The sequence below is a fragment of the Lentzea alba genome, from assembly GCF_011067745.1.
In the GTDB taxonomy this organism is placed as follows: Bacteria; Actinomycetota; Actinomycetes; order Mycobacteriales; family Pseudonocardiaceae; genus Lentzea; species Lentzea alba.
Genome location: NZ_JAAMPJ010000001.1, coordinates 713,515 through 771,185 on the forward strand (window position 1 = coordinate 713,515; position 57,671 = coordinate 771,185).

Here is a 57,671-nt window from a genome sequence, read left to right on the forward strand (position 1 = left end):
TCACGCGCCGACACAACCGGCTTCCGCTGCGGAGCCGCACACCGCGACGAGGAGTTCGCGGACTCCGCCAACGCGCTGCGCTTCGTCAGGAGCGCGATGCCGCTCGCGGCGTGGCTGTTGCTCGGCAAACGCCCGCAGCAGGTCTCGTCGCACGTGCGAGCGCCGCTCGTGCCCGGCACGGTCGCGGGCAGGATCGCGCTGGTCTTCGCGCCGCACAAGCTCATCGACGAGCTCTGCACGAGCGACAGGTACAGCAGGTTCTACTACGAGAAGTACGGGCCGAGCAGCAGCGGCGGCGCGCCGCCGGCCGCGACCAGAGTCAGCACTGCCGAGGAAAACCGATGAGCAAACGGAACTTCGAGCTCCAGGGACCGGCGATCGGCACCAGCGGACGCGCCAGAGCCGGGAGCGTCCACATCGGACACATTCAGGACGTCGCCGCCGTGTTGCGGCTCCTCGACGAACTGCGCGAGGACCTCAACGAGGCCAAGGCGCCGACATCGACCATCGAGACCCTCGACGACCTGCGGGTGGAAGCGCGCAAACCCCGGCCCAGCAAGGACGTCACGACACACCTGATGGACAGGCTGGCCGATCGCGGTCTCGGCGAACAGATGAAGGACCTGACGAAGGCCTTCGACGCGCTCTTCTAACCGACCCTGCGGGCGGTGGCGAACCGCGGCCGTCCCGCCAGATCTGCGTGATCAGCGACGTCCGTGAGCACCCGGCGCGCCGACAGGAGCGCCGGCACGGACTCGCCCTGCGTGTCGTCGTGCTCGATCCCGACCGATCCGCCCGGCTTGAGCCACCGCGCGGCCGCCGACACGACGTGCCGGATCACGTCCAGGCCGTCCGCGCCGGAGAAGACCGCGTGGTGCGGATCGTGCACCCCGACCTCGGGCTGCACGGGAGTTCCCTCTGGCACGTAAGGCGGATTGCACACCACGAGGTCCACCTGACCGTCCAGATCGGACAGCAGCGAAGGATCCGTGGCGTCACCCGAGTGCAACCGGATCGGGGTGTCCCCCGCCGCGATGCGCGTCTCGGCGTTGCGCCGCGTCCACGCCAGCGCCTGAGGGTCGATCTCGACCGCGTGCACCACCGCGTCCGGCCGGGCCTGAGCGATCGACAACGCCAGCGCGCCCGTGCCCGTGCACAGATCCACGACAACGGGTGAGGAAACGCCGACGAGCGCCTTCAGGCCCCACTCCATCAGCAGCTCGGTCTCCGGCCGCGGCACGAACACACCGGGCCCGACCTCGACCGAGATCGCCCCCATCGGCGCCCAGCCGAGGATGTGCTGCAACGGGATGCGCGAGGCCCGCGTGCGCACGAGCTTGTGCAGCTGGTCGATCACCGGCGGATCGACCAGCGGGATGAGCGGCAGCCGCCCGCGTTCCACGCCGAGCACGTGCGCGGCCAGGTACTCCGCGTCGACGCGCGGACTGTCCACCCCCGCCTCGGCGAGGATCTTGGCCGCCTCGGAGATGGCGAGACGGAGCGGCTGCCGGTTCATCATCGAAGAGAAGCTATCTCAGAAGTTGATCATGTGCCCGGCCAGGCCGTGCACTGCTTCCTTGACGGCCTCGGACAGCGTCGGGTGCGCGTGCACGTTGCGCGCGACCTCGTGCACCGTGAGGTCCCACTGCTGCGCCAGCGTGAGCTCGGGCAGCAGCTCGGTGGCCTCGGGGCCGATGATGTGACCGCCGAGCAGCTCGCCGTGCGTGCCGTCGCTGATCAGCTTCACGAAGCCGCCGGGGTCGGCGAGGCCGTGCGCCTTGCCGTTCGCGGTGAACGGGAACTTCGCGACCTGGACGTCGAAGCCCTTCTCGCGGGCCTGCGCCTCGGTGTAGCCGAACGACGCGATCTGCGGCTGGCAGAACGTCGCCCGCGGGATCATCACGTAGTCGAGCTCCATCGTCTCGGCACCCGCGATGGTCTCCGCGGCGATGATGCCCATCGACTCGGCGGTGTGCGCGAGCATCAGCTTCGCGGTGACGTCACCGATGGCGAAGATGTGCGGCACGGACGTGCGGCCGCGGCCGTCGATGTCGATCGCGCCGCGGTCGGTCAGCTTCACGCCGGTGCTCTCGAGGCCGTAGCCCTCGACGCGCGGCACGAAACCGATGGCCTGCATGACCTTGTCGGCCTCCAGGACTTCCTCGGCACCGTTCTTCGACACGGTGACGCGGACCTTGGGGCCGGACTCGTCGATCGACTCGACGCGGGTGCCGACGCGCACGTCGACGCCCATCTTCTTGTAGCGCTTGAGCAGCTCGGCGGACACCTCGGCGTCCTCGAGCGGCACCATCCGGTCGAGGAACTCGACGATGGTGACCTTCACGCCGTAGTTGTGCATGACGTAGGCGAACTCGACGCCGATCGCGCCCGCACCGGCGATGATGATCGACTCGGGCAGGTCCTCGGTCATGATCTGCTCTTCGTAGGTCACGACGCGGTCGGACTTCTGCGTGCCCGGCAGCATCCGGGTCGTGGCGCCCACGGCGATGATCGCGTGGCCGAAGGTGATCGTCTCGTCCCCGACGGTCAGCGTGTGGTCGTCGGTGAAGTTGGCCCACCCGTTGTACTCGGTGATGCCGTTCTTCTTCATGAGGAAGTGCACGCCCTTGACGCGCCCGTCCGCGACCTTGCGGCTGCGCTGCCACGCCTGGCCGTAGTCGAAGCTCACGGTGCCGTCGACCTTGATGCCGAACGTCTTCTGCTCGTGCGTGAAGATGTGCGCCAGCTCAGCGTTGCGCAGCAACGCCTTCGACGGGATGCAGCCGACGTTCAGGCAAACGCCGCCCCAGTACTTCTCCTCGACGATGGCGGTCTTCAGCCCGAGCTGAGCCGCACGGATCGCGGCGACGTACCCGCCGGGACCCGCACCCACGACCACGACATCAAAGTGTGCGCTCATGAGCACACCCTAGGTCCCGAGCTGCTCCTGCAAGAACTCAACCGTCCGTTTCCAGGCGTTCGCCCGCGCATGCGCTGTGGCGTGCGGAACACCACCACCCGAGAAGGTGACGCCGGGCCCCGGATAGGTCACCTCGGTGGCCGGCCGGTGCGGCGGGCCCGCGATCAGGTGTCCTGCCTCGGGATACACGACGTGCTCGAACGGGAACGGGTGCTCGTGGTCCTTCAACCGCCGCAGCGCGACCTCGCTCAGCTCGGCGGACGGCCACCCGTCGTCGTGCCCGGACGAGATGAGCAACACACCCCCGACGATGTTCTCGACCCGGATCTCGGTGTCCTCGGGGATGCCGTCGCTCAGGTCGAACGCGAGTTTCAACGGCACCGGTTCGTCGTTGACGATCTTGGCGCGCAGCTCGTCGCTCACGTAGTAGGGCAGGTACGGCAGCGGCTCGCCCTTGAACGTCCACGACGCGGCTTCGTGCGAGAGCTTCTGCAGCAGGTTCGCGCCCGGCCCGATCGCCTGGGTGACCACGCCGCTGCCGACGACGCTCACGACCGCCCTGACCTCCGAGAACGTCGCGCCGACCAGGAGCGCCAGCTCACCGCCGCGCGAACCACCGATCACGCCGATCTCGCCCGCGCGTTCGGCCAGGAAGTCGATCGCGGTGCCGAAGTACTCCAGCGGGACGTCTTCGAGGTGCTTCGGGAGGCCCTTCATGCCGAAGTAGCCGAGCGCGAACGTCACGAACCCGTGCGCGGCCAGCAAAGCGGCGTCCGACTCGTGCAGGCCGCCCTCGGAGCCGCCGAGGACGATGACGCCCGGCAACTCGGCTCCGTCGTCCTCAGGGGCGAACAGGGTGCCCACCAGGCCGTTCTCGCGGACCTCGACCCGCACGACGCCCTCGGGCACCGTCAGCCGCTCGAGGACGCGGTCACCGACGCCCTCCACCGACAGGCACATCGGCGCCGGCTTCCCGCCGGTGCGTTCCAGCGACCAGAACAACCCCATCGGGTCGACACCGTGATAGCTGCCCTCAACCGGAGCATGCCTGGTCAGATCGACGACACCGCGGTCGTCAGCGGTGAAGACGCCACGGGACGCACGATCGCCCGTCGAGAGCTGAACCGTGATCGGCTGGCCGGGTTTCAGGCCGACGACGACGATGTCGACCGGTTGGTCGAGGGGCGCCACCTGTGGGTTCACCAGGATCTCGGCCACAACGCGCCCCTCTCACGTCGGATTACCCGCCTGCGAGCCGTTCTGCCCGGTCAGCGGCGGCCAGTGCGTCCACCACCGCGTCCAGGTCACCGTCGAGCACCTGGTCCAGGTTATGCGCTTTGTACCCAACCCGGTGATCGGAAATTCGCGATTCGGGGAAGTTGTAGGTCCGCACCCGTTCACTGCGGTCGACCGTCCGGATCTGGGTGCGCCGGGCGTCGCTCTGCTCCTGCGCCTTCTGCTCCTCGGCGAGCGCCACCAGGCGGCTCTGGAGGACCTGCATGGCGCGGGCCTTGTTCTGCAGCTGGCTGCGCTCGTTCTGGCACGACGTGACGATGCCGGTGGGCAGGTGCGTGATGCGGACCGCGGAGTCGGTGGTGTTGACCGACTGGCCGCCTTTGCCGCTGCTCCGGTAGACGTCGATGCGCAGGTCTTTTTCGTCGATCTCGATCTCGGTCGTTTCCTCGGTCTCGGGGAACACGAGGACGCCCGCCGCGGACGTGTGGATGCGGCCCTGGCTCTCCGTGACGGGCACGCGCTGGACGCGGTGCACGCCGCCCTCCCACTTGAGCCGGCTCCAGACGCCGTCCGGCGTGGCGCTCTTGGCCTTGATGGCGACCGTGACGTCCTTGAACCCGCCGAGGTCGGAGTCGGTGCCGTCGAGCATCTCGACCTTCCAGCCCTGCCGCTCGGCATACCGCGTGTACATGCGCAGCAGGTCGCCGGCGAACAGCGCGGACTCCTCGCCGCCCTCGCCCGACTTGATCTCCAGCAGCACGTCGTCGCCGTCGTGCGGGTCGCGCGGCAGCAGGAGTTCGGTGAGCTTCTCCTCCAGCTTGGGGAGCTGCTCCTCGAGCTGGTCGACCTCTTCCTGGAACGTCCTGTCCTCGGCCGCGAGCTCCTTGGCGGCCTCGAGGTCGTTCTTGACCTGCTCGATCTCCCGCGCAGTCTTCACGATCGGCCCGAGCGCGGCGTACCGCTTGCCGAGCTTGCGCGCCCCCGCCTGGTCGGCGTGCACGCCGGGGTCGGCGAGCTTCTTCTCGAGCTCGTCGTACTCGGCGAGCAGGCTGTCCAGCGACTGCGACACGGTGTTCGGCTCCCTGCTTGTGGGTCGTGTGAACGGCAACGGCGCCTGACCTCGGCAGATTTGCCGAGGTCAGGCGCCGTGAAAGCAGCTACTTGTTGCGCTTGCCGTAACGCGCCTCGAAGCGCGCGACGCGACCGCCGGTGTCCAGGATGCGCTGCTTGCCCGTGTAGAACGGGTGGCAGTTCGAGCACATCTCGACGCGAACCTCGGACGCCGCCGTGGTGCTGCGCGTGGTGAAGGCGTTGCCGCAGCTGCACGTCACCTCGGTGACGGTGTACTCCGGGTGGATTCCAGTCTTCAAGATCTTGTCCCTTTCAGAGGATGGCCGCCGGGTCCCACGCTGTGCTGGGTGAACCGGAGCCGGACTCGACCGTTTAGTTTGCCAGACCCTTCAACACGTGCAAAAACGCGGTTGTTCCCGCGGGTGCCGCACGGGCGTTCGCGTGGCTGAAGTCACAACCGCTTAACCTCCGCGATACGCCGTTCGGCGCAAGGTGAGGCCGTTCGGCCACATACGGCTCCGTGTTGTTGGTCGCTGTCCATCAGACTGTGTGCCGTGTTCTGCACCACCGAACGAGCGATGAGCCTTCGCGTGTGGCTCGCCGTGCCGTTCCTGTTCTCTTTCGCCGTGTTCGGCCTGATGGGGTCGGCAGGGCTGATCACCGCTTCCTGGACCACCGTGCCGTTGTCACCGGCGGTGTGCGGGGCCGGCGTGGCTGTTGCCGCCGCGGTGTCCAGCGGGGTGCGGTGGAGTCGGCCCTGGCAGCGGGTGTGGCTGCGGTGGTCGTACCTCGGCGGCCTGCTGGCGCTCGGCGTGCTGGTGGGCGCCGTGGAGGTGCCCGCGCTGGCCACCACCGTCGTGGGAATACCGGTGCTGCTGGGCCTGGTGTTCCAGTGCCTGGTGCAGACCGACGAGAGTCGGTCGGCGTCCGACTGCCGCTGACCGCACGCTGGCGTTCGAGTGAACAGACGCGAAAAGACCCCCGGTGACCTGCACCGGGGGTCTTTTCACGTGAAACTTGCGCGAGCGATCAGTCCTGCTCGGCGCCCGGCGTCGTCTTCGCCACCTGCATCAGGAACTCGATGTTGGTGCGCGACTTGCGGAGCCGGTCGAGCAGCAGGTCGATGGCCTGCTGGCCGTCCAGGGCGTGCAGCACGCGGCGGAGCTTGTGCGTGACCGCCATCTCGTCCGGGGAGAGCAGGAGCTCTTCCTTACGAGTACCCGACGAGTCGACGTCCACAGCCGGGAACGTGCGCTTGTCGGCGATCTTGCGGTCGAGCTTGAGCTCGGCGTTGCCGGTGCCCTTGAACTCCTCGAAGATGACCGAGTCACCGGCGGAACCGGTCTCGACCAGCGCCGTTGCGATCACCGTGAGGGAGCCGCCGCCCTCGATGTTGCGGGCGGCACCCAGGAAGCGCTTCGGCGGGTAGAGCGCCGTGGAGTCGACACCACCGGACAGGATTCGGCCGGAGGCCGGGGCTGCCAGGTTGTAGGCGCGGCCCAGGCGGGTGATCGAGTCCAGCAGCACGACCACGTCGTGGCCCATTTCCACCAGGCGCTTCGCCCGCTCGATCGCGAGCTCGGAGATGGTGGTGTGGTCCGACGGCGGGCGGTCGAAGGTCGAGGCGATGACCTCGCCCTTCACCGAGCGCTGCATGTCGGTGACCTCTTCCGGACGCTCGTCCACCAGGACGACCATCAGGTGGCACTCGGGGTTGTTCTTGGTGATCGCGTTCGCGATCGACTGCAGAACAGAGGTCTTGCCGGCCTTCGGCGGCGACACGATCAGGGCGCGCTGGCCCTTGCCGATCGGCATCACCAGGTCGATGACGCGGGTGGTGAGGATATGCGGCTCGGTCTCCAGGCGCAGACGCTCGTTCGGGTAGAGCGGCGTCAGCTTGGTGAAGTCCGGGCGGTTGCGCGCCTCTTCCGGGTCCAGGCCGTTGATCTTGTCGACGCGGACCAGCGGGTTGAACTTCTGGCGCTGCTGCTCACCGTCGCGCGGCTGGCGGACGGCGCCGGTGATGGCGTCACCGCGGCGCAGGCCGTACTTGCGGACCAGCGAGAGCGAGACGTAGACGTCGTTCGAGCCGGCCAGGTAGCCGGAGGTGCGGACGAACGCGTAGTTCTCCAGCACGTCCAGGATGCCCGCGACGGGGAGCAGGACGTCGTCCTCGCGCACCTCGGTCTCGCGGTCCTGACGCTCGCCGCCCTCGTTGCGGCCGCCACGACGGCGACGGTCGCGGAAGCGGCCACGACGGCCATCGCCGTCGTCGTCGCCCTGCGGGCCGCCACCCTGGCGGTCGTTGCGGTCACCGCGGTCGTTGCGGTCACCACGGTCGCGGTTGCGGTCACGGCCGCCCCGGTCACCGCGGTCGCCGCGCTCGTTGCGGTCGCCACGGTCCTGGCGCTCGGGACGCTCACCGCGCTCCTGACGCTCGCCGCGGTCGGGCCGCTCACCGCGGTCCGGACGCTCGGCGCGCTCAGGACGCTCGGAGCGCTCAGTGCGCTCCGCACGCGGCTGCTGCTCCTGCTGCGGCTGGCCCTCGCCCGCGTCGGCGTTGCCGCCGCCACGGCCGGAACGGCGGCGACGGTTTCCACGGCGCCCACCGTCCTCGGAGGAGCGGCCGCCGTCGTCGGCAGCGATGGGCTCGGCGGCGGCCGGCTTGTCGGCTACCTCGAGCTGCTGCTGAACAGGCTTTTCAACGGCCTTTTCGACCACTTTGGCAGCGGCCGGCTTCTCAGCGGGCGCCTTCGCGGTGGCCTTCTCGGCTTTCGCGGGCTTCTCCGCTTTGGCAGGGGCACCGGCGCCCTGCTTCTCCTTGATGGCCGCGATCAGGTCGCCCTTGCGCAGGCCTGCGGTTCCGGTGATGCCCAGCTGGCCGGCGAGCTCACGAAGCTCAGCGAGCACCATGCCGGACAGACCCGCGCGGCGGCGCGGCGTCGTGCCGTTCGAAGGGGTGGACAGAGCGTTCTCCTCGGCTCCAGAACCAGATGCAGCTGCGACGTCGCTGCTCAGCAAATCGGTGTTGCTCACACATGTCCTTCCTGACCAGGCCCCGCCTCCTACGCGGCCCAGCGGACCCGTCTTCCCGCTTCAACTGGGGAACGACGGTCAAGTCCGATGCAGACGGAAGCACACACCGCTTCCGGCAAGCACGGGACTTTTCTCAGGTCACACGGCGATCGGGTGCCTCTTTTGCGTCCGCCCCGCCCGCACGGCACAGAGCCGGAACACAAAAGGATTGCGACTCGGAACGAGTGTCCGAGCGCGACACCGGCGCCCGTGCGCGCGGTGACTGATCGCCCCCGAGGGTAGACGCCGGTCCCCCGGCATGCAACAACCGGGGTCGGGCGTGTCAGTCCAATGGCCGAACGCGCACCCCGGCGGTGTCGACGTCGAGTCTCCGCACGTCGAAGCCGTGCACGTCGACCTCGGCCGGGATCTCGCCGAACGCGATCACGGTGGGTCCCGCTCCGCTCACGCAGGCGGGAACACCGAGCTTGCGAAGATCGTTGATCACCCGAACGGTGTCGGGCCACGCGGGCTCGCGGTAGTTCTGGTGGAGGCGATCCTCAGTCGCAGCAAGGAGAACGGCCGGATCCGACGTCAGCGCGTGCACCGCCAGGGCGGCCCGTCCCGCGGCGTGCGCGGCGTCCGCGTGGGGCACTTCGGCCGGAAGCAGGCCGCGGGTGGTCTTGGTGGACGACTCCTGCGACGGGATCAGCACGACCGGGCGCACCCGTGCGTCGGGCTCCATCCGGACGGCGCGGTACCGCTCTCCTTCCGACCACGCAACGACAACGCCGCCGAACAGCGAGGCCGCCGCGTTGTCCGCGTGACCTTCGAACTCGGCAGCGATTTGCAACGCGTCCGTGTCCAACTCGCGACCCGTCAGGGTGAATCCGGCTACGACACCCGCCACGATCGCGGCGGCCGACGAGCCCAGCCCGCGTGCGTGCGGAATGGTGTTGCGGCAGCGCAGGGCGAGCCCACCGGTGTACCCGGTGGCGCGGACGGCCCGCACGACGAGATGGGTCTCGTCGAGCGGGACCTCACCCGATCCGGCACCTTCCACGACGATCGAGAGGCCGTCGGCACCGTCGCCGCCGGCCACCTCGACGTCGTCGTACATCCCGAGCGCCATGCCCAGCGCGTCGAACCCCGAACCGAGGTTCGCGGTCGACGCGGGGACGGAGACGAGGAACTTCACGCGAGCTCCAGGGCGTGCGCGACCGCGCCGGGGTCGACCGGCACCGGTTCGACCTCGGTGACGCCGAGCAACGCGGTGTCGGGGTCCTTCAGACCGTGACCGGTGACGGTGCACACGACCGTCGACCCCTTCGGCAGCCGCCCGTCCTCGGCGGTCATCAGCAGACCGGCGATGGACGCGGCCGACGCCGGCTCCACGAAGATGCCCTCGCTGCCCGCGAGCAGGCGGTACGCCGCGAGGATCTGGTCGTCGGTGACCGCGTCGATCAGGCCGCCGGACTCGTCGCGAGCCGTGATCGCACCGGTCCACGACGCCGGGCTGCCGACCCGGATCGCGGTCGCGATGGTCTCCGGGTTCGTCACCGGCACGCCGGACACGAGCGGCGCCGCGCCCGCTGCCTGGAAGCCGTACATCTTCGGCAGGCCCTGCTCGTACGCCTTGTAGCCCTGCCAGTACGCGGTGATGTTGCCGGCGTTGCCGACCGGCAGGCAGTGGAAGTCCGGCGCCTGGCCGAGCACGTCGCAGATCTCCCACGCCGCGGTCCGCTGGCCGATCAGCCGCACCGGGTTGACCGAGTTCACCAGCGTCACCGGGTACTCGGCGGCGGTCTTGGACGCGAGTTCCAGGCAGTCGTCGAAGTTGCCATCGATCTGCAGGATCTTCGCGCCGTGCATGACGGCCTGTGCGAGCTTGCCCATCGCGATCTTGCCGCTCGGCACCAGCACCGCGGCGGTCAGACCGGCCTTGGCCGCGTAGGCGGCGGCGGACGCCGAGGTGTTGCCGGTGGAGGCGCAGATGACCGCCTTGATGCCGGACGCGAGCGCGTACGTCATAGCGACCGTCATGCCGCGGTCCTTGAACGAGCCGGTCGGGTTCGCACCCTCGACCTTCACGTAGACCTCGGAACCGGTCAGCGCCGACAACCGCTTCGCGTGCACCAGCGGCGTGCCGCCCTCGTGCAGCGTCACGATCTCCGCGCCCTCGGGGATCTCGATCCGGTCGCGGTACGCGTGGATCAGACCGGGCCAGCCCGCCTTCGCAGCGCCGCTCATTCTTCGCCCTCCACCCTCATCACGCTGACGACGTCCCGCACCACGGGGAGGCCACCGATTTTGTCCACAGTGGACCGCAGCGCGGCGTCGGTCGCCGCGTGCGTGACGATCACCAGGCTGGCGTCCTCGACGCGGCCTTCCTGGCGGACCGCGGCGATGCTCACGTCGTGCTCGGCGAACACCGCGGCGACCTGTGAGAGGACACCGGGCTTGTCCGCCACGTCGAGGCTGATGTGGTAGCGCGTGGGCGTGTTCCCCATGGGCTGCGCGGGAAGCGCGGCGTAGGCCGACTCGCGCGGACCACGTCCGCTCGCGACCTGGTTGCGCGCCACGGCGACCAGGTCGCCGAGCACCGCGCTCGCCGTCGGGGCGCCACCGGCACCCTGCCCGTAGAACATCATCTCCCCCGCCGCGTCGGCCTCGACGAACACCGCGTTGAACGCACCGTTGACGCTGGCCAGCGGATGCGTCCTGGGGATCATGGCCGGGTGCACTCGAACGGCGACTGACTCCTGGCCGGACGGGCTCACCACGCGTTCGCAGATCGCGAGCAGCTTCACGGTGCGCCCGAGCCCCTTGGCCGCCGCGATGTCCGCGGCGGACACCGAACGGATGCCCTCGCGGTACACGTCCGATGCCGTCACGCGCGTGTGGAACGCAAGGGACGCAAGGATTGCGGCCTTCGACGCGGCGTCGAACCCGTCGACGTCCGCGGTCGGGTCCGCCTCGGCGTAACCGAGACGCGAGGCTTCTTCGAGCGTCTCGGCGTAGCCCGCGCCCGTGGCGTCCATCGCGGACAGGATGAAGTTCGTCGTGCCGTTCACGATGCCCATGACGCGCGTGATCCGGTCTCCCGCAAGGGATTCCCGCAACGGGCGGAGCAACGGGATCGCGCCGGCGACGGCGGCCTCGAAGTAGAGGTCCGCACCGGACGCGTCGGCGGCTTCGAACAGGTCCGAACCGTGCTCGGCGAGCAGAGCCTTGTTCGCCGTCACGACGGACTTCCCGTTGCGCAGCGCCTCCAGCAGCAAGCCGCGCGTCGGGTCGATGCCACCGATGACCTCGACGATCACGTCCACGTCGTCCGACTTCACGAGCGCCTCGGCGTCCGTGGTGAGCAGGTGCTCCGGCACCTCGCGGTGCTTGTTCGGCCTGCGCACGGCGATGCCCGCGAGCTCAACCGGCGCGCCGACGCGCTGGGTGAGGTCCTCGGCCTGGTCCGTCAGCAGCCGGACTACCTCCGTGCCCACCGTGCCACAGCCGAGCAAGGCGACCCGAATCGGTTTCACGGCTTTCATACCTCCAGACGGAACAGGTCGTCCTCGGTCTCACGACGCAGCAGCAGCCGCGCCTCTCCATCGGTCACCGCGGCAAGCGCGGGCCGTGGAAGTCGGTTGTACCCGCTCGCCATCGAGTAGCAGTAGGCCCCTGTGGCAGCGATCGCAACCAGGTCTCCCGGCGCGAGGTCGTCCGGCAGCCAGCAGTCGCGCACCACGATGTCACCGGACTCGCAGTGCTTGCCCACCACACGACACAGCACGGCCCTCGACTCGGGCTCGGACGCGCGCGAGACGAGCTTGCAGTCGTAGACCGCGTCGTAGAGCGCCGTGCGGATGTTGTCGCTCATCCCGCCGTCGACGCTGACGTACCGGCGCCGCGCGCCACCGTCCAGCTCGACGTCCTTGATGGTGCCGACCTCGTACACGGTGATGGTGCCGGGGCCGACGATCGCGCGGCCGGGCTCGACCGCGATGCGAGGCATCTCCAAGCCGTTGTGCTCGCACTCCTTCTGCACGATGTTGTGCAGTTGGCGCGCCAGCTCGGCGGGCGGGGGCGGGTCGTCGTCCGGCGTGTAGGCGATGCCGAGGCCGCCACCGAGGTCGACGACGGTCAGCGAGTCGATCTCGCCGTGCTCCTTGCGGACGTCCGCGAGCAGGCCGATGACGCGGCGGGCCGCGACCTCGAAGCCGGACGCGTCGAAGATCTGCGAGCCGATGTGGCTGTGCAGGCCGACGAGCTTGAGGCCGGTCGCCTTGAGCACGCGGCGCACGGCCTCGGCCGCGTCGCCGGAGGACAGCGAGAAGCCGAACTTCTGGTCCTCGTGCGCGGTCGCGATGAACTCGTGCGTGTGCGCCTCGACGCCGACCGTCACGCGGATCAGCACCGGCTGCACCACACCGCGTTCGCGCGCGATCTGGTCGAGGCGCGCGATCTCGTGGTACGAGTCGAGCACGATCCCGCCGACGCCGGCTTCGACGGCCGCGACGAGTTCGGGAACGCTCTTGTTGTTGCCGTGCAACGCGATGCGCTCGGCGGGGAAGTCCGCTTTGAGGGCGATCGCGAGTTCACCGCCGCTGCAGACGTCGATCGAGAGGCCTTCTTCGGCCACCCACTTCGCGACCTGGACGCTCAGGAACGCCTTGGAGGCGTAGTGCACGAGCGTCGGGTCGCCGAACGCCTCGGCGTGCTCGCGGCAGCGGGCGCGGAAGTCCTGCTCGTCCATGACGAACAACGGGGTGCCGTACTGCTCGGCGAGCCCGCGCACGTCCACGCCCGCGAGTTCGACGACGCCCGCGTCGTTGCGAGAGGCGTTGCGCGGCCAGACGGCCGGGTGCAGGAAGTCGAGCTGGTCCGCGGTGGAAGGGCGGTCGCCGGCGGTGTTGCCGGGGACCATCACGTCGGCGTGCCGGGGTCCGGCCGGGTGCGCGCGCATCACATGCGCTCCGGGGCGCTCACGCCGAGCAGGCCGAGGCCCGCGGCGAAGACACGCCTGGTCGCGTTGACGAGCTGAAGCCTGACCTGGTGCAACGGAGTCGTCTCCTCATCACCGCGTGGCAACACGCGGCAGTCCTGCTGGAAGCGGTGGTACGTGCCCGCGAGCTCTTCGAGGTAGCGAGCGACGCGGTGCGGTTCCCGGAGCTCGGCGGCGGTGGCCACCACCCTGGGGAACTCGCCGATGGTGCGGATGAGGTCGCCCTCGCGCTCGTGGGTGAGCAGCGCGAAGTCCTCACCTGGGGTGATGCCGAGGTCGGCGGCGTTGCGGAGGATCGACGACGTGCGCGCGTGGGCGTACTGCACGTAGTAGACCGGGTTGTCGTTGCTGTGTTTGCGCAGCAGGTCGAGGTCGATGTCGAGGCTGGAATCGACGCTCGACCGGATCATGGCGTAGCGGGCGGCGTCCACCCCGACGGCGTCGACCAGGTCTTCCATGGTGATGACGGTGCCCGCCCGCTTGCTCATCCGCACGGGCTGGCCGCCGCTGACGAGGTTCACGAGCTGGCCGATCAGCACTTCGACGCGGTCCGGGTCGTCTCCCAGCGCGGCCGCCGCGGCCTTGAGGCGCGCGATGTAGCCGTGGTGATCGGCACCGAGCATGTAGATGCACAGGTCGAAGCCGCGGCCGCGCTTGTCGACGAGGTACGCGATGTCCCCGGCGATGTAGGCCGGGTTGCCGTCGCTCTTGATGACGACGCGGTCCTTGTCGTCACCGAAGTCCGTGGACCGCAGCCACCAGGCGCCGTCCTTCTCGTACAGCGAGCCGTTCGCCTTGAGCTTGGCCACGGCCTCGTCCACCCGGCCGCTCTGGTGCAGCGAGTCCTCGTGGAAGTAGACGTCGAAGTCGGTGCCGAAGTCGTGCAGGCTGCGCTTGATCTCCTCGAACATCAGCCCGACGCCGACCTCGCGCACAGTTTCCGGGTCGGCGAGCGCGCCCGGTTCGCGGCGCAGCACCTCCGCCGCGATGTCGCTCACGTAGGTGCCCGCGTAGCCGTCCTCGGGGGCCGGCTCGCCCTTCGCGGCGGCGATCAGCGACCGGACGAACCGGTCGATCTGCGCGCCCGCGTCGTTGAAGTAGTACTCGCGGGTGACCTCGCCGCCGCGGGCCTGGAGGATCCGGCCGAGCGCGTCACCGACGGCCGCCCAGCGCGCGCCGCCCAGGTGGATGGGGCCGGTCGGGTTCGCGGAGACGAACTCCAGGTTGATCCTGGTGCCGGCGAGCTCGGTGCCGGTGCCGTAGCCGGCCTTCAGCGCGTCCTCGACGATCGCGCCCTGGGCCTCGGTCGCGATGGTCAGGTTGATGAAGCCCGGACCGGCGACGTCGGCCTTGGCGATGGCGGACTGGGCCCGCAGCGCCTCGACGAGCCACGTGGCGAGATCGCGCGGGGCGACGCCGACCTTCTTGGCGAGCTGGAGCGCGATGTTCGTGGCGTAGTCGCCGTGCTCGGGGTTCCTGGGTCGCTCGACCGTCACCTGCTGTGGGGCAGCGGTGGTGTCCAAGCCTCGGTCGGCCAGCAACTGGGCAACCGAAGTCCGGACCAGATCGGCGAGCGCTTCAGGGGTCACGACGTATGAGTTTAGAGAAGCGTTGTCGCAGGTCTCGACCGGGTTACCGGGTCTCGGAGGGTGAGACGGCAAGTGTTAACGCACACGTGGTATCGCCCTGCGCTGACAGTGACCAGACACGATGTCCCTACACTGGCGCCGGTTGACCAGGACGACATCTGAGGCGGACATGACCAGCGGCAAGAAGACGAAGGCCACACGCAACAGCGTGGCCGCAGCCCGTTCCTCGGTGGTGGCGAGCAAGCCCAAGCCGTGGGGCACGATCATCGCCGTGATCGCGGTGCTGGGGCTCGCGGGCGGCGTTTTCGGATATGCGTACACGCAGATCCACGCGAACAACGTCAAAGAGGCCGCCCTGGCCAAGTGGAAGCCCTCGGACACGAACAAGGACCCGTCGAAGCAGCTCGCGGGCATCGTGACCAAGGAGTACGCGGCTTCCAAGCACGTCCAGCCGACTCAGCGCGTCGCCTACGACCAGACCCCCGCCTTCGGTGGCCCGCACGACTCGACGTGGGCCGACTGCACCGGTGTCGTCTACGACAAGGCCGTGCGCACGGAGAACATGGTCCACGGCCTCGAGCACGGTGCCGTCTGGATCGCCTACAACCCCGACCAGGTCAAGGACGACGCGCTCGCGAAGCTCAAGGCCAAGGTCGAGGGCATCCCGTACATGATGATGTCGCCGTTCCCCGGCCTCGACAAGCCGATCTCGCTGCAGTCCTGGGGCCACCAGCTGAAGGTCGAGAAGGCCGACGACGAGCGCATCGACCAGTTCATCTCGTCGCTGCTGCGCAACGCGAACACCTACCCCGAGGTCGGCGCGTCCTGCGAGAACGCGCAGTTCCTGTCGAACCCGGCCCCGTTCGTGGCCGAGAAGCCGGGTGCCGACGCCGTGCCGATGGACGGTGGCACGGACGACTCGAAGACCGAGGGCCAGCAGGGCCAGGTTCCCCCCAGCACGCCTCCGTCGGGCTCCGCCTCGACGCCGCCGTCCAGCTGATGACTTCTGAGTCCGCCGAGGTCTCCGAGCGCCCCTCCGGGGTGGCTCGGACCCTCGTCATCGGTGCCGCCGTGCTCGCCGTGCTGCTGCTCGGCGCCGCGGTCGGCCTTCTGGTGAAGCTGCCCGGCTCCACGACGTCCGCGGTGCCGGCGTCCGGTTCCGCGGACATCGGCTTCTGCCAGGACATGGCCCAGCACCACCTGCAGGGCATCCAGATGGCCAACATCGCGAGGGACCGCTCGACCGATCCCGAGGTGCGCCAGCTCGCGTTCGACATCGCTTCGACCCAGCTCGAACAGGTCGGCCGCATGAAGGGCTGGCTGATGATGTGGAACGAGCACGAGCAGAACGTGTCCGGCGTCTACATGGCCTGGATGAACGACTCCGGCGTGCACGGTCACGGCGCCACCACACCGGAGGCCGGCAAGCCGCTGATGCCGGGCATGGCCGTGACCGACGAGCTGACCAAGCTGCGCACCATGCCGGGCGGGCGCGACTTCGACGTGTACTTCCTGCAGCTCATGCTCCGCCACCACACGGGCGGGGCGCCGATGGCGGAGTACGCGGCGACGCGGGCCAGCCAGCCATTCGTGCGGACGCTGGCCGACAACATGCTGAAGTCGCAGTCGGCCGAGACCGACCTGATGAAGGACTACCTGGCAGAGCGCGGAGCCGCCCCGCTGCCGTAACCACCGGTATTGCCTCCATGGGGGGCACATTCATGGACCTCAGGTCCATGAATGTGCCCCCCATGGTTTTGCAGGTGGACATCCGCCTACCGCTGAGTAACGTGGGTCACACCCCTACTCGGAGGTAACCATGACCGTCGACGAGCGCGCGGCCAGGCAGGTCGCCGAACAAGCACGGGAAACCCGCTGGCAGCGACCGAGCTTCGGCAAGGAGCTCTTCCTCGGTCACTTCCGCATCGACCTCATCCACCCGCATCCGAGTGGCACCGCCGAAGACCGCGAGCGCGGCGAGGCCTTCCTGGAGAAACTCCGCGAGTTCACCGAGTCCCAGATCGACAACACCGTGATCGAACGGGACGCCCAGATCCCCGACGACGTGCTCAAGGGCCTCAAGGACCTCGGCGCGTTCGGCATGAAGATCAAACCCGAGTACGGCGGCATCGGTCTGACCCAGGTCTACTACAACAAGGCTCTCATGCTGGTCGGCAGCGCCAGCCCCGCGATCGGCGCGATGCTGTCCGCGCACCAGTCCATCGGTGTCCCGCAGCCCATCGCGATGTTCGGCAGCCCGGAGCAGAAGCAGGAGTTCCTGCCGCGCTGCGCCAAGGGCGAGATCACCGCGTTCCTCCTCACCGAACCGGACGTGGGAAGTGACCCCGCGCGACTCGGGACCACGGCCGTGCTCGATGGTGACGACTACGTCCTCAACGGCGTGAAGCTCTGGACCACCAACGGTGTCGTGGCCGACCTTCTGGTCGTGATGGCCCAAGTGCCGGACCGGGGGATCACCGCGTTCGTCGTGGAAGCCGACGCCGAGGGCATCACCGTCGAGAACCGCAACGCGTTCATGGGCCTGCGTGGCCTGGAGAACGGCGTCACGAGGTTCCACAACGTCCGAGTGCCCAAGAAGAACGTGATCGGCAAGGAGGGCGCCGGCCTCAAGATCGCCCTGGCCACCCTGAACACCGGCCGCCTCAGCCTCCCCGCCCTCTGCGCCGGCAGCGCCAAGTGGTGCCTCAAGATCGCCCGCGAATGGTCCACCGAACGCATCCAGTGGGGCCTCCCGGTCGGCAAGCACGAGGCCATCGCCGGGAAGATCGCCTACATCGCCGCGACGGCCTACGCGCTGGAAGCCGTCCTGGACCTCAGTTCCGAGCTCGCGGACGCCGGCAGCCACGACATCCGCATCGAGGCCGCGCTGGCCAAGCTCTACGCGAGCGAGAAGGCCTGGCTGGTCGCCGACGAACTCGTCCAGGTGCGCGGCGGGCGCGGTTACGAAACAGCGGAAAGCCAGGCAGCGCGCGGAGAACGCGGCATCGCGGCCGAGCAGGTCCTGCGCGACCTCCGGATCAACCGGATCTTCGAAGGCTCGACGGAGATCATGCACCTGTTGATCGCCCGTGAAGCCGTCGACGCGCACCTGTCGGTGGCCGGCGACATCATCGACCCGGACGCCGACCGGCAGAAGAAGATGAAGGCCGCGGCGAAAGCAGGAGGGTTCTACGCCAAGTGGCTGCCGACGCTCGTGGTCGGCAAGGGGCAGAGTCCGGCCGGTTACACGGAGTTCGGGCCGCTCGCGAAGCACCTGCGGTTCGTCGAACGGTCGGCGCGCAAGCTGGCGCGGCAGACGTTCTACGCGATGTCGCGGTGGCAGGGGAAGATGGAGCGCAAGCAGCGGTTCCTCAGCCGGATCGTGGACATCGGCGCCGAGCTGTTCGCGATCAGTGCCGCCTGCGTGCGGGCCGCGCAGGACAAGAACCCGAACTCACAGGTGCTCGCGGACGCGTTCGCCAAGCAGGCGCGGATCCGGGTCGACGAGCTGTTCGAGAAGCTGTGGACGAACACCGACGACAGCGACGTGCTGCTGGCCAAGCAGGTCATGGACGGCGACTACACGTGGCTTGAGCAGGGCGTGGTCGACGCGTCCATCCCGGGGCGGTGGATCGCGGACTCGGCTCATCGCGAGTCGACGGCGACGAACGTGCACCGGCCCACGCCCCGTTAGTGGCGTGTCGCTGCTAGGCCGTTGACTGCACTGGGCAGGCTGATGGTGCGGGCGCGGCACTGCCCAGTGCACGGCCGGTAGGGGGCTACGTCCCCCGCATCCCCCTACCGACTCCCCTTGCAACGGAAGGACACAACACCCTCCAGGAGGAGGTGCCGGTAACGCTAAGCCACAAATCACCGTTCACAGATACGACATATGAGTGAATTACCAGGTGAGGTCTGCTCAACTACTCTCAGAGAGTAACTTCGAAGACCAATTCACGGGCCGCGTCCAGGCCCATCGCGAGGGCTCCGGAGAGCACCGCGCCGTCACCCAGCGCGCCGGCCACGATCGGTGGAGCCAGCGGGGTCATCGTCCGCAGCGCGGCCTCCAAAGGCGACAGCAGCAGGTCCACGTTCGACCCGACGCCGCCACCCAGCACGACCAGTTCAGGATCGACCACCGCGGACACCGCGGCCACCAGGAACGCGAGCCGTTCCGCCTCCACCCGCACGACTTCGAGTGCTTGTGCGCCACCGGATCGCGCTGCCGTGAACACCTCACGAGCCGAACGCGCCGGCAGTCCGCGCTCACGAGCCAGCGCCACCACGGACTCCGCCGCGGCAGCGTCCTCGAACTGTCCACGTTGGACGTCCGTTGTGGACCTGCCGAACGGCAGGAAGCCGACCTCGCCCGCCGCCCCGTGCGCGCCGCGGAACAACACGCCGTCCACGACGATCCCCATGCCCACACCGGTTCCGACCGTCGCGCACACGAACACGCGTGCGTCGCGAGCCGCCCCGTAGACGTGCTCCCCCAACGCCGCCAGGTTGGCGTCGTTCTCCACGACCACGACCGGCCCGAGCGACGTCTCCAGCCCGTCCAGCACGCCGGCGGACTCCCAGCCCGGCAGGTTCGGCGCGTGCCGCACGACCCGTGAGCGCTGGTCGATGACACCGGGACTGCCGATCACCTTCACCACGACGTCGGCCAGAGCGAGCCCCGCGTCCGCCGCGGTGCGCGACGCCAGCTCGGTGACCGTGCGCACCAGCGTGGGGGCCGACCGGGCGCGGTTGCGCTCGTCCACGCGGGCCACCACCGACCCGCCCAGATCGGCGACGGCCGCCCGGATCCGTTCGCGGCCGATGTCGACGCCCAGCACGTATCCCGCGGCCGGGTTCGGTTCGTAGACCACGGCGGAACGGCCCGGACCCGACGTCGTACGGCCGATCGGACGTACCAGCGCGTGGCGTTCGAGATCGAGGAGAGCCTGTCCGACCGTCGGCTTGGACAACCCGGTGTCCTTGGCGATCTGCGGCCGCGTGGCGGCACCCAGACGGCGCAACCGATCCAGTACAGCGCGTTGGTTGAGCACGCGCATGCCCGCTGGTGTACCCACCTCTGGCGGCTTGCGGTCGGTCACCGATCGAGTCTAGGTCTTGACCAATGGTCCACGCGCGCGACTGTTGATAGGACAGGTTCGAAGACAGTTTCCGTTCGATCCCTTGACAACGATGTCAGCTGCCGAAACGCTCCCACGCGAACGGGGCAGGTCAGGCGGCGGAAGGGTTGCAATGAGGCAACTGGGGCAAAGACGAACCAGGACTCTGTTGAGCGTTGCGATCACTGCGACACTGGTGTGCGGCGTCACCAACGGCCACGCGGCCGCCGCACCAGAGGAGTCAGGCGTGGGCTTTTCGTCGTCCTTTGAGGACGGTCAACCGCAACCGTCGTGGGCGAACACGGTCGAGACCGATGCAGCCGGCAAACCGAAGTCGGCGGGCGTGACGGGTTCGAACGGCACGGACATCCCCGGCAACGTGTCCGAGAAGGTGCTCGAGGTCCAGGCCAACGGCGAGTACGAGGAATCCAACGAGGTGAAGGAAAACCTCGTCGACGGCAGCATCAACACCAAGTGGCTGGTCTTCGCCACCACCGGCTGGGCGACGTTCCGGTTCCCCCAGCCGCAGATGATCAGGAAGTACTCGCTCACGTCGGCCAACGACGAGCCGGGACGCGACCCGAAGAACTGGACCCTGCAGGGCTCCGCCAACGGCACGGACTGGACCGTGCTCGACACCCGCACCGGTGAGACGTTCGCCGAGCGCCTGCACACCAAGATCTACGACATCGCGGCGCCGCAGGAGTACGCGCACTACAAGCTGGACATCACGCTCAACAACGGCTCCACCAACATCGTGCAGCTGGCCGAAGTGCAGCTCTCCGACGGATCCGACAACCCTCCGCCGCCGAACATGCGCAGCGCCCCCGGCAAGGGCCCGACGACCGGCTACACGTCGAAGTCCCGCGTCGGCTGGACGGGCGTGCGGGCGTTCCGGGCACAGGGCCGGCACCTCGCGGAGGGCCGGGGCTACAGCTACAACAAGGTGTTCGACGTCGACATCCCCGTCAAGCCGAACACCGAGCTGTCGTACCTGATCTTCCCGGACTTCGTGACCGACAACCTGAACTACCCGAGCACGTACTCGTCGGTGGACCTGGCGTTCTCCGACGGGACGTATCTGAGCGACCTCAAGGCGGTCGACCAGCACGGCGCGGTGCTGTCGCCACAGGGCCAGGGCGCGGGCAAGTTCCTGTACGCCAACCAGTGGAACAAGGTGGCGTCCACGATCGGCACGGTCGCGGCCGGCAAGACGATCAAGCGGATCCTCGTCGCCTACGACGGCCCCAAGGGCCCGACGGAGTTCGGTGCCTGGTACGACGACATCAAGATCGGCGATGTCGTGCACAAGCAGTACGCGAAGCCGTCGGACTACGTGCTGACCACGCGCGGCACGAACTCGAACGGCACGTTCTCCCGGGGCAACAACTTCCCGGCGACCGCGGTGCCGCACGGCTTCAACTTCTGGACGCCGATGACCAACGCGGGCTCGGCGAGCTGGCTGTACGAGTACCAGCAGCGCAACAACGCGCAGAACCTCCCGACGCTGCAGGCGTTCACCGCGTCGCACGAGCCGAGCCCGTGGATGGGTGACCGGCAGACGTTCCAGGTGATGCCGTCGGACAAGGCCCCGACGCAGGACCGCGCGCTGCGGGCGCTGCCGTTCAAGCACGACAACGAGATCGCGAAGGCGCACTACTACGGCGTGACCTTCGAGAACGGCTTGAAGACCGAGATCGCGCCGACCGACCACGCGGCGGCCTTCCGGTTCACGTTCACCGACGGCGCGCAGAAGAACCTGGTGTTCGACAACGTCAACAACTCCGGCGGCCTCACGCTGGACGCGGCGAACGGTGTCGTCACGGGCTTCTCGGACGTGCGGATCGGGTCCGCGGGCACGACCCGGTTGTTCGTCTACGGCAAGGTCGACAAGCCGGTGACGGCGAGCGGCAAGCTCTCCGGCTTCGGCCGCGACAACGTCGGCGGCTACTTCTCGTTCGGTGACAAGACCGTCGAGCTGCGGATCGCCACCTCGTTGATCTCGGTCGACCAGGCGAAGTCGAACCTGGACCAGGAGATCAAGCCCTCGGACTCCTTCGACGCCGTGCGCGACCGCGCGCAGGCCGCGTGGGACAAGATCCTCGGCATCATCTCCGTGGAGGGCGCCTCCGAGGACCAGCTGATCACGCTGTACTCCAACATGTACCGGCTCTACCTGTACCCGAACTCGGGTTACGAGAAGGTCGGCGACAAGCTGCGGTACGCGTCCCCGGTGTCGCCGGCGGTCGGTGAGAACACGCCGACGAAGACCGGCGCGAAGATCGTGGACGGCAAGATCTACGTCAACAACGGCTTCTGGGACACCTACCGCACCACCTGGCCCGCCTACAGCCTCTTCACCCCGTCCAAGGCGGGCGAGATGGCCGACGGCTTCGTCGAGCAGTACCGGGAGGGCGGCTGGGTGTCGCGCTGGTCCTCCCCCGGTTACGCGGACCTGATGACCGGCACGAGCTCCGACGTGGCGTTCGCGGACGCGTATTTGAAGGGCGTCAACAACTTCGACATCAAGGCCGCCTACGACGCGGCGGTGAAGAACGCGTCCGTGCTGCCGCCGAACAGCGCGGTCGGCCGCAAGGGCATGGACCGGTCGATCTTCCTCGGCTGGACCGGCCACGACCAGATGGAACACGAGGCGTGGTCGTGGGCGATCGAGGGTTACCTCAACGACTTCGGCATCGCGTCGATGGCGAAGTCGCTGCACGAGAAGACTGGTGAGAAGCGGTACCTGGAAGAGCACGAGTACTTCCTCAACCGCGCCCAGAACTACGTGCTGACGTTCGACCAGCGGATCGGCTTCTTCCAGGGCCGCAACACCGACGGCTCGTGGCGCGTCGAGGACCCGGCGAAGTACAACCCGCAGGACTGGCGCTACGACTACACCGAGACGAACGGCTGGAACATGGCGTTCACGGTGCCGCACGACGGACAGGGCCTCGCGAACCTGTACGGCGGGCGGGACAAGCTGGCCGCCAAGCTCGACTCGTTCTTCACGACGCCGGAGACCGCGAAGTTCCCCGGCGGCTACGGCGGCGTGATCCACGAGATGGTCGAGGCGCGGGACGTGCGGATGGGCCAGTACGGCCACTCCAACCAGCCGTCGCACCACATCGCCTACATGTACAACTACGCGGGCAAGCCCTCGGGCACCCAGGAGAAGGTGCGCGAGATCCTGTCGCGCCTGTACGTGGGCTCGGAGCAGGGCCAGGGCTACGCCGGTGACGAGGACAACGGCGAGATGTCCGCGTGGTTCCTGTTCTCGTCGCTGGGCTTCTACCCGCTGCAGATGGGCAAGCCGGCCTACGCGATCGGTTCGCCGCTGTTCAAGAAGGCGACGGTGTCGCTGGAGAACGGCAAGAAGCTCGTCATCAACGCACCGAAGAACAGCGCGAAGAACATCTACGTGCAGGGCGTGAAGGTCAACGGCAAGACGTGGAACAAGACGTCGCTGCCGCACGACGTGCTCGCGGCCGGTGCCACGATCGACTTCGACATGGGCCCCCAGCCGTCGGCGTGGGGCACGGGCGTGAACGACGTGCCGGACTCGATCACCAAGGGCGACGCGGTTCCGACGCCGCTGCGTGATGTCTCGGCCGGGGTAGGTGTCGGTGCGCTCGTGGACAACAACTCCACGACGTCCGCTGTGGTTCGTTCGTTCGACTTCAAGGCGGCGGACGCCAAGGAGAAGGCGGAGTTCTACACGCTGACCAACGCGAAGACGGGCAAGTCCCCGTCGTCGTGGGAGCTGAAGGCCTCCTACGACGGCAAGACGTGGGCGACCGTCGACAAGCGCTCCGGTGAGAACTTCCAGTGGCAGCAGTACACCCGGTCGTTCAAGATCGCCTCGCCGGGCCGCTACAACTTCTACCGGGTGGAGTTCTCGGAGGACGTCGCGCTGGCGGAGTTCGAGCTGCTGTCGAAGCCGCTGCCGGCGCCCACCACCACCGTGACGGGCACGGTCAACGGCCCGCTGCAGGTGAAGGGCGTGACCTATGTGGACGGTGCCACTATCAACGGTCCGGTGACCGTCGCCCGCGGCGCGACGCTGTACGTCTTCGGCGGCGAGATCAAGGGCCCGCTCTCCGCGGCGGACGCGGCCTCCGTGGTGCTCGTGGGCACGCGCGTGGGCGGCCCGGTGACGGTCCACGGTTCGTCGACGGAAGCCGCCGTGGAGAACACCTCGGTCGGTGGCCCTGTGTCACTGACGTCGAACAAGACCAGGTCCGTCGTGGCCTTCTCGACCGTCGGCGGCCCGCTGTCCTGCACGGGCAACAACCCGGAGCCGTCGAACAACGGCTTCGCGAACGACGTGAAGGGGCCGAAGGCAGGACAGTGCACTGCTCTGTAGTGACCAACTGATCTCGTACACACCGGAAAGGCCGCGTTCCGTCACGGAGCGCGGCCTTTCTCATTCACCTGAAAGGATCTATCCCCTTCAGACATACTTCGATGAGATCTTGGCATTCATCTGCGGTGACTGGGAGGCTGTTGTGGTGCCGTTCGAGCGAGGCCGCGTCTGGGCCGCCGTGCCACCACCCCGCAAACCAGTTGTTCCGTCACGGACCGGCGCCCCGTCCACCAAGGACGTCATCCGCGACCTGCCCGCCTCACCACGAAAGCTCCCGGCACCGCTGCGCTGACGAGCCACCCTCGACCTGCAGCGTCGCGTGCTCGATGTGGTACTTGCCGGCCAGCAACGACTGCGCGGCCTTGAGCACGCTCTCATGATCGGCGTCCTCAGCCGTCGCGAGGTGCGCCGAAGCCACCTCCATCCCGCTCGTGAGCGTCCACACGTGCAGGTCGTGCGCCTCCGTGACACCGGGAAGTTCGGTGAGAGCCTTCTGGATCTCGGTGACGTCAAGGCGTTCCGGCGCGTGCTGGAACAGGATGTGCAACGCGTTCTTGGCCAGCCCGTACGTCCGCGGCAGCACCCACACACCGATCAGCACACCCATGATCGGGTCCGCGTACTTCCAACCCGTGGTGATCGTGACCAGCGCGGAGATCAGCACACCCACCGACCCGATGAGGTCAGCGAGCACCTCCAGGTACGCACCCTTGACGTTGATGCTGTCCTTGGCGCCTTCCTTGAGCACGCCGAAGCTGACGAGGTTCGCCACCAACCCCAAGCTCGCCGCGATCAGCACCGGCCACCCGGGCACCTGCGGCGGGTCCTGAAACCGCCCGACCGCCTCGTAGATCACGTACCCGGCAACCCCGAACAACAACACCGCGTTGGCGAGCGCCGCCAGCACCTCGGCCCGGTAAAACCCGAACGTGCGGTTCTTGCCGGCCTTGGCTCGTTTGGCCACGAGGATCGCGGCCAGCGCCATCCCGATACCGAGCACGTCGGTGAGCATGTGCGCGGCATCGGAGATCAGGGCCAGCGAGGACGTCGCGAACCCCACGACGAACTCGACCACCATGAAGACCGCGCCGATCCCGAACGCGATCCACAGCTTGCCGGCGTGCTTCCCGCTCGCAGACACCGTTCCGTGCCCATGCCCGTGGCCCATGTCCAGCAACATATAGCGACATGCGCATGAGTGCAATCGGCGGCATTCCCGACCAGGCGCGGAGGTGACGGACACCACCTTCGGCCGTCCTGCCGGGGTCCGTGTCAAACGAGGCGCGAACGTGCGCTAGGATCTTCCACGTAGCTACGGCCCCCGTAGCTCAGGGGATAGAGCACCGCCCTCCGGAGGCGGGTGCGCAGGTTCGAATCCTGCCGGGGGCACCACGCAGGCCTGCTCACCACGAGCAGAGCGTTGCTTCGGAAGGGCCGCGACCGCCTCGGTCGCGGCCCTTTCTGCTGCTCCGACCGTGTCTCCGGTCAGGGTGATTCGACATGGCAGTCCTCGTTTCGCAGTCGTAGTGGATCTCTAGCCGAAGCGCCTCGAACAGTGGGCGAACCTGATCCTCGAAGGCCGCACAGCAATCACCGCTGCCGCGTCCTCGTCTCAGACGAGCACGATCATGACGCCGGCGAGCCCTCACCGACATCCAGCGGACGATGCCACCCGCTGCTGCCTGAGCAGTTCATCCACATGTCCAGTCCCCCACCACCGACCATGACCCGAGTTCAACCGAAAGGCTGACGTTCGCGACGTTGGGCTTGACGTGCCACAGGGTATTCAGCGGTTGTGTGGATCGCGCTGTTCACTCCGCTGCTTCTCATGGCGTTCGCGTTGGCCATGGAAGGCGTTGAACGCCCCATTCACCAGGCAGGACGTCCAAACAGGCCGACCGCCGCCAGCCGTACCGATCATGAGCGCCGCCGGGTGGCGACTGGAACCGCGGCGAGGAACTCCCGTTGAGGTACCGCATCCCAGGCGATCAGGGCACTGGTCTGGAACCACGCCGTGTAGTTGGGCGTTTAGTTGGGCGTTCGTCGTTGTCGTCAAGGTTCCCGGTGGCGCCCGGCGCTGGTGATGATCTCGGCGTTGATCACACGCGGATGTCCTGGTGCGAATGATCCTGTGCCACAACGACTTCACGGGTGGTGACAGGTGGTGCACGCAACGGAGTTGTTCGCAGAGCAATGATCCTGGCCGACTGTTCTGGCAGGAACTCCGTTGTCCGTTTCAGCGCCTTGGCAGCCAGACCAACGCTTAGCCACACGGCATCGGGGCTAGAAGGTGAGTTGCCAGGAGTCGATGTAGCCGGCGTCCTTGGCGCGGTACGTGTCCTGCACTTTCAGTTTCCAGACTCCAGCGGCGGCCTCGGCGGACGCGTTGACGGTGTAGGTGGCGGCGAGGTTGTCGGTGGAGTCGACGAGGCTCGCGTTGCGCAGCCGGTAGACGGTGGCGTCCGGGGCGATGACGTCGAGTTCCAGGTCACCGCGGGCGGTGTGCTTGATGTCCACGCCCACCTTCAGGGTCGCGGGCGCGTTGCCGTTCACGGTGGCGACGGTGATCGGGCTCTGCGCGGTGCCGGTACCGGGGATGGGGACGTCAGTTGCTGTGCTGAACACCTTCGGCACAGCGGCCGTGAGTCCGGTGTACAGCAGGCGGTTCGGGGAACCGGTCGTGGCGTTGGTGACGTGGTTGGTGGTGGCGTTGGCCGTCATCGACGCCTGCACCTGTGCCGGTGTGGCGGCGGGGTTGGTGGTGAGGTGCAGGGCGGCGGCGCCGGCGACGTGCGGGGTGGCCATGGAGGTGCCGCTCATGGCGCCGGCCGAGGTGTTGGAGGCGTAGGTGGCGGAGGTGATGGACACGCCGGGGGCGAACAGGTCGACGCAGGTGCCGTAGTTGGAGAAGGAGGCCTTGGTGTCGGTCTTGTCCACCGCACCCACGGTGATCGCCTCGCCCACACGGGCCGGGGACACGGTGCAGGCGTCCTGCGCCACACCCTGCGCGTTGCCGTTACCCGCCGCGACGGCATAGGTCAGACCGGAGGCGATGGAGGTGCGGACGGCCTGGTCGATCGCGGAGTTCGCGCCACCACCCAGGCTGAGGTTGACCACGGCGGGCCGGACGACGTTCTGGGTGACCCAGTTGATGCCGTTCACGATCTGCTCACTGGTCCCCGAGCCCTGGCAGTTCAGGACTCACACGGCGACGAGTTTGACCTGCTTGGCCATGCCGTAGGTGGTGCCGCCGACGGTGCCCGCGACGTGGGTGCCGTGGCCCTGGCAGTCCTGCCCGTTGCGGCCGTCGCCGATCGCGTCGAACCCGACCCGGGCCCGCCCGCCGAACTCGGCGTGGCCGGTGCGGATACCGGTGTCGAGGATGTAGGCGGTGACGTTGCTGGCGGTGGCGGGATAGGTGTATTTGGTGTCCAGGGGCAGGGTGCGCTGGTCGGTGCGGTCCAGGCCCCAGGTCGCGCTGGTCTGGGTGTCACTGAGCTCCATCTCGACGACGGGCTCGACGTAGGCGACACGGGCGTCGGCGGCCAGCTGTATCGCCTTGTTCTCGGGTATCTCCACCGAAAACCCCTTGAGCGCGGCCGACCAGACGTGGCGTACCTCCCCGCCGTACAAAGTGGTGAGCGCCGACGCGACGAGCGTCGGCACGGCCACGAGGTCAGGTAGCACCACGATGTACAGGTCCTTCACGGGTTTCCCCTGCACCGGCCGGATCGTGTCCTGCGCGGAGGCACCAGCGACGCCGACGGCTCCGGCGAGTGTGACCAGTACGGCGGCGAGCGTCCAGCCGCGACGGCATGCGCGCATTGTTGATCTCCCCTGCGGTATCGGGCTCCCTGTCGAAGGGCTTGATCGGCGGATACCCCTGACGCCGGCACGTTCGGTTGCAGTACAGGTGCAACTCGGTTGCAAGGGTGGGTGCACGCTGTTCGCATCGGTCTACATAGGACATCTACGACAATCACCCGGAGTTGCAAGGTTTGCAGCACGGCTGCCCCGCCACCGCAGCCAGACCGCGCGCGAGGCCCATCCGCCCAACCGCAGCGTTCCGCGGAACACGGCGCAGACGGTGCGAGCGGCGTGGCCGTTCCGGTCATCTTCCGTTCCGGGCCGTCATCATCAAGCTCTGGTGCCGACGCACCACTCGTCGAGGGCGCGCTGCAGCTTGCTGGTGTCGATGGGTTTGGTCAGGTAATCGTCCATGCCCGCGGCCAGACAGCGCTGGCGGTCCTCGGCTAGTGCGTGTGCTGTCATGGCGATGATCGGAATGCGCCTGCCGCCCCCCTCGCGCCTGCGCAGCTCGGCAGTGGCTGTGTAGCCGTCCATTCTGGGCATCTGACAGTCCATCAGGATCGCCACGTACGGCTTGGTGCCCGCCAGTTCGAGGACCTCGTGTCCGTCCTGGGCCACGTCCACCTGGTAGCCCATCCTGGTGAGGGTTTCCACGGCGACCATCTGGTTGATCTCGTTGTCCTCGGCCAGCAGGATCCGGCCGCGGCTCACGGTGGTGATCGTCTCCACCGAGCCTCGCGGAGGCGGGGGCGACGCGTCCGGGGTGACGATCTCGAGCAGGCAGTTGTAGAGCTGCGACGGACCGATCGGTTTCGGCAGGATGGCCGCCGCGCCCGCGTTCTCGGCGTGCCGGTCGTCGTGGTACGAGCCCGAGGTCAGCAGGACGACCTGGACGGGCGGGATGTTCGCGTCAGCGGCGATGGCGTGGATCAGGCCGACGCCGTCCAGGTTCGGCATGTGCTGGTCTACGACGGCCAGCTCGAACGGACGGCTGGCGCGTGCCGCCTCGCGCAGATGTTCCAGGCCGGCGAGACCGTCGGACACCGCGGTCGGGTTCATGCCCCACGCCTTGGCGTGCCTGCTGATCAGGTGCAGGTTGGTCGGGTTGTCATCGACGACGAGCAGCCGGTTGCCGGTCATGTGGTTGCGCAGCGGGACGCGAGTGTGCTTGGCCAGCGGGTTTTCTTGGGGCGCGAACTCGACCGTGAACCAGAAACGACTGCCCTGCTTGAGCTGGCTGGTCATTTCCAGGGTGCCGCCCATCAGTTCCACGAGCTGCCGGGTGATCGTCAGACCGAGACCTGTGCCCCCGTACCTGCGGGTACTGGCGGCGTCGGCCTGGGAGAACGGTTCGGTCAGGCGAGCCAGGTCCTCCGGGGCGATGCCGATGCCGGTGTCGAGGACGGTGAAGGTGACCTGGCAGCTGTCGTCTGCCAGCGGTTCCGCACGCAGCAGCACGCTGCCCTCTTCGGTGAACTTGACGGCGTTGCCCAGGAGATTGAGCAATGCCTGGCGCAGCCGGCCGTCGTCGCCTCGGAGTGCGGTGGGCAGGTTCGGCGGGTAGTCGCAGACGACTTCGACGTGCTTGTCGCGGGCGGCTTGGGCTACCGCCTGGACGACCTCCTCGAGGACCTCGTCCAGCTCGAAGTCGGTTTCAACCAATTTGAGCTTGCCCGCTTCGATCTTGGAGAAGTCCAGGATGTCGTTGATGATCGACAGCAGTGCCCTGCCGGAGGTGTGGATCGCCTCGACGTAGCGTCGCTGAGTGGACGCCAGCGGGGTGTCCAGCAGGAGGTCGGCCAGGCCGATGACGCCGTTCATCGGCGTTCGGATCTCGTGGCTGACCATGGCGACGAACTGCGACTTGAGCTCCGCGGCGGCCACCGCCTTGTCGCGGGCGTCGGCGAGCTTCTGTTCGGCCTCACGACGTTCGCTGATGTCGCGGATCGCCGCCGAGACCATCGTGCCCTGTTCGGTGTCCAGTGGTGCGAGGCTGATCTCCACCGGGATCTGGCTGCCGTCACGGCGCAGGCCGGCAAGTTCGATGCCGGTGCCCATCCGGCGGTGGCGGGGGTCCTTGAGGTAGCGCTGCCGGTGACCGACGTGCGTCTCCCGCAACCGGGCCGGGATCAGCAGTTCGATCGACTGGCCGACCAGGTCCTCACGGCCATAACCGAAAAGGCGCTCTGTCTGTTCGTTGACAAGAGCGATCGTGCCGTGCTCGTCGACGATCAGCATCGCATCGGGCGCGGCGAGGACGAGTTGCCGGAACCGTTGTTCGGCCTTGATGCGCTCGGTGACGTCACGGGCTATGGACGACACGCCGACGATCTTGCCGGTGCTGTCGCGAATCGGCGACACGCTCACCTCCACGTGCACCCGGCTGCCGTCCTTGCGGACTCGCACGGTGTCGTGCAGCCGGATCGACTGTTCGCCGTCGGTGTGCTGGAGCCGCGCGAGCTCCTCTCGTTCGTTGACGGGCACGATCAGCTCGATGGACCGGCCGATGGTTTCCTCGGCGGTGTAGCCGTACTGACGTTCAGCGGCAGGGTTCCAGCTGGTGATGACGCCGTCGAGGGTCTGGCCGATGATGGCGTCGTCGGTGCCGTTGACGATGGCGGCCAGGCGTGCGCCCGCGTCGTCGGCCGCACGCTGTGCCGTGGTGTCGCGGGCCACGGCGTAGACGAGTCCCTCACCCTCGATGGGGACCGCGTTCCAGCTGAGCCATCGGTAGGAGCCGTCGCGGCAGCGATACCGGTTCTCGAACATCACCGTGTTCTGGCTCAACGCGATCTGCCGGACGCTTTCGGCCATCGTCCTCGCCACGTCATCGGGATGGATGAAGTCGAGGTACGGCCTGCTCATCAGTTCCTCGACGGTGTAGCCGAGTGCGCGTTCCCAGGCGGGGTTGAGGTGCTTGAAGTAGCCATCGGTGCCCGCGATGCACAGCAGGTCCGTCGAGATGTCGAAGAAGTGGTCGAGTCGCTCAGCGGCCCGTCGCCGCTCAGCCTCGGCCTCGTTGCGCGCGGTGAGATCCCGATAGCTGCTCACGACCAGCCGGATCCCCTCCCCATCGCGCACCTTCGCGGTGGTCACCTGAACGGCGATCTCACTCCCGTCGTGGCGGCACAGGAGTACGTCTTCCTCCACGTCATCCGCGGCAGGTGCGCCGGAGCTGAGCGGCAGCCACGGGTACGGCGGTTCGACACCGACTGCTTTCTCCTTGGGATGTCCGGTGATCTCGCACCAGCGGGGGTTGACTTCCAGCACCCTCCCGCTGGGATCGGCGATGAGCACGCCTTCGCGCAGTGACCGCAGCACCGTGCGGTTGAAGTCCCGTTCCCCGCGCAGCTCGGCGAGCAGTTTCCGCTGCGTCCGAGCCGCTCTGTCCAAATCGGACCCCGCGCGCAGGAACACCACGTACAGGATCAGGACCGTCGCAGCGGTGGACACCGTGATGACCGCGTTCCGGGAGTCGGCGTCCTTGCTGCCCACCGCGTTCAGCAGCAAGCCGAACAGCACGAGCAGCGCGGTAATCGCCAACCTCAACTGGCGCAACACCTCTCCGCTCTCCGCACCGCCGAGGTACACCCTGGCCGTCGTCCGGTTCGGACGGCAGGCCAGCAGGCCGACGGACAGGGCGATGTGGCTCACCGCCGTGCTGAACGACATCTGACCGATTCGCGAGTCACCAGAGAGGTACACCAGGCCATAGGCGTGGCCGAGCAGCGCGACGACGGCCACCAGAGCACCGGCCGGCGCCAGGACGGCGGCCGGCCGGTGGCCACGCCTGCCGTCGATGTCCAGCAACGCCAAGGCGAGACCGGTCAGCACGAACGCGATCGCGGTGTGCGGTGACGGACGTCCGGGGAAGTCGGTGACCGCCCACTGCGCCACCCGGTCGGGGAACAGCAGCGTGTCGACACCGAGGTGCAGCCCGGTCTGGTACTCGGCCAGCACCAGCGCCCCGACCAGCGTCACGAGCAGGCCCAGTGCCTGCCCCGTGCGTCGCCGTGCCGTGCCCGTCGTCTCGGGCGCGATCAACCACAACGCGATCCCCGAGAGCGCGAGCATCAGCGCCACGACAGGCCTCATCGGAGAGGCGCCGGGAACGATCGACGCCAGCATCCGCAGGCCCGTGGCATGCCCGAGCAACGCGATGCCGTTGATCACGACAACGATCACGACGGTCGCCCGGACGACGCGCGGTGAACGGAGCGACACCCTTGCCGAGTACTCCATGCGGCGTAATGTAGATGCGAAAAGTTGCAAAACCGCTGCCCCGCAAGGGTGAATCGACATGGCTATTTCGGACCAGGATCTGCAGACGGCGATCGCCGAACGGCTCGCCCAACTCCGGTTCGGCCGCCCCGCCGAACCAGGCGACCTCGCCGCGCGCGTGCTCAGCGCGTTCCACACCGCGGGGCCCCGCCACATCGACGCCATCGCGGCGGCCGTCGCCGCCGGTGACAGCCAGACGGCCAGGGAGCAGGCACACGACCTGACCAGTCTCGCGGGTCACGTCGGCGCCATCGACGTGGTGAACGCCTGCGGCGAGCTCAGCCTGCGGCTCAAGGCCGGCGACCTCGCGGGCGCCGCGGCGGTGGTCACCGATCTGCGCATCGGTTACGAGCGCGCCAGCCGCGCCACCGCGGGGATGTAGCGCTCCGTACAAGATCGAGTTGCACGCCGACCCGGCGTTCATACGGTGTGGGAAACCTCGACGCACCAGGAGATGAGCGCATGGCGACTGTCCTGATCGTCGACGACCTCCCGATCAACCTCGACCTGATGCGCACACTGCTCACGCACCACGGGCACCGGGTGCTGGAGGCCGGCGACGGTGTGGAAGCGCTGGATCGGATCGCCGACGAGATTCCCGACCTCGTGGTGACCGACGTGATGATGCCGCGGATGGACGGCTACCAGCTCGTGCGTGAGCTGCGGGCCAAACCGGAGACGGCCGGAGTTCCGGTGATCTTCGCGACGGCCAACTACCTGGACCACGAGGCAGCTCCGCTCGCACTCGGGTACGGCGTCCGCCACGTCCTGACCAAGACCGACGACCCCGGCAAGCTGCTCGACGTCATCAACGCCGAACTGGGCGGCGAGCGGACCTGCACACCGGTCCCGATCGACGAGGGCCTGACGCGCGAGCACCTGCGCATCGTCAACACCAAGCTGGTCGAGAAGGTCCGCGAGACGCAGCGCAGCGAACAACAGTTCCGGTTGATGGCCGAGTCGGCCCCGGTGGGGATTCTCCTCGTCGACGCGGAAGGACAGGCGGTCAACGTCAACAACCGGCTCGCCACGATCCTCGGCCGCCCGGCGGATCAGCTGACCAGCCTCGCCTGGCAGGACGCCATGGGTCTGCGTGGTGACGGCGAACTCGCGGAGGTGCTCGCGGGCAGGCAGGACGGGCTGATCCGCAACCAGTGGCAGGTCAAGCGTCCCGGCAACGACCGATGGCTCGACATCAGCCTGCACAACGCCTACGACGAACACGGACGGATGCTTCAATGCGTGGGGGTCGTCGACGACATCACGGAGAAGACCCGGGCGGAGCAACGCCAGCGCGAACTCGACCACCGGCTGCGGGTGGCCGAGCGGCTCGAGAGCCTCGGTCAGCTCGCCGCCGGCGTAGCGCACGACTTCAACAACATCCTGACGTCCATCCTCGGGCACGCGAGCATCGCCCAGGAGACGGCCGAGGCGGGAGCGGACAACGGCGCCGTGGACGCCGCGGTCGCCGAATCACTGCGGAAATGCCTTGACGGCGTGATTCGGGCGGGCACCAGAGCCACTCGCCTCATCTCGCAGCTGCTGGCGTTCGGCCAGCCCGACATCGCCCGTCCAGAGCCGGTGGACGTGAACGCGTTCCTCGCCGAGATCGAGACGCTGCTCGAGCCACTGCTCAGCTCGATGATCGAGATCGTCGAAGACCAGGACCCGGGTCTGTGGCGGATCTTCGTCGACAGCAGCCAGCTGGGGCAGATCGTGCTCAACCTCGCGGTGAACTCACGGGACGCGATGCCCACCGGCGGCACCCTCGTCCTGCGCACCCGCAACCACGTCGTCGACGCGGACACCGGCCCGCTCGCGCCGGGCCGCTACGTCCAGCTCACCATGGCGGACTCCGGACACGGCATTCCCGCGGACGTGCTCGAGCACGTGCTCGATCCGTTCTTCACCACCAAGCCGGTCGGGCAGGGCACCGGGCTCGGGCTGGCCACGGTGTACAGCATCGTTCGCAAGTACGGCGGCGAACTGGTCATCTCCTCGACCGTCGGCGTGGGCACGACGATCGACGTCTACCTGCCCGCCGTGGACGGTTGACCGATCGGCAGGCGGTCCGGCGAGGTGGGCTTGCCGATGCGGAAACCCTGCACCTGATCGCAGTCCAGCCGGCGCAGCACGTCGAGCTGGCAGGCGTTCTCCACGCCTTCGGCCACGACGGTGAGGTTCACCGCGTGCGCCATCATCACGATGCTGCGGACGATCGCCTCCGCCTCACGACACTCGCCCAGCGCCGAGACGAAGGACCTGTCGATCTTCACCTGGTCGAGCGGCAGCTTGCGAAGCTGGGCGAGCGACGAGTAGCCGGTGCCGAAGTCGTCGATGGCGAGCCGCACTCCCAGGTCACGCAGCGCGCTCACCGTGCGGGCGGCGACCGCCGGATCCTTCATCAACGCGTTCTCGGTGATCTCGAGCCAGAGCGTGTTGGGGGCGATGCCGGTCGTACGCAGCGTGTCCCGCACGGCGGCCACCAGCCGGGGGTCGTCGAGCTGGCGTGGCGACAGGTTCACCGCCAGGTGGCAGTCCTGCCCGACCCGTGAGCGCACGAGGGGCGCTTGCCCGATCGTCGTGCGCAGCACGTAGTCACCGATCGGGTTGATCAGATCGCTCTCCTCGGCCAGTGGGATGAACTCGGCCGGTGAGATCGCCCCGTGGATCGGGTGAGTCCAGCGCAACAGCGCCTCGACGCACACCACCCGGCCGCTCCTGAGGTCGGCGATCGGCTGGTAAACGACCGAGAGCTGCTCGTTCGCCGCGGCATCGCGCAGGTCCTGTTCGAGCAGGAGGCGGCGCTGCATCTTTTCGCGGAGGTCGACGTCGAAGAACACGTGCCGGCCTCGCCCCTCGGACTTCGCCTCGTACATCGCCAGGTCGGAGTCGCGCAGCAGGTCCTCACCACTGCGTGGATCCTCTGGATGAGCGGTGGAGATGCCGATGCTCGCGTCGAGGTGGAGCTGCCGCCCGTCGACGTGGAGTGGGGCGGCAACGGCGTTGCGCACGTGCTCGGCGAGCCTGCCGAGGTCGCGATGAGACATACCGCGGGCGACGAGCACGAACTCGTCGCCGCCGAGCCTGCCGACGAGGTCGCTGCCGCGGACGCACCTGCGCAGCCGCTCGCCGACGATCCTGAGCACCTTGTCGCCGACGGTGTGCCCGAGCGAGTCGTTGATGACCTTGAACTTGTCGAGGTCGACGAACAGCACCGACATCGTGCCCGCTCGCGACGTCAGGTGCCGGATGACCAGCGTCCGGTTGGCGAGCCCCGTCAACGCGTCGTGCGTGGCGTCGTGCTCCAGCCGGGCGGCGATCGACCTCCGCTCGGTGATGTCGGTGAACGAGACCACCACGGTGGCCGGGTACGTGTTCACCTGGTTGAGCGGACGACAGCTCACCGACAGCCAGATGTCCCGGCCGTCGGGCCTACGCAGGCGGACGACGCGCCCGTTCTCGGGCAGTCCCGTCCGCCGGGTCCGCACACACGGGTACTCCGAGCCGCGCAGCCGGGCTCCCTTCTCGTCGAAGAGCGGGCACTCGGTCGTGGGTGAGCCGACGATGCGTTCCTCGCGGATGCCGAGGAGGCGTTCCGCCGCCGGGTTGGCAGACTCGACCAGGCCGGTCGAGCCCACCACGAGGACTCCTTCCTCCAACGAGGCGACCACCGTCGTGAAGTGCTGTTCCGCCCGGCGGCGCGCGGTCTCGTCCGCACACACCAGCACGTAGCCGGTGTCCATCTCGGCGGCTGACACCCTGATGACGAGGGTGGCCCCGTCGGAACGCCGGTGCACCGCTCGGGTCATGCCACCCTCACGCACGATTGCGGCGGGATCGAGCCTCGCACCGACCAGGTCGGCGACCGGCTCGCCGACGGCGTCGGCCGCCGCCCGGCCGTACACGGTCTCGGCGGCGGGGTTCCACGTCGTCACGACGCCCTCTGCGGTGGTCGCGATGATCGCGTCGCTGACGTGCGCGACGAGCGCCGCCTGGTAGTGCAGGGTGGCCGCCGCGGCTTTCTGCGCGGTCACGTCGCGCAGGATCACCTGGAAGGCGGGCCTGCCTTCCCACGTCGTCCGCACGGACACGACCTCGACGTCGACCGTGCCCCCGTCGAACCGAAGGATGCCGGCCTCGGCGGGCTCGGAGGCCGCGCCCGGTGTGGACAGTGCGCTGATCCGGCGCATCATCTCCGGCACCGAGGCCGGATGGACGAAGTCGGTGATCGGGTGGCCGACGATCTCGTCGGCCGAACGCGCGCCGAGGAAGCGGATCCCCGCAGGATTGGTGTAGGTCAGCACGCCCGCCTCGTGCACCACGATCGCGTCGGGGCTGAGCTCGACGAGCAGCCGGTAGCGGTCGGCGAGATCGGCGAGCGCCTGCCGGTCCACGTGCCGCTTCGTCACGTCGGTGGCGACGCCCGTCAGGCTCTTCGCCGTGGCGTCGCCGGACACGCAGGCCCGCAGCTGGATCCACTTCGTGGTGCCGTCCGGCAGCACGTGCGGTTGTTCGAGGGCGAAGTCCTGCCACACCGCGGCGGTGCGGGCGGCGACGACCAACGGTTCGAGGAGGGCCACCAGCCGGGGACGAATCTCGGCGTCCGTCTCGTGCGGTGTCCCGAGCAGATTGGCCATACCGGACATCCACGTGGCGCAGTTCGTCGTGAGGTCGAACCACCACATGACCGCGGCATCCGCGGACGGCGCCAGATCGACGACGCCCTCGCCGAGCTTCGCTCCCTCGTCCAGCTTCGCTGTGTCCATACCGCTCTCAACGGCAGGCCGGGGACGAACCTGACGAGAATTGGGCATGCAGGTGGTGAGCGGGACGAATTCCGCGCTGGAGGAGTCGCTGCGGGCCGGACGGCTCAGCTGCCCGGCGTGCCGGGGAGCGTTGCGGCCGTGGGGCACCGCACGCGAACGCGTGGTGCGGTTGCGGGGGGTCGCGGATCGGAAGGTCCGCCCGCGCAGGGCCAGATGCGCCGGCTGCCGCCGCACTCACGTGCTGCTGCCCGATTGGATGCTGCCGCGGCGGGCGTACGCGGCGCCCGTTGTCCGGGAAGCGGTCACCGCACACGTCGGCGGTAAGGGCTATCGGCGGGTCGCGCTGAGCCTCGGACTGCCCGAGACCACGGTGCGGGACTGGCTGCGCGCGTTCCGCCGCAACACGAGTCCGCCCCATGTCACCGCGTGGTTGTCGTCAGGTCTGCGCAACTGAGTCCGCTCTGACGGGCATGACCCCGAGGAAAGGACCGGACATGATCGGCATCTGTGGCATCGGCGTGGTCAGCGGGTACGGCTGGGGCCGTGCGCCGCTGTGGGACGGCCTGGTGAGCGGCAAACCCGCCGCCCACCTGGTCAGCGGATACGGACCGGGTGACGCGTGGGTGGCGCTCGTACCGGATGGCGGCGCTCCCGAGGACGGGCCGAGCCGGTTCGTCCGGGCGATGCGGGCCGCCGCACGCGAGGCGATCGTGGACGCCGGCCAGCACGGCTGGATCCCTGGTCGCCGGGTCGGCCTGTTGCACGCGGTGGTGCTGGGCGAAGTGGATCTCTGGCGGGACTTCTACCTCGCCCGCGACCGGCACGTACCGGTGCGGGAGTTCCTCGCCCTCATGCCGTCCACGCCGATGTCGACCCTCATGAAGGAGTACGGCTTCCACGGCCCGGCGATGAACGTGTCCGCGATGTGCGCCTCCGGCAACGCCGCGCTGATCACGGCGAAGTCGTGGCTCGACGCCGGCGTGGTGGACGACGTGGTGCTGGTGGCCACCGACCTCTCCGCCACGCCGGAGAACGTGAGCCACTTCGTGCGGCTCGGCGTCGCGGTCACCGACACCGACCCGCTGGACGGATGCCGTCCTTTCCAGGAGGGCAGTCGCGGCTTCACCGTCGGCGAGGCGTCGGTCGCGATGGTGCTGTCGAGCCACGCGTCCGCGCCGTACCTGCACCTGCTGGGTGGCGCGATGTCACACGACGCACACCACGTCACGTCGATCGATCCCGGGCTGACGCAGGTGATGACCTGCTTCCGGGACGCGCTCGCCAACTCGGGCGTCGACGCCAACTCGGTGCGCTACCTGAACGCGCACGGGCCCGGCACCGCGCAGTGCGACCGTGCTGAGTCGGCCGTGGCGGAAACGCTCTTCACGCCGCACACCGAGATCTACTCGGTCAAGCCACTCACCGCGCACTGTCAGGGCGCTGCTTCGGCGATCGAGGTGGCCGCCGCCGCCCTGGGGACCGAACGGGGCATCGTGCCCGCACCTCCGACAGTGGCGGCAGCCCACCCGCAACTGCTCGACGGTCCCACTCCCCTGTCGGACGGCATCACGGTGAAGTCGTCGCTCGGCATGGGCGGCCACAACTCCGTCGTGGTCCTGGCGCCGCCGTGCTGACCCAGCCCGGCCTGCCGAAACAGGTTGCCGTCATGACCACCCCCGCCGCGAGGGTGGCCATGACGGCGGCTCAGGCGGCGAGACGACTGCGGAGCGTGCCACGGGTGGCCACCTCCGCGAAGTACGCCTCGCGTTTGCGCGCGGCCCTGCCGGACGGCGCCTCGGTCACCAGATCACGGTCGAGCTGCGCGTTGACCCCGTCACGGAGCAGCACGAGTGCCTCGGCTCGGATGTGCGACACCCGTGACTCGCCGACACCCAGTTCCGCCGCGATCTCGGCCATCGAGCGCTCCTGGAGGAAGTACCTGACGATGACGGTGCGCAGGCTGCTGGGAAGAGCATCGATCGCGTCCCGCAGATAGCCGAGTCGTTCACGCAGCAGCAGCACGTCCTCGGGACCGGGAGCCCGCTCGCGGACGAGCAGGTCCGCGGTCTCCGGAGTGATGCCCTGGAGGCTGATCGTCGCCGCCCGCCGCACGTCGTTGTGCCACGCCGCCACCTCGCGCTCGGACACTCCGAGCGCCTGTCCGAGCTCGGCCGGGGTCGGGGTGCGGTTGAGCGCCGCCACCAGGCCGTCCTCGACGGCCTGGAGCTCCCGCGCCCTGGCTCGCACCGAGCGACTCGCCCAGTCGAGGCCGCGGAGGTGGTCGATCAGCGCGCCGCGAACCCGGACGCACGCGACCTGCGCGAACGCTGCTGTACCCCGGTAGGTCCTGGCACACGCGACCAAGGCGGTCAGCCCGGCCGACAGGAGGTCCTCCCGGTCGACGTACGCGGGCAGCCTGCGAGCCAGCTGCCGAACCTCACGGTCCACCAGGGCGAGGTGACCTCGCACAAGTGCCTCGACTTCGCTGATCGGTGCCATGTCGGAAGTCTTCGACCGACCGGTGAGCACAGCGGTTTCCGCTCGGGTGCAGAACGGTTGCAGGCGTCATGACGCGCCGGCACGACATGACCGTCCCTGCACCATGACGATCATCCCTCAAATGCGGGATTCACCATTCGAAAAAAGGCACAACCACTGCTCATTACGCGTGTTTTCGAGGGATTCTTTTCATGCGATCAGGTCAATTTTTCGCCTGGTGCGCGTTTGGGGTGAGAAGTAGCATCCCAAATCAGGCCGGCCGACCTGTTGCAGGCAGCCGGAGGCCCTCGTGCAGCTCGTACGACAATGAGAGGCTAGCCATGCAAACCGGTACCGGTTTTGGAATTCGAACTACATTCGGCGCATTGGTCGTGGCGGCAGCCATGGTGATGATCAGCTCCGGGTCGGCCGGCGCCGTCGACGACACCACCTCGACGACCTTCACCGTCTCATCGGGCACGCTGACGATCAATGCGCCCGCGGCGGCAGCGCTCGGTACAGGGGCGCTGGGAGCCACGATCACGGCGGAACTGGGAGACGTGGTCGTCACCGACGCGCGTGCACTGGTGGCTGCCAGCTGGACGGCCACCGTCGCCTCCGGCGACTACACCACCGGCGGCGGGACAGCCAGTGAGACGATCGCCAACGACCTCGTGGAGTACTGGTCAGGACCCGTGGTCTCGTCGACAGGCACCGGCACGACGTTCGTGCCCGGACAGGCCACGGAGGAGGACGCGGTGGCCCTGGACGTGTCCCAGCCGGCGGTCGCTCTCACCGCGGGAGTCGGAATCAACTCCGCGACCTGGACTCCGACGTTGGCCGTCAACGTCCCGCCGAACGCGATCGCCGGCGGATACACCGGAACGGTGACGCATTCGGTGGTGTGACCGGGCTGCTCGGCTGCTCGTGGTGCTGGTGGTCGCCGTGCTCGTGCAGAGTGCGGCGACCACCGGGTGTTGGTCCGCCACACCGGCCGGGACGCCCGGCGACGGGATCGGTATCAAGCTGCTCGACGCCCCGACCAACAGGCGGGACGACCCCAGGGCCAAGACGTACATCGTCGACTTCCTCCCTCCCGGCTCCGTGATCAGAAGAAGGGTGGAGATCCGGAACACCACGGACGAGGCGAAGTCCGTCGAGGTCTATGCGGGCGCTGCCGACATCCAGGACGCCAAGTTCACCGTCGGCGACAATCGCGCGCACAACGAGTTGTCTTCCTGGGTTTCTTTCGACCGCACGCAGGTCGACCTGTCCGCCCACGGCACGACCACGGTGCTGGCGACGATCACCGTTCCCGCGCAGGCGACAGGTGGCGAGCAGTACGCCGCCATCTGGGCGCAGGTCGCCGCACCGCCGAGCGGCCCCGGGACAGTGCGCATGGTCAACAGGGTGGGCGTCCGGATCTACCTCAGCGTCGGCCCCGGCGGCGAACCCCGGTCGGACTTCGAGATCGAGAGCCTGACCCCGGCGCGCACCGCCGACGGACGACCAGAGGTCCTCGCGCAGGTGCACAACACCGGCGGGCGTGCGGTGGACGTCAGCGGTTCGCTGGTGCTCTCGGACGGGCCAGGAGGGCTGCGCGCGGGCCCGTTCCCGGTGTCCGTCGGCAAGACGATCGAGCCGGGAGGCACGGCACAGGTGTCGGTCCTGCTCGACCGGAGTCTGCCGGACGGCCCCTGGAAGACGGAGCTGAGTCTGACGAGCGGCCTGATCAACCGGACCGCGACCGCTGTGATCACCTTTCCCAGTTCGCCCGGTGTCGGCGAGCCGGTCGTGCCGCAGTTGCCCTATTCGACCGTGCTGCTGGCGGGGCTGCTCGCGGCGGCGTGCACGGCATTGCTCTGGATCGGCATTCGTTCCTGGCGGCGCCGACGTGAGCGTGCTCGCCTTGACCAGTAATCCGGCAGGAAAGCGCTGCGGCTGTTCCCGGACCGTTCTGATTACGGCAAAAAATAGAAGATCACACCTTTTGGTGGTTGGCGTGACGGGGCAAAGCACGGTGGGCGTGCGGGACCGAATACTGACCTCGGTTGCGTGGGCGGAGCGCGGGCGTCAAGGGTCGCCCGTCGTTTCCTGACGAGTTGGGGTGATGGTGTTGAAGCGGCGGGTTTTGGCCAGGCTGGTGGTCACAGTCTTGCTGGTGACCTTGCTGCCGCTCATCTTTCCCGGTGCGGCCACGGCATCGACACCACTCACGATCACCAGCGCGAACCACGCGGAATTCGCGGTTGGCCGGCCCGAGACCTTCACCCTCACCGCGACCCGTTCCCTGGCGCCTGTTCTCACCGCGGCCGGCGCATTGCCCGACGGCGTCGAGTTCGTCGACAACCATGACGGGACAGCCACGCTGTCCGGAACACCCAGGGTCAAGGGCGCGTATCCCCTGACCGTCAGTGCCCGCGACACCGCCGGCCGAACCGCCGAGCAGAGACTCCTCCTCAGCGTTGGGGAGGGTTGGTACAACCCGAGCTGGCAACGCCGCAAGCCGATCACGATCGACCACGACCTGGTGGGCGCGACGCTGACCAACTTTCCCGTGAAGATCATGAGGTCCACCGACTCCGACCTGGCCGGCAAGGCGCAGTCGAGCGGCAACGACATCCTGTTCACCAACTCGGACGGCACCACCAAGCTCAACCACCAGATCCAGTTGTACACGCCGGCAACCGGTGCGCTGATCGCGTGGGTGCAGGTGCCCACGTTGTCCAGCACGACCGACACGACGCTGTACATGTACTACGGCAACGGTTCGGCCTCCAGTCAGCAGAACGCCAGCGCGGTGTGGGACTCCACCAACGCCGCCGTCTGGCACCTGTCCGAATCCGTCAGCACGTCTGCCGGCAACTTCAAGGACTCCACCAGCAACGCCAACCACGCCACGTACCAAGGCTCACCTGGCTTGACCACGGACCCCGGCGGTGGCCTCGTCTTCAACGGCACGTCCAACTACCTGTCAACCGCGAACCAGCAGAACAATCCGCAGATCTTCACCGTCGAGGCGTGGGTCAAGACCTCCAGCGCGTCGGGTAAGCAGATCATCAGCTACGAGAACGCACAGACAGGCACCGCGGCCACCAGGTACGACCGGGGCCTCAACATCGGAACCGACGGCAGAGCCTACTTCGGCGTGTGGGACGGTAGCGCCGTTCATGCGGTGCCCGCCGGTACCAACCTGGCCAACGGCGGCTGGCACCACCTCGTCGCCACGTACAGCAACGTCAGCCAGGTCCTCGTCATGTACGTGAACGGCTCCCTCGCCGCCTCCACCGTCAGTCCCTCGGCCGAGATCATGAACGCGTGGTGGCGGATCGGCAGCTATCACCCGCCCGGCAACACCGTCGGTGTCGCCGGATACTTTCCAGGCAGCATCGACGAAGTCCGCATCGCCAACGTCGTGCGCTCGACCGGTTGGATCACCACCAACTTCAACAACCAGAACGACCCCTTCACGTTCGCGCCGGTCGGCACCGAGCAGACCCTCACCGCACCGGCGATCACGAGTGCGAACAGCACCAGTTTCGCCCAGGGCTCAGCGGGCACCTTCACCGTCACCGCGACCGGCACGCCAACGCCCACCCTCAGTCACACCGGCACGCTGCCCACCGGTGTGACCTTTGTGGACAACGGCAACGGAACGGCCACCCTGGCGGGAACACCCACGGTCGCGGGCTCCTACCCGTTGACCATCACGGCCAGCAACGCGGCCAGCCCCAACGCCACGCAGAGCTTCACCTTGACCGTCGCATCGGCTTGGTACAACGCAGGCTGGCTGTACCGCAAGGCGATCACGATCGACCACACGAAGGTGCCGGCCAACACGACCAACTTCACGGTCCTGGTCAGCAGAACCGACTCCGGCCTCGCCGCGCACGCCCACAACACCGGACGCGACATCCTGTTCACCGACTCGGACAGAGTCACCAAGCTCAGCCACGAGATCGAGTCCTACACCTCGGCGTCCGGGATCCTGGTCGCCTGGGTACAGGTGCCCTCCCTGTCCAGCACGGTCGACAAGACCATCTACATGTACTACGGCAATGCCGCCGCCAGCGACCAGCAGAACGTCAGCGGCACCTGGCGCTCGGAGTACAAGGGGGTCTGGCACCTGTCACAGAGCCCGACCGCCACCGCCCCGCAGTTCAAGGACTCGACCAGCAACGCCAACCACGGCACCGCGCAGGGTTCGATCGCCTCCGGCGCCCAGGTGGCCGGCAAGGTCAACGGCAGCATCAGCCTCGACGGCACGTCCGACTACGTCTCGACAGCCGTCCTGCAGGCCAACCCCCAGGTGTTCACGGTCGAAGGATGGGTGAACACCAACACCCCCACCGGCGAGGCCTTCATCAACTTCGAGGACATCCAGACCGGCAGTGCCGCCACCAACAACTACGACCGCACTCTCTACGTGGGGTCCGACGGCAGACCTCGCTTCGTCTTGTGGGACGGCACGACGGCGCGTACCGCGACGGGTAGCAGCAGCATCGCCAACGGCGCGTGGCACCACCTCGCCGGCACTTACAACGGTTCGATCATGAGCCTTTACGTGGACGGCGTGCTCGTCTCGACGGCCGCCAGCGCCTCGGCTCAGGTGTTCAACGGCTACTGGCGCTTCGGCAGTTATCACGAGGTTCCCTACACCGCGGGTGCCGACGGCTACTTCCAAGGCGTCATCGACGAAATCCGGGTGTCCAACACGGCTTGGCCGGCGACGACCATCACCACCAGGTACAACAACGAGAACTCGCCGTCCACGTTCTTCTCGCTGGCCGCGGAAGAGCAGTACTCCGCCGCGCCGACGATCACGAGTGCGAGCAGCACCACTTTCTCCTCGACCCTGCCGGGCTCGTTCACCGTCACCACGACCGGCAGCCCGACACCAACCCTCAGTGTGACCGGCACTCTGCCCAGCGGCGTGACCTTCGTGAACAACGGCAACGGAACAGCCACCCTGGCCGGAACGCCGGCATCGACTGCCACGGGTGCGTACCCGCTGACCATCACCGCCGACAGCTCGGTCAACCCCGACGCCACCCAGAGCTTCACCCTCACCGTCGTGTCGGGGTGGTACAACTCCAACTGGCGTTACCGCAAGGCGATCACGATCGACCGCACCAAAGTCGGCTCGACCCTGACGAACTTCCCGTTCCTGGTCAGCAGAACCGACTCCGATCTCGCCGCACGCGCCCAGTCCAGTGGTAACGACATCCTGTTCACCAGCTCGGACGGCGTCACGAAGCTCAACCACCAGATCGAGACCTACACGTCGGGCACCGGCGTGCTCGTGAGCTGGGTCAAAGTGCCCAGTCTGTCCACCACCGCCGACACGGTCATCTACATGTACTACGGCAACGCCTCGGCATCGGACCAGCAGACCGCGAGCGCGGTCTGGGACTCAGGCTTCTCCGGTGTCTGGCACCTGTCCGAGGGGCCCACGACCACGGCCCCGCAGTTCAAGGACTCGACCAGCAACACCAACCACGGCACGGCGCAAGGAACGATGGCCGCGGGCGCGCAGGTGTCGGGCAAGATCGACGGTTCGTTGACGCTCGACGGCACTGACGACTACGTCTCCACCACGAACCAGCTGACGAACCCGCAGAACTTCATGGAGGGCGTCTGGTTCAAGACGAACCTGGCGTCCGGGCGGAAGGTGCTCGGCTTCGAGCAGGTGCAGGTCGGCACCGGCGCGGGCAGCTACGACCGGCACATCTACGTCGGCACCGACGGCAAGGTCTACTTCGGCGTGAACGACGGCGCGGGCAACAACATCGCCATCTCCTCCAGCGGCACCGTCACCGACGGGGCATGGCATTACGCCGTGGGCTACCGCGACGACGTCACCGACACGATCGGCCTGTACCTGGACGGATCGCTGCAGGTGACCGCGGCCAGCCCTCAGGCGCAGCCGTTCAACGGCTACGTGCGCATGGGCGCCTACCGATCGCTCGGGCCCAACTGGCCGAGCGCGGGCGGTAACGGTTACTTCCCCGGCAGCATCGACGAAGTCCGGTTCGGCGCCACCGTGCGCAGTGCGGGGTGGATCACCACCGAGTACAACTCCCAGAGCTCGCCGTCGACCTTCTCGACCACGGCCAGCCAGGTCACCTACACCGCCGCGCCCGCGATCACGAGCGCGAACAGCACCACTTTCACCGCGGGCTCGGCGGGCACCTTCACCATCACCACGACCGGCGTGCCGACACCGGCCCTCAGCAAGACCGGCGCGTTGCCCACCGGAGTCACCTTTGTGGACAACGGCAACGGCACGGCAACGCTGTCGGGAACACCCGCGGTCGCGGGCTCCTATCCGTTGACGATCACAGCCAGCAGTTCGACGAGTCCCAACGCCACCCAGTCCTTCACCCTCACCGTCAACGGAGGCTCCCTGTCGATCACCTTGCCCAGCACCGCGAATCTGGGCAGTGGCGCACTCGGCAGCACGGTCAGCGGCGCACTCGGCTCCGTGCAGGTCATCGACAACCGCGGCAGCACCAGCGCGTCGTGGACCGCCTCGGTGTCCTCCACGACCTTCACCGGTGCCGGAAAGACGATTCCGCTCGCGAACCTGAGGTACTGGTCCGGGCCGTCGACCTCGACCACCGGCACCGGCACCTTCACGCCGGGACAGAACACCTCAGGAGCCGCGCAGGACCTCACCGCGTCTCGCACCTGCTTCACGCTGGCAGGAGGCAACGGCATCAACCAAGCCACGTGGAGCCCGACACTGGTGGTCACGGTGCCGATAACTCTGGTCCCCGCCACCTACAGCGGAACAGTCACGCACTCCGTCGTTTAGGAAGCACCCGTCGACTTCGAATGAGCTAGGAGGGTGTTGTGTCCGGTAAACGCATCGGGTCGCTCGTGGCCGGAGTCGCCATTGCGGCCGGTACTGCTGTTCCGGCGAACGCCGAGAATTCCACGGTGTCGTTCGCGACCACCGGCGGCACGCTTTCGGTGGTGGCGCCCGCCGCGGCGACGCTGACCGGTGGCAGCACCATTCCGGGCGGGACGGTGACCGGTGCACTGGGAACCGTCACCGTCACCGATGCGCGGGGCAATGCCGCCGGGTGGACCGCGAGCGTGTACTCGACGACCGGATTCACCGCCGCCCAAAGCACCGCGATCGCCAACAGCAGCGTCACCTACACGCCAGGAGCGACCACGAGCACCACTTCGCCCGGCAGCCCGACCATCACCGCGGGAACCGCCGGATCACCAGGCGCCAACGCCGGAGCAGCACTCACCGCGTACACCTACGCCAACGCGACCGCCGGAGGAAACACCGTCGCCTGGAACCCCACCATCGCAGTCGTCATCCCGTCCAACGCGATTGGAAACTCGACCTACTCCGGGACGATCAGCCATCAGGTGGTGTGACGTTGTTCCAGGCGCTGCCGAGAAAGGGAAAGCCGTGAGCATCAAGCGAATCTGTTTGCTCGGAGCGGGTGTCGCTGCCGTTGCGGTCGGTACCGCTGTTCCAGCGAATGCGGAGGACACCACCGTGACGGTCACCGCGAGTGCCGGCTCTCTTTCGGTGGCGGTGCCCGCCGTGGCGACGCTGACCGGTGGCAGCACCATTCCGGGCGGGACGGTGACCGGTGCACTGGGAACCGTCACCGTCACCGATGCACGAGGTAATGCCTCGGGGTGGACCGCGAGCGTGTACTCGACGACCGGATTCACCGCCGCCCAAAGCACCGCGATCGCCAACAGCAGCGTCACCTACACGCCAGGAGCGACCACGAGCACCACTTCGCCCGGCAGCCCGACCATCACCGCGGGAACCGCCGGATCACCAGGCGCCAACGCCGGAGCAGCACTCACCGCGTACACCTACGCCAACGCGACCGCCGGAGGAAACACCGTCGCCTGGAACCCCACCATCGCAGTCGTCATCCCGCTCACCGCGAAGGCCGCGGTGACGTACTCCGGGACGGTGAGCCATCAGGTGGCGTGACAGGGCTGCCCTGCCGCTGGTGCTCAGCTGTCTGGTCGCCCTCGTGAACGGGGACACCGGCGCGGCGGCGCCCGGGGACCAAGCCACGAACAGCATCGGCATCCGGCTGCTCGAGATGCCCGCGAACCGCTTGGACGACCCTCGCGCACAGGTCTACATCGTCGACCACCTCGCGCCCGGCGCCGTCATCAAACGACATGTGCTGATCACGAACAATTCCTCTGTGCCGCAACACATCGAGGTCTTCCCCGGCGCGGCCAGCATCGACGACGACGCGTTCAACGCGCTCGCCGGACGCACCACCAGCGAGCTGACCAGCTGGATCTCGCTCAACCGCGCCGCCGTCGACCTGCCGCCGGGAGGAAGCGAGAAGGTGCTGGTGACGATCGCGGTCGACCCCACCGCGTCCACCGGCGAGCGCTACGGCGTCATCTGGGCGGAGACCAGCGCCCCGTCCAACACACCTGAGAACGTCCTGATGGTCACCAGAGTCGGCGTCCGGATCTACCTCGCCGTCGGACCCGGCGGTGACCCGGCGCCGAGTTTCGACATCAGCAGCCTCACCCCGTCGCGCGACGGCGACCGCAGACCCGAGGTGCTGGCCACCGTTCACAACACGGGAGGCCGTGCACTGGACATGGCGGGCGAACTGACGCTGTCCGACGGCCCCGGAGGGGTGACCGCGGGTCCGTTCCCGGTCTCGACCGCGGTCACGGTGCTACCGGGCGACACCGCCGGAGTGCGCACGGTTCTCGACCAACGCTTGCCGGACGGTCCGTGGAAGGCGCGGCTGACGCTGCGCAGTGGCTTCATCGAGCGAGTTGTGACGGCCACCATCACCTTTCCGTCCGCTGCCAACGCAGTGGGGGGACCGGTGACCCCCGAGAACTGGTTCCAGGCGCACCCGTTGCTGGCAAGCGGGCTGGCCGCGCTGTTCGTGGCAGCGCTGTTCGTGGCGTTCTTCGTCGCGCGCCGGAGCATGGCTTCGCGTCGCCGGGAGAACGACGAGGCGGAGCCCCTCGCCGAGGGGCTCTGATCGAGACCAAAACGCCCCGCCCGGCTACCAGTGCTGGTAGCCGGGCGGGGTGGTCGAGGCGGTGGTGGGATGGGTGTCAGAAGTTGAGTTGCCAGGCGTCGAGGTAGCCGGTGTCGGTGGTGCGGTAGTGGTCTTGGATGCGGAGTTTCCAGGTGCCGTTGGCGGGTTCGGTGGAGGCGTTGAGGGTGTAGGTGGCGGTGAGGTTGTCGGTGGTGTCGGTGAGGGTGGTGTTGCGCAGTCGGTAGGTGGTGCCGTCGGGGGCGATGAGGTCGAGTTGCAGGTCGCCGCGGGCGGTGTGCTTGATGTCGACGGTGATTTTGAGGGTGGTGGGGGCGTTGCCGGTGCGGCCGGTGACGGTGATGGGGCTGGTGAGGGTGCCGGTGCCGGGGATGGCGGCGTTGGTGGTGTTGGCGAAGGTCGTGGGAGCCGGAGCGGGAGCCGGTGCGGGAGCCGGTGCGGGGGTGGTGGTGTGGGTGCCGGTGTAGAGCAGGGTGTTGGGGGAGCCGGTGGCGGCGTTGCGGACGAGACCGGTGGTGGCGGTGCCGACCAGGGCGGTGCGGACCTGCAGCGGTGTGGCGGCGGGGTTGGTGGCGAGGTGGAGTGCGGCGGCGCCGGCGACGTGGGGGGTGGCCATGGAGGTGCCGCTCATGGCACCGGCCGAGGTGTCGGAGGCGTAGGTGGCGGAGGTGATGGAGACGCCGGGAGCGAACAGGTCGACGCAGGTGCCGTAGTTGGAGAAGGAGGCCTTGGTGTCGGTCTTGTCCACCGCGCCCACGGTGATCGCCTCGGCCACGCGGGCGGGGGACACGGTGCAGGCGTCCTGCTGCACGCCCTGCGCGTTGCCGTTGCCGGCGGCGACGGTGTAGGTGAGGCCGGAGGCGATGGAGGTGCGGACGGCCTGGTCGATCGCGGAGTTCGCGCCACCACCGAGGCTGAGGTTGACCACGGCGGGCTTGACGGCGTTCTGGGTGACCCAGTTGATGCCGTTGACGATCTGCTCACTGGTCCCGGAGCCCTGGCAGTTCAGGACCCGCACGGCGACGAGTTTGACCTGCTTGGCCATGCCGTAGGTGGTGCCGCCGACGGTGCCCGCGACATGGGTGCCGTGGCCCTGGCAGTCCTGCCCGTTCTTCCCGTCGCCGATCGCGTCGAACCCGACCCGGGCCCGCCCACCGAACTCGGCATGCGATGTGCGGATACCGGTGTCGAGGATGTAGGCGGTCACGTTGCTGGCGGTGGTGGCAGAGGTGTACTTGGTGTCCAGGGGCAGGGTGCGCTGGTCGGTGCGGTCCAGGCCCCAGGTGGCGCTGGTCTGGGTGTCGCTCATGTGGACTTCGGTGACGGGCTGCACGTAGGCGATGCGGGGGTCCGCGGCCAGCCGCCGGGCCTGGGCCTCGGTCATCTCCACGGAGAAGCCGTGCAAGGCGGAGGTCCAGGTGGTGCGGACCTTGCCACCGAACCGGCCCGCCAGCTCGCCTGCGGCGCCGCTGTGGCCGTCTTTGAACACCGCGATGTAGCGGTCGCCCACGACCGTGGCGCCCGGCACCGGCCGGATCTCGCCCTCGGCGGCCGAGGCGTTCGCCACGCCGGCCGTACCGAGCACACCGAGAACCGCGATACCGAACGTCGCCGCTGCCGCCACCACACGCGTTGTGATCACTGAGACTCCCTTGTCAACATCGACCGCTTCGATGTCACAAGGTTCGAGGCCTCCAGTAGCGCGACCCGGTCACTCCCGGTTGCACAACGGTTGCGGCGAATCCACCTCCGCGTCGGCCTCGGAATCGACCGGTAGCACGATCGTCACCATCGTTCCCTCGCCTGGCCGGGACGTCACCGAGATGTCGCCGCCGTGCCTCTCCACGATGTGCTTGACGATGGCGAGCCCCAGACCGGTGCCCTGGATCTCGTGCTCGATCGCGAGCGACGACCGGAAGAACCGGCTGAACAGTTTCGGAAGCTCGTCCTGCGCGATACCGATCCCGGTGTCCGCCACGGTGATCCGCGCCTCGGTTCCCACGCACCGCGCACGAATCACCACCGAGCCCGCCGGCTGGGTGAACTTGACCGCGTTGCTCAGCACGTTGATCAGCGCCCGGTCGAGCTGGTTCGGGTCGGCCTGCACCACGATCGGCTCGGGCCCGAGCTGGCAAACCAGGGTGATCGCCTTCTTGACCGCGGCCGGTTCGACGCTCTTCACGGCGGCTTCCACGAGAGCGACGAGGTCAGTCGGCTCCACGACAGGCTGGAACTGGCCGGAGTCGATCTTGCCGACGGTCAGGATGTCCTCAACGAGCCGCAACAACCGCCCGGTGTTGCGCTGGATGATCGAAGTCATCTCCAGCTGGTCACCGGTCAGCTCTCCGGCGACCCCGTCCACCAGCAGCTCCAGGTAGCCCGAGATGCTCGTCAGGGGCGTGCGCAGCTCATGGGACACGTTGGCGACGAAGTCGGTCTTGATCTGGTCGAGCCCGCGCAGCTCCTCGACCACCTCCTGTTCTCGCGCGTACGCGTCACGCAGAGCGCGTTCGGCTTCCTTGCGCTCGCTGATGTCCCTGACGAAGGCGTTGAAGCGGTAGGGGCCGGTCGGCTCCGGCTGCCAGACGTACAACTCGATCGGGAACTCCTGGCCGTCGCGGCGCAGAGCGGCGAGCTCGACCTGCCGGCCGAGCACGGATGCTTCGCCGGTGGCCTTGAGGCGTGCGATCCCGGCCATGTGGTCGGCGCGGAACCGTTCCGGCACAACGGTGTCCGCGAGCGCCCTGCCCATGATGTCGGCGCGCGGCCAGCCGAACATCCGCTCGGCCGCCGCGTTCCACTCGGTGACACAACCGTCCTCGTCCAACGCGATGAACGCGTCGTGCGCGGTGCTGATGACCGTCCTCAGCTGATGCACGGTCTCCTGCAACATCGTCTGGCTCTGCAGCAGATCCGCACGGTCGGACATCCGCGCGGCGGCGAGACCCACTTCCCTCCCGAGCTCGGTGACCAGGGCGAGCACACGCGGGCAGGGACGGCGGACATCGGGGTCGAAGAACTCCAGCACGGCGACCACGCCGTCCTCGGAGTGCACGGGGAACGCGAACCCACTGGCCGCTCCGAGTTCGGTCAGGCCGATGTCGTCCATCCACTTCGGACGGAGGGTGGCCGCCGCCTCACCACTCAGGCCGACGCCAGGCGCCACCCTCGTGTTCTCCATGATCTCCCGCAACCGCCCGAAACGGCCGTCGTCCGCACCGTGCCACAGCTTCGCCGACATCAGCTCGCCAGTGCCGTCGGCGGCGGGAACGCAGACGTGCCCGACCGGCCACCCGGTGTGGGCGCACACCTCGTCCAAGCAGAACTGGAGCACCTCGGCCAGATCGGCCGCCCGATGCGCCTTCGACAACACACGGCTGCGCACCTCCACCGCCCGCGCCGCTCGCTCGGCGCCGAGCTCGCACTCGACCTGCCACCCCAAGGCCAGCAACGCTTCCAGCGCATCGTGGTCGAGGTGCCGGACGTCGCGGGCGGCGACGAACAGCACGCCGACCGTGCGCAGGTCGTCGTCGCGGACAGGCACGCCCGTGTAGAAGCGGATTGCCCGGCCCTCGTACGGTCGTACCTGGGCGAACATGACCAGGTCGTCGGCTTCCACGGTCTGCCTGCACAACAACAGCAGCTCCTCCTGGCTGGGCGACACACCCCGCACGTCGTGCAGGGTCAGCTCGTGCCCTTCCAGCAGAGCGACACCCGCGATCGGGACCCGGGCGAGCGTGGCCGCGACCAACACCGCTTCGTTGAACCCCCGCCCTGTCACCGCAGACGGCCGGGTCGTCGACGTCCTGTTCACGACGTTCCTCCTGTTCCGCCCGCAGGCAGAAGCACGGTCACCGTCGTGCCCGCGCCTTCGGTGGAGGTGAGCGAGACCTGCCCACCGTGCCTGTGCACGATCTGCCGCACGATCGCGAGCCCCAGCCCGGAGCCGGGTACCGCCTGCTCCGTCGCGTTGCTCGCCCGGAAGAAGCGGGTGAACGCGGCGTGTTGTTCGGCCTTCGGAACACCCATGCCGGTGTCGTTGACCTGCACCTCGACCCAGCCGTCGCCACACCGGCGGGAGGTCACCCGCACGTCGCCTCCGGACGGGGTGAACTTGACCGCGTTCGACAGCAGGTTGGTCAGCACCCGGTCGAGCTGCGCCGCGTCGCCGCACACCACCAGGCCCTGGGCGTTCTCGTGATCCAGGCGAACTCCGCCGACGTCCGCGGCGGGCCGCAACGCCTCCACCACACCGTCGACGAGCTCGCCGACGTCGACGGGCTTCTCCGCCATGATGACCGTGTCCGACTCGAGCTTGGCGAGCAGGAGCAGTTCCTCGATGAGCCCCCGCAGCCGGGTCATGTTGCGGTGGACGATGTCGAGCATCTTCCGCTGATCGCCGTTGATCGTGCCGCCGGCACCGTCGCGCAACAGCTCCACGTACCCGGCGATGCTGGTCATCGGTGTGCGCAGCTCGTGGGAGACGTTCGACACGAACTCGGTCTTGCTGCGGTCCAGCGCCCGCAGCTCCCGGACGAGCAACTGTTGTTCCTGGTAGAGCCGGGCCTGGTCGACGCCGCGAGCGAGGTCGGCCGCGACGTGCTCGAGCGCGTCCACCTCGACCGCCGGCCAGCCCGCGCCGGGACGGGCGAGGACCAGCACTCCGAGCACGGTCTCCCCTCGCCCGAACGGCAGGACCAGCACCGCGCGGTCCCGCAGGGCGGCGGGGAGTCCGAGCCTTGCGGCTTCCTCGGCGTCAGCCACCTCCAGGCGGCGATGGCCGCCGGCGTACAGCCTGCGCAGCGGTGCCGCCGGCAGCACGCGCTCCTGCGGGGCGAGCGACGATCCGAGCGGAGCGACCTCCGGTCGATGCCACTCCGGCGTGACGAGGTCCGCGCAGGTGTCCTCGGGTGCGCCTTCCGCCAGCCAGACGCACACCCGCTCGGCGTCGAAGTGCTTCCCGGTCTCCGAGGTGGCCAGTTCGACGACGGCGTCGACGTCCAGATGCTCCCTGATCTTCAGCCCGATGTCGGCGGCGATCTCGCGATGGTGCTGCCGTTCCTGCTCCACCTCGTGGACCTTGGCGGCGTCATCGGCCAACGCGTTGATGGACCGGGTCACCTGCTGGAGCTCCGCGATTCCCTGTTCGGGAATGCGGGCCTGCGCCTCTCCCGCGGCCCATCTCGTCACCGTGTTCCGCAACGCGGCGATCGACCTGCCGAGCCGCTGCGCGGTGACGATCGCCGAGCCGGTCGCCAGCAGGACGGCCACGGCGCCACAGCTGATCAGGGCGAGCATCACCTGTTGCCGGGTGGCGATGCTGCTCTGCCTCAACGAGGTGCTCGTGGCGTCGAGTGCCTCGCCAAGCCGGGCGCTGGTCTCGAGAAACTCGTCCATCACCGCCACAGCGGCCACCAGCCGCGCGGACGTGTCCGCCGTCCCCGGCGGAGCCTCCCGGACGGCGGCCGTCACGGCGAACCACCGATCCGCCAGCTCGGCCACCCTGCGCGCCGCCTGCTGCTCGTTCGCCACGGCCAACCCGACCAGCTCGTCCTTCACCTGGACGTAGCTCTGGCGGCCTCGGTCGTAAGCGTCGCGGAACGCCGCGTCGCCGTTGTAGGTGTACCCGCGCAAGCCGCGGGAGCTGTCCAGCACGGTCCCGCGCAGCTCGGCGTTCAGCTGCTGCATCGGCTGAACGCGGGACGCCAGTTCCTCCACGGAGCTCGCGGCCACCGAGACGGCTCCGATGCCGAGCACGAGCAGCAGGAGAACGACGGCCACGAGCGGCCCGAACGTGAGGACGAGCAAGCGCCGGAAGGACTGTCCTGAGCTCATGGCCGTTTGCCCCCTTGGGGTGTGCGAACGTCGAATCCTCGCCGGGGCATGACCCCCCACGAGCGCTCGGACCGGCGCAGCGCGGCCCACACGCCCCACATCCGCCAGCGTGCGGTCCGCTGCCGGTAGCCGATGTTCTCCGCGAGCGCCGCGACGAGCGCCATCCCGAGGTCCGCCCACCGGTGGTACCTGCGGAACGAGTACTCCTCGACGGTGAGGGCGAAGACGGAGATCAGGAACGCGAAGCCGTACGCCGTCGCCGAGAGGGTCACCGCGAACGACAGGGTGATCGCACCCGTCGCGAGGCCGAGCACCAGCACGAGCGCCGCCACGAACTCGGCCAGCGGGGTGATCAGTTCGAACAGCATGTGGTACGGCAACGTGAACAGCCCCACGACGCCGTACCTCGGGTTGCCGATCATCCGCCGGTGCTTCAGCAGGATCTCGGCGAGGCCGCGATTCCACCGCTTCCGCTGGCGGCCGAGCACCAGCGCGGTGTCCGGCACCTCCGTCCACGACACCGGTTCGGCCACGAACACGATCCGGTAGTCCCGTCCCTCGTCCCGCATCCTCCGGTGGATCCGGACCACCAGCTCCGCGTCCTCGCTCATGCAGTCCGGGTCGAGTCCGCCCACGGCCACCACGACGTCCCGGCGGAACAGCCCGAACGCTCCGGAGATCACCAGCAGGCCGTTGAAACGCGACCACGCGGTGCGGCCGAGCAAGAAGACCCTCAGGTACTCCACGGCCTGGATCGCGGGCAGCAGCGTCCTCGGCATCCGCACGTCGACCAGCCGGCCCGCCACCACTCGGCACCCGTTGGCGACGCGAACGGCACCACCGGCGGCGACGACCCGGAACGGGTCGTCGAGGAACGGCCTGGCCACGCTCATCAACGCGTCCGGGTCCAAAATGGAGTCCGCGTCGACCATGCACACCAACGGATGCCGGGCAAGGCACAGCCCGGTGTTCAGCGCACGGGTCTTGCCCCCGTTGTCCTGACGCACCACCACGAGCGGGATCGCACGGACGGCGGGAACGTGCACCGAACGCACGACTCCTCGCCGCGGCAGCTCGGCGGAGACGACAGCGGGCAGGCTCACGAGCTGGAACTCGGCTTCGAGCTGGGCGAAGGTCTCGTCCGTGGACCCGTCGTCGATGACCACGACCTCGAACACGGGATAGCGCAGAGCGAGCATGGCCCGCACCGCCTCGACGATGCCCGCCTCCTCGTTGTGCGCGGGCATGAGCACCGACACGGCGGTGGTCAGCGGACCCGAGTACAGCTCGTCCACCGCCAGGAACGGTTTTCGCCTGCCCTCCCTCGTGAACTCCACCGCCGCGACCGACAGGAACACGAGGTAGCTGCAGTTGATCAGCAGGAAGTAGCACGCCACCGCGATGCCCGCCACCTCGACGGCGTTCAGAATCACGCCAACCCCGCGGGTGTGCCGGCGGCCACGGTTGTCATGTGCGGCCCCGAGCCGCCGCGACCAGGCGCGCGTGGGTGATCTGGTCCCACGCCAACGCCTCGACGGCGTGCGCGGCGGCGGCTGGACCGAGGCTGCCGCCCGCCACGCGCGCGAGAATGTCGCGACCGTGGTCACCGAGCCGCAGCAGGGAGCGCGACGCGTTGTGCGCCAACCGATGCGGCTCCTCGGCGAGGAGGAAACCGAGGGTGTCCGCAGCGGCCGGATCGCCCAGCACGCCGAGCGCCTCCGCGGCCGCGATCCGCAGTTCGGCGGGTCTTCCCCTGCCGACGAACCCGACCAGCACCGCGGCGGTGGCCGGTGTCCCCGTCCGGGCGAGCGCGCGCAGGGCGGCCAGCCGGACCGGCAGTTCGGCGTCCTCACGCAGGAGTTGGACGAGCAAGGGGAACGCGGCCACCACGCCGCCGAATCCCAGCACCTCCACCGCCACCGCCCGGACCGTCGCGTGTGGATGGCGCAGCGCGTCGACGATCACCGGATGCGCGGCGGCGCCCAGCGCCAGCAGCGCGTGCGCCACGACGTGCGCAGGCACCGGCCGGGAGCAGCTGAGGCCACCCAGCAGCGGCCGGGCGGCCCGCGCGTCCGCGAGGCTGCCCAGTGCCCTGGCTGCTGCCACCCGGACCTCTGGACGCGAGTCCCCCATCAGCGACACCACCTGCGGCAGATCCTCTCCGCTGCGCAACAACCCCACCACGTGGACGGCCTTGACTCGCACGTGCGCGCGTCTGGCTCGCAGTCCACGACGCGCCGAGTCGAGGACCCCGCGACGCGTGAGCAGGTCGACCAGCTGCTCACGCGTCGCGCCGCTCACGTTGCCCAGCAAGGAGATCACGGTCGGCTCCACCGCTGCCCACATCCGGCGGTCCAGCGCGACGAGCTCCGGCAGCACCCCCGGATCGCCGAGCAGCCGGAAGACCAGCGGCCGCAACCGCTGTGCCTCCTGCTCACGGTGATTTCGGCGGCGCACCGAAGCCACGTGGTGCGCCGTGATGAGGACCCCCAGCACCAGGCTCGACACCGCGCCCGCCAGCACGACGGCGGTGCCCACCGAACTCACGGGCCGACCCTGGCCAGCACGGCGTGCACCCTGCTGAGCAGTTCGCGGGGACTGAACGGCTTCGTCACGTAGTCGTCGGCACCCACGCCGAAGCCGGACTCGATGTCGGCCTCCTGGGCGCGAGCGGTCAGCAGAATCACCGGCAGGTTCTTCGTCACCTGCTCTGACCGCAGTCGCTGGCAGACGTCGAGTCCGGACATGCCGGGCATCATCACGTCGAGAATGACGAGATCCGGGCGCTCCGCCGCGACCGCGTCCAGCGCCGCCGGTCCGTCGCCGACGGCCGTGACCTCGAACCCGTCCTGCCTCAGCTTGAACACCAGCAGATCACGAATGTCGGCGTCGTCCTCCGCGATGACCACGGCGGTCATGACACCCTCCCAAGAGCCGCCCACACGGCGGCGCGATCGAACGGCTTGAGCAGCATTCCGTCGACGTCGTCGACGCGGATGTCACCGGGATCGAGCATCGACGTGACGACGACCTGACAGTGGCGGGTTCGCGGATCGGCCCGCAGCTCGCGGATCACCCACCGGCCGTCCTTGCCGGGCAGCACGATGTCGACGACCACCACGTCCGGTGGATCGGCGCGTGCCAGGTCGA

Annotated in this window: 41 protein-coding genes, 1 tRNA gene and 1 pseudogene (2 of these 43 only partly in view); 18 read left to right on the plus strand and 25 right to left on the minus strand. The window is 68.4% G+C overall.

Annotated features, from left to right (window positions below):
* On the plus strand, positions 1–345 hold the 3' portion of the coding sequence (locus G7043_RS03460; protein ID WP_166043747.1) for a hypothetical protein. It extends 42 nt beyond the left edge of the window; the window shows 345 of its 387 coding nt (coding positions 43–387); its start codon lies beyond the left edge, outside the window; its stop codon occupies positions 343–345.
* Entirely contained in the window at positions 342–653 is a 312-nt protein-coding gene (locus G7043_RS03465; protein WP_166043749.1) for a hypothetical protein, read from the plus strand. The genes G7043_RS03460 and G7043_RS03465 overlap by 4 nt, the downstream gene beginning before the upstream one ends.
* Here the strand turns inward: G7043_RS03465 and prmC are convergent.
* The 5 genes from prmC to rpmE form a co-directional block, all read right to left on the minus strand.
* Positions 650–1,516, minus strand: coding sequence for a peptide chain release factor N(5)-glutamine methyltransferase (gene prmC, locus G7043_RS03470; RefSeq protein WP_166044917.1), 867 nt, complete (start codon positions 1,514–1,516; stop codon positions 650–652). The two genes, G7043_RS03465 and prmC, sit on opposite strands and share 4 nt — an antisense overlap.
* 18 nt (positions 1,517–1,534) lie before the next feature.
* Positions 1,535–2,920: a dihydrolipoyl dehydrogenase gene (gene lpdA, locus G7043_RS03475; protein WP_166043751.1), complete on the minus strand. Its 1,386-nt coding sequence runs from the start codon at positions 2,918–2,920 to the stop codon at positions 1,535–1,537.
* Positions 2,921–2,929: 9 nt separating this feature from the next.
* A complete protein-coding gene (locus tag G7043_RS03480) occupies positions 2,930–4,138 on the minus strand; it encodes an acyl-CoA thioester hydrolase/BAAT C-terminal domain-containing protein (protein ID WP_166043753.1) in 1,209 nt (402 codons plus the stop codon).
* Between the two features lie 22 nt (positions 4,139–4,160).
* Complete coding sequence (prfA, locus tag G7043_RS03485; RefSeq protein WP_166043755.1) at positions 4,161–5,225, minus strand: peptide chain release factor 1; 1,065 nt, start codon at positions 5,223–5,225, stop codon at positions 4,161–4,163.
* A gap of 88 nt (positions 5,226–5,313) precedes the next feature.
* Positions 5,314–5,526 (minus strand): 50S ribosomal protein L31, encoded by a 213-nt coding sequence (gene rpmE / locus G7043_RS03490; protein ID WP_166043757.1) that lies wholly within the window; start codon positions 5,524–5,526, stop codon positions 5,314–5,316.
* Between the two features lie 279 nt (positions 5,527–5,805).
* Between rpmE and G7043_RS03495 the strand changes: the two genes are divergently transcribed.
* Positions 5,806–6,168, plus strand: coding sequence for a hypothetical protein (locus G7043_RS03495; protein WP_166043759.1), 363 nt, complete (start codon positions 5,806–5,808; stop codon positions 6,166–6,168).
* Positions 6,169–6,256: 88 nt separating this feature from the next.
* Here G7043_RS03495 and rho read toward each other — a convergent pair whose 3' ends face one another.
* From rho to argS, 6 genes are all read right to left on the minus strand, one after another.
* Positions 6,257–8,263: a transcription termination factor Rho gene (gene rho / locus G7043_RS03500; protein WP_166043761.1), complete on the minus strand. Its 2,007-nt coding sequence runs from the start codon at positions 8,261–8,263 to the stop codon at positions 6,257–6,259.
* Between the two features lie 322 nt (positions 8,264–8,585).
* Positions 8,586–9,440 (minus strand): homoserine kinase, encoded by an 855-nt coding sequence (gene thrB / locus G7043_RS03505; protein WP_313887683.1) that lies wholly within the window; start codon positions 9,438–9,440, stop codon positions 8,586–8,588.
* The gene (thrC, locus tag G7043_RS03510; RefSeq protein ID WP_166043766.1) at positions 9,437–10,492 is read right to left on the minus strand and encodes a threonine synthase; all 1,056 of its coding nucleotides are present in this window, start codon (positions 10,490–10,492) and stop codon (positions 9,437–9,439) included. Before thrC ends, thrB begins: the two co-directional genes overlap by 4 nt.
* Positions 10,489–11,790: a homoserine dehydrogenase gene (locus G7043_RS03515; protein WP_166043768.1), complete on the minus strand. Its 1,302-nt coding sequence runs from the start codon at positions 11,788–11,790 to the stop codon at positions 10,489–10,491. Before G7043_RS03515 ends, thrC begins: the two co-directional genes overlap by 4 nt.
* Positions 11,787–13,205 (minus strand): diaminopimelate decarboxylase, encoded by a 1,419-nt coding sequence (gene lysA / locus G7043_RS03520; RefSeq protein WP_166043770.1) that lies wholly within the window; start codon positions 13,203–13,205, stop codon positions 11,787–11,789. Before lysA ends, G7043_RS03515 begins: the two co-directional genes overlap by 4 nt.
* On the minus strand, positions 13,205–14,833 hold the full coding sequence (gene argS / locus G7043_RS03525; protein WP_166043772.1) for an arginine--tRNA ligase: 1,629 nt from the start codon (positions 14,831–14,833) through the stop codon (positions 13,205–13,207). The genes lysA and argS overlap by 1 nt, the downstream gene beginning before the upstream one ends.
* 169 nt (positions 14,834–15,002) lie before the next feature.
* Between argS and G7043_RS03530 the strand changes: the two genes are divergently transcribed.
* The 3 genes from G7043_RS03530 (at position 15,003) to G7043_RS03540 (ending at position 18,527) form a co-directional block, all read left to right on the plus strand.
* Complete coding sequence (locus G7043_RS03530) at positions 15,003–15,833, plus strand: DUF3105 domain-containing protein (protein ID WP_166044918.1); 831 nt, start codon at positions 15,003–15,005, stop codon at positions 15,831–15,833.
* The gene (locus G7043_RS03535; protein ID WP_166043774.1) at positions 15,833–16,522 is read left to right on the plus strand and encodes a DUF305 domain-containing protein; all 690 of its coding nucleotides are present in this window, start codon (positions 15,833–15,835) and stop codon (positions 16,520–16,522) included. The genes G7043_RS03530 and G7043_RS03535 overlap by 1 nt, the downstream gene beginning before the upstream one ends.
* Before the next feature lie 130 nt (positions 16,523–16,652).
* Positions 16,653–18,527, plus strand: a complete 1,875-nt coding sequence (locus G7043_RS03540) for an acyl-CoA dehydrogenase family protein (protein ID WP_166043776.1) — start codon at positions 16,653–16,655, stop codon at positions 18,525–18,527.
* A gap of 235 nt (positions 18,528–18,762) precedes the next feature.
* Here the strand turns inward: G7043_RS03540 and G7043_RS03545 are convergent, their stop codons facing one another.
* Positions 18,763–19,932: an ROK family transcriptional regulator gene (locus G7043_RS03545; protein WP_166043778.1), complete on the minus strand. Its 1,170-nt coding sequence runs from the start codon at positions 19,930–19,932 to the stop codon at positions 18,763–18,765.
* 151 nt (positions 19,933–20,083) lie between these two features.
* Between G7043_RS03545 and G7043_RS03550 the strand changes: the two genes are divergently transcribed.
* Positions 20,084–24,316 carry a GH92 family glycosyl hydrolase gene (locus G7043_RS03550; protein WP_166043780.1) on the plus strand — a complete coding sequence of 1,411 codons (4,233 nt, stop codon included), beginning with the start codon at positions 20,084–20,086 and terminating at the stop codon, positions 24,314–24,316.
* 259 nt (positions 24,317–24,575) lie between these two features.
* On the opposite strand, the gene G7043_RS03555 is transcribed toward G7043_RS03550, so the two are convergent.
* Positions 24,576–25,484 (minus strand): cation diffusion facilitator family transporter, encoded by a 909-nt coding sequence (locus G7043_RS03555; protein ID WP_166043781.1) that lies wholly within the window; start codon positions 25,482–25,484, stop codon positions 24,576–24,578.
* A gap of 149 nt (positions 25,485–25,633) precedes the next feature.
* On the opposite strand from G7043_RS03555, the gene G7043_RS03560 reads away from it, so the two are divergent.
* Positions 25,634–25,708, plus strand: a tRNA-Arg gene (locus G7043_RS03560).
* Positions 25,709–26,599: 891 nt separating this feature from the next.
* On the opposite strand, the gene G7043_RS48020 is transcribed toward G7043_RS03560, so the two are convergent.
* The 3 genes and pseudogenes from G7043_RS48020 to G7043_RS03570 form a co-directional block, all read right to left on the minus strand.
* Positions 26,600–27,037 (minus strand): proprotein convertase P-domain-containing protein, encoded by a 438-nt coding sequence (locus G7043_RS48020; protein WP_242641957.1) that lies wholly within the window; start codon positions 27,035–27,037, stop codon positions 26,600–26,602.
* Positions 27,026–28,141: pseudogene (locus tag G7043_RS48025) on the minus strand (S8 family serine peptidase); the annotation flags it as partial. The gene G7043_RS48020 and the pseudogene G7043_RS48025, both read right to left, overlap by 12 nt.
* Before the next feature lie 312 nt (positions 28,142–28,453).
* Complete coding sequence (locus G7043_RS03570; protein ID WP_166043783.1) at positions 28,454–32,368, minus strand: PAS domain-containing hybrid sensor histidine kinase/response regulator; 3,915 nt, start codon at positions 32,366–32,368, stop codon at positions 28,454–28,456.
* 58 nt (positions 32,369–32,426) lie between these two features.
* Between G7043_RS03570 and G7043_RS03575 the strand changes: the two genes are divergently transcribed.
* Complete coding sequence (locus G7043_RS03575; protein WP_166043785.1) at positions 32,427–32,789, plus strand: Hpt domain-containing protein; 363 nt, start codon at positions 32,427–32,429, stop codon at positions 32,787–32,789.
* Between the two features lie 80 nt (positions 32,790–32,869).
* Complete coding sequence (locus G7043_RS03580) at positions 32,870–34,462, plus strand: ATP-binding response regulator (protein ID WP_166043787.1); 1,593 nt, start codon at positions 32,870–32,872, stop codon at positions 34,460–34,462.
* On the opposite strand, the gene G7043_RS03585 is transcribed toward G7043_RS03580, so the two are convergent.
* Positions 34,438–37,176 carry a sensor domain-containing protein gene (locus tag G7043_RS03585; protein WP_166043789.1) on the minus strand — a complete coding sequence of 913 codons (2,739 nt, stop codon included), beginning with the start codon at positions 37,174–37,176 and terminating at the stop codon, positions 34,438–34,440. The genes G7043_RS03580 and G7043_RS03585 overlap by 25 nt on opposite strands.
* A gap of 46 nt (positions 37,177–37,222) precedes the next feature.
* Between G7043_RS03585 and G7043_RS03590 the strand changes: the two genes are divergently transcribed.
* Entirely contained in the window at positions 37,223–37,630 is a 408-nt protein-coding gene (locus tag G7043_RS03590) for a DUF6431 domain-containing protein (RefSeq protein ID WP_166043791.1), read from the plus strand.
* A gap of 40 nt (positions 37,631–37,670) precedes the next feature.
* The gene (locus tag G7043_RS03595; protein ID WP_242641830.1) at positions 37,671–38,810 is read left to right on the plus strand and encodes a beta-ketoacyl synthase N-terminal-like domain-containing protein; all 1,140 of its coding nucleotides are present in this window, start codon (positions 37,671–37,673) and stop codon (positions 38,808–38,810) included.
* A gap of 70 nt (positions 38,811–38,880) precedes the next feature.
* Here the strand turns inward: G7043_RS03595 and G7043_RS03600 are convergent, their stop codons facing one another.
* Complete coding sequence (locus tag G7043_RS03600; RefSeq protein WP_166043795.1) at positions 38,881–39,675, minus strand: sigma-70 family RNA polymerase sigma factor; 795 nt, start codon at positions 39,673–39,675, stop codon at positions 38,881–38,883.
* Positions 39,676–40,046: 371 nt separating this feature from the next.
* Between G7043_RS03600 and G7043_RS03605 the strand changes: the two genes are divergently transcribed.
* From G7043_RS03605 to G7043_RS03630, 6 genes are all read left to right on the plus strand, one after another.
* Positions 40,047–40,562 carry a hypothetical protein gene (locus G7043_RS03605; RefSeq protein WP_207310543.1) on the plus strand — a complete coding sequence of 172 codons (516 nt, stop codon included), beginning with the start codon at positions 40,047–40,049 and terminating at the stop codon, positions 40,560–40,562.
* Between the two features lie 22 nt (positions 40,563–40,584).
* A complete protein-coding gene (locus G7043_RS03610) occupies positions 40,585–41,574 on the plus strand; it encodes a hypothetical protein (protein ID WP_207310544.1) in 990 nt (329 codons plus the stop codon).
* 241 nt (positions 41,575–41,815) lie between these two features.
* Positions 41,816–46,471, plus strand: a complete 4,656-nt coding sequence (locus G7043_RS03615; RefSeq protein ID WP_166043799.1) for a DUF2341 domain-containing protein — start codon at positions 41,816–41,818, stop codon at positions 46,469–46,471.
* A 38-nt stretch (positions 46,472–46,509) separates the two neighbouring features.
* On the plus strand, positions 46,510–47,052 hold the full coding sequence (locus G7043_RS03620) for a WxL domain-containing protein (protein WP_166043801.1): 543 nt from the start codon (positions 46,510–46,512) through the stop codon (positions 47,050–47,052).
* Between the two features lie 124 nt (positions 47,053–47,176).
* A complete protein-coding gene (locus G7043_RS03625) occupies positions 47,177–47,632 on the plus strand; it encodes a WxL domain-containing protein (protein WP_207310545.1) in 456 nt (151 codons plus the stop codon).
* Between the two features lie 19 nt (positions 47,633–47,651).
* Positions 47,652–48,668 (plus strand): hypothetical protein, encoded by a 1,017-nt coding sequence (locus tag G7043_RS03630; protein WP_207310546.1) that lies wholly within the window; start codon positions 47,652–47,654, stop codon positions 48,666–48,668.
* Positions 48,669–48,744: 76 nt separating this feature from the next.
* Here G7043_RS03630 and G7043_RS03635 read toward each other — a convergent pair whose 3' ends face one another.
* From G7043_RS03635 to G7043_RS03665, 7 genes are all read right to left on the minus strand, one after another.
* Positions 48,745–50,328, minus strand: a complete 1,584-nt coding sequence (locus G7043_RS03635) for a S8 family peptidase (protein WP_313887684.1) — start codon at positions 50,326–50,328, stop codon at positions 48,745–48,747.
* A 69-nt stretch (positions 50,329–50,397) separates the two neighbouring features.
* Complete coding sequence (locus tag G7043_RS03640) at positions 50,398–52,500, minus strand: ATP-binding protein (protein WP_166043806.1); 2,103 nt, start codon at positions 52,498–52,500, stop codon at positions 50,398–50,400.
* A complete protein-coding gene (locus G7043_RS03645) occupies positions 52,497–54,521 on the minus strand; it encodes an ATP-binding protein (RefSeq protein WP_166043808.1) in 2,025 nt (674 codons plus the stop codon). The genes G7043_RS03640 and G7043_RS03645 overlap by 4 nt, the downstream gene beginning before the upstream one ends.
* A complete protein-coding gene (locus tag G7043_RS03650) occupies positions 54,518–55,954 on the minus strand; it encodes a glycosyltransferase family 2 protein (protein ID WP_166043810.1) in 1,437 nt (478 codons plus the stop codon). The genes G7043_RS03645 and G7043_RS03650 overlap by 4 nt, the downstream gene beginning before the upstream one ends.
* Before the next feature lie 34 nt (positions 55,955–55,988).
* Complete coding sequence (locus G7043_RS03655) at positions 55,989–57,068, minus strand: HEAT repeat domain-containing protein (RefSeq protein ID WP_166043812.1); 1,080 nt, start codon at positions 57,066–57,068, stop codon at positions 55,989–55,991.
* Entirely contained in the window at positions 57,065–57,439 is a 375-nt protein-coding gene (locus tag G7043_RS03660; protein ID WP_166043814.1) for a response regulator transcription factor, read from the minus strand. Before G7043_RS03660 ends, G7043_RS03655 begins: the two co-directional genes overlap by 4 nt.
* On the minus strand, positions 57,436–57,671 hold the 3' portion of the coding sequence (locus tag G7043_RS03665; protein WP_166043816.1) for a response regulator. Its footprint extends 115 nt past the window's final position; only the last 236 of its 351 coding nucleotides appear in the window; its start codon lies beyond the right edge, outside the window — the gene reads right to left on this strand; the stop codon is at positions 57,436–57,438. The genes G7043_RS03660 and G7043_RS03665 overlap by 4 nt, the downstream gene beginning before the upstream one ends.

What these genes read in the sequence shown, in the direction of transcription:
- G7043_RS03465 (WP_166043749.1), top strand. Translation starts at nt 342, where the DNA reads ATGAGCAAACGGAACTTCGAGCTCCAGGGACCGGCGATCGGCACCAGC.
- prmC (WP_166044917.1), bottom strand. Translation starts at nt 1,516, where the DNA reads ATGAACCGGCAGCCGCTCCGTCTCGCCATCTCCGAGGCGGCCAAGATC.
- lpdA (WP_166043751.1), bottom strand. Translation starts at nt 2,920, where the DNA reads ATGAGCGCACACTTTGATGTCGTGGTCGTGGGTGCGGGTCCCGGCGGG.
- G7043_RS03495 (WP_166043759.1), top strand. Translation starts at nt 5,806, where the DNA reads ATGAGCCTTCGCGTGTGGCTCGCCGTGCCGTTCCTGTTCTCTTTCGCC.
- thrC (WP_166043766.1), bottom strand. Translation starts at nt 10,492, where the DNA reads ATGAGCGGCGCTGCGAAGGCGGGCTGGCCCGGTCTGATCCACGCGTAC.
- G7043_RS03515 (WP_166043768.1), bottom strand. Translation starts at nt 11,790, where the DNA reads ATGAAAGCCGTGAAACCGATTCGGGTCGCCTTGCTCGGCTGTGGCACG.
- lysA (WP_166043770.1), bottom strand. Translation starts at nt 13,205, where the DNA reads ATGCGCGCGCACCCGGCCGGACCCCGGCACGCCGACGTGATGGTCCCC.
- G7043_RS03530 (WP_166044918.1), top strand. Translation starts at nt 15,003, where the DNA reads ATGACCAGCGGCAAGAAGACGAAGGCCACACGCAACAGCGTGGCCGCA.
- G7043_RS03535 (WP_166043774.1), top strand. Translation starts at nt 15,833, where the DNA reads ATGACTTCTGAGTCCGCCGAGGTCTCCGAGCGCCCCTCCGGGGTGGCT.
- G7043_RS03540 (WP_166043776.1), top strand. Translation starts at nt 16,653, where the DNA reads ATGACCGTCGACGAGCGCGCGGCCAGGCAGGTCGCCGAACAAGCACGG.
- G7043_RS03550 (WP_166043780.1), top strand. Translation starts at nt 20,084, where the DNA reads ATGAGGCAACTGGGGCAAAGACGAACCAGGACTCTGTTGAGCGTTGCG.
- G7043_RS03555 (WP_166043781.1), bottom strand. Translation starts at nt 25,484, where the DNA reads ATGGGCCACGGGCATGGGCACGGAACGGTGTCTGCGAGCGGGAAGCAC.
- G7043_RS48020 (WP_242641957.1), bottom strand. Translation starts at nt 27,037, where the DNA reads ATGACGGCCAACGCCACCACCAACCACGTCACCAACGCCACGACCGGT.
- G7043_RS03570 (WP_166043783.1), bottom strand. Translation starts at nt 32,368, where the DNA reads ATGGAGTACTCGGCAAGGGTGTCGCTCCGTTCACCGCGCGTCGTCCGG.
- G7043_RS03575 (WP_166043785.1), top strand. Translation starts at nt 32,427, where the DNA reads ATGGCTATTTCGGACCAGGATCTGCAGACGGCGATCGCCGAACGGCTC.
- G7043_RS03580 (WP_166043787.1), top strand. Translation starts at nt 32,870, where the DNA reads ATGGCGACTGTCCTGATCGTCGACGACCTCCCGATCAACCTCGACCTG.
- G7043_RS03585 (WP_166043789.1), bottom strand. Translation starts at nt 37,176, where the DNA reads ATGGACACAGCGAAGCTGGACGAGGGAGCGAAGCTCGGCGAGGGCGTC.
- G7043_RS03590 (WP_166043791.1), top strand. Translation starts at nt 37,223, where the DNA reads ATGCAGGTGGTGAGCGGGACGAATTCCGCGCTGGAGGAGTCGCTGCGG.
- G7043_RS03595 (WP_242641830.1), top strand. Translation starts at nt 37,671, where the DNA reads ATGATCGGCATCTGTGGCATCGGCGTGGTCAGCGGGTACGGCTGGGGC.
- G7043_RS03600 (WP_166043795.1), bottom strand. Translation starts at nt 39,675, where the DNA reads ATGGCACCGATCAGCGAAGTCGAGGCACTTGTGCGAGGTCACCTCGCC.
- G7043_RS03645 (WP_166043808.1), bottom strand. Translation starts at nt 54,521, where the DNA reads ATGAGCTCAGGACAGTCCTTCCGGCGCTTGCTCGTCCTCACGTTCGGG.
- G7043_RS03660 (WP_166043814.1), bottom strand. Translation starts at nt 57,439, where the DNA reads ATGACCGCCGTGGTCATCGCGGAGGACGACGCCGACATTCGTGATCTG.